We start from the raw sequence: 55,872 nt of genomic DNA, 5'->3' as shown, positions 1-55,872 counted from the left end.
GGCGACGGTTCGATACCGCATTCATAGGCCGCGAGCTTCGCCTTGTTGGCCCGGCTCGGGCCGACGAGCGGGCCGAGCAGCACCGAGAGCACCGCGAATCCGAGTGCGAGGACGAACAGGAGGACCAAGGGGAGGTACATGTCCAGGTTGGGCACCGAAGGGGTGCTCGCCTGGGTCAGCACGGGCAACATCAGCACGGGGTTTTCGCCATCCTTTCCGCGCCGCTGCGGTTTTCGAGTCGGGGTTCACCGCTTCCCTCGGTCGGCACCCTAAGTCACCTGGGTCACACCGCCGAGGGTTAGGCAACCCTTACGGGCCGTGCATGACGGCCCCCTTGCTTGTGAAATAGTTCACAAGCCTCCCGTCGAGGATGTGAAGCGATTCACAAAGCATGGCCCGAGTGTAGGACGTGACTCACATTCTTGTCCCTAGGCCCCGTGCTATAAGGCTGCCCTAACTTGGCCGCACGGCCAGTACGGTTACTTCCGGCACGCGATACCGATGACCTGCGACGTCGTTCTCAAGATCGGCTTCGCGGGGCTGTTTGACCACATTTGTCCTGTGACCGATACCACTGCGCGGAGTACCCGTGACTGGTCCAGACGTGTGGGAGCCCGAAGTGCGTGAAGGCCCCCTTCCCTCGGCTGAGCCGAGGGAAGGGGGCCTTCACGCGAGTTGCGAAAGTGTCAGCGCGGAGAGGGGGTGGCCCGCGCCAGAGCGGCGATCAGCCGGTCGACGCCGTCCCCGCCCTTGGCGTCGTAGCAACCCGAAAGTCCCTTGTAGACCAACGGAAGGATCGAGTTGATCCGCAGTCCGTACTTCGTCGCCGCGTGCATGATCTTCGGCTTCCCGATCAGCTTCGCGAACACGTTGCCGAGCCGGTAGTAGCCGCCCATCAGCTCCGCGACGGCGCGCGGGTAACCCTCCAGCGCCCGCTCACGCGAAGGTCCTTCGCGCCGCGCCAGCGCCTGCACGACGAACTCCGACGCCAGCTGCGCGGACTCCATCGCGGCCGAGATGCCCTCGCCGTTGAACGGGCTGACCATGCCGCCGGCGTCGCCGAGCAGGAGCAGGCCGTCGCGGTAGTGCGGGGTGCGGTTGAAACCCATCGGGAGACCCGCGCCACCGACCTTGCCGATGGCGTTCTCCTCGCGGTAGCCCCATTCCTCGGGCGTCCCGTCGAGCCACTGGCGCAGCAGCGCGCGGTAGTCGGTGCTGCGGAACGCGGCCGACGTCGACAGCATGCCGAGGCCGACGTTCACCGTGCCGTCGCCCAGCGGGAACGCCCAGCCGTAGCCGGGCAGCAGCTTGGGGTCGCGCGGGTCCGAGCGGTCCCACAGCTCCAGGTGGCCCTCGATGAACGGGTCGTCGTGGCGCGGGCTCTTGTAGTACTGCCGCACCGCGACGCCCATCGGGCGCTTCTCGTTCTTCTGGATGCCGACGCTCAGCGCGAGCCGCGCGGAGACGCCGTCGCAGGCCAGCACCAGCGGAGCGCGGTAGCTCACCGGCGTCTTCTCCGGGCCGACCTTGGCCTCGACGCCGATCACGCGACCGGTCGGGCTGGTGACGGCTCCGGTGACGGTGGTGCGCTCGTAGAGCCGCGCGCCCGCCTTCACCGCGGTCTTCGCGAGCAGGTCGTCGAAGTCCTGACGGGTCCGCGAAACACCGTACGGCGGGTAGCTCGTCAGATCCGGCCAGTCCAGTTCCAGCGTGAGCTCGCCGGTGAGGATCCGCAGGCCGCGGCTGTGCACCCAGCCCGCGTCCTCGCTGGTGTCGATCCCCAGGTCGATGAGCTGCTTGACGCCGCGCGGGGTCAGGCCGTCGCCGCACACCTTCTCGCGCGGGAACTCGGTCTTCTCCAGCAGCAGCACGTCGACACCCGCGCGGGCGAGGTACGTGGCGGCGGTGGAGCCGGCCGGTCCGGCACCGACGACGATGACTTCGGCGTCGTGGTCTGCGTTGCGACGGTTGGTCATGCGCGCGAGTTTACGGATGGCTTCTTCGCACGGTGGATGGCGACGACGCCGAACGTGAGGTTCAGCCACTCCACCTCGGTCCACCCGGCGCTCGCGATGATCTCGCCCAGCGTCCGCTGATCCGGCCACGCCAGCATGGATTCGGCCAGGTAGGAGTAGGCCTCGGGGTTCGACGAGGTCCTGGCGCCGACCCAGGTCAGCAGCTTCGCGATGAACTTCCGGTGCAGGAACCGGATCGGCGGGAATGTGGGCGTCGACACCTCGCAGATCACCAGACGGCCGCCCGGTTTGACCACCCGCGCGATCTCGGTGAGCGCGGCCTTGGTGTCGACGAAGTTCCGCAGCGCGAGCGAGATGGTCACCGCGTCGAAGCTGTCGTCGGCGAACGGCAGCTTCATCGCGTCGGCGGCCACCATGGGGACGCCGCGATGCTTGCCCGCCTTGAGCATGCCGACCGAGAAGTCCGCCGCGAGGCACCACGCGCCGTTGCGCGCGTACTCGACGGTGGACACGCCGGTGCCCGCCGCGAGGTCCAGCACCTTCTCCCCGCGTTTGGCATCCAGCACACGGCCGGTGATGGTGCGCCAGCGGCGGTCGAAGCCGAAGGTCATGAACGAATTCGCGCGGTCGTAGCCGTCCGCGACGTCGTCGAACATGGCGGCGACTTCGTGCGGATCCTTGTCAAGACTCGCTCGGGACATACCCGCACACTACTTCGCTCGTCCTGAGGGATCGCGGCCAAGCGGGAGCAAAGCGACACGCCGTAGGTTCACCTGGCCCGGTGAAGCAACGCCGGGGCACGGTGCGCACCGGCCCCCGCGACCTCGCCGGCGAGGATCCTCCGCTCCAGCAACCGCAGTTCCGGCCCCGGTTCGAGGCCGAGCTGATCGACCGAAACCCGGAACGCGCGCCGATACGCCGCCAGCGCGTCGGAAGTGCGCCCGGCTCGCCACAGAGCGTCCATCAGGAGGTACTGGGCACGCTGCCGCAAGGGATGCCGCCGCACCAGATCGGCCAGCTCGACGGCCGCGCTCGCCTGCCGTCCGAGGTCCAGTTCCGCCTGGTAGAGCTCTTCGAGCAGGACCAGCCGGTGCTCCGAGAGGCGCATCGTCTCGTCCGACAGCAGCGGGACGTCCAGGCCCTCGTAGGGCGCGCCGTGCCAATGCGTGAGGGCCTGCCTGATCAGCGAGGCGCGCTGCGCGGGGTCCGCCGTCTTCAGCGCCTGGCCCGCCAGCGTCTCGAAGGTCTCGACGTCGAGTTCGCCGGGGTGGACCTCAAGCCGGTAGCCGCCGTTGTCGAAGGCGAGCCGGTCGCCCTCGGGCAAGGCCTGCCGCAGCTTGTGGACGTGCCAGTGCAGCTTCGGCACCGCCCGCGGCTCCCACTTGCTGTCCCACAGCGCCTCGGTCAGCACGTTCACCGGGACGAAGGTGTTCGCCCGGACCAGCAGCACGCCGAGGAGCGTTCTCCGCATCCGGCCGTGCAGCGGGACCGACTGCGAACCGGAAGAGATGCTGAACGTACCCAGTACTTCGAACCTCACGTGCCGTCCTCTCGCTCGATGGCGTGAGGGGACGATGAATGCCGGTTGTACAAAGAAGATACAAATGATCTTGCGGTGATCAAGTGTGCGCGGAGAGCATTCCCCGCACCGCCCGTGGCCAGGCGAATTCCTCCGCGCGAGCCCGCGCCGCCGCGCGCCGGGCGTCTTCGGGACTCTCCAGCAGTCCGGTGACCGCACCCGCGAACGCCGGCGCGCGATCGTCGACGGCCTCACCGCAGCCGGGACGCACGATCTCCCGCAGCGCCGACGACGCCGAGACCACCACCGGCGTGCCCGAAGCGAGCGCCTCCAGCGCGGCCAGCCCGAACGTCTCGTGTGGACCGGGCGCGAGGGAGACGTCGGCGCTGGCCAGCAGGCGCGCGACGTCGCCGCGTCCGGAAAGGAACCCGAGGAACGTCACCGGAAGCCCGCGCGCCCGCCGTTCCAGCGCCCGGCGGCGGGGCCCGTCGCCCGCGATCACCAGCCGTACGCGGTGCCCCGCCTCGGTGAGCTCGGCGACGGTGTCCACACTGCGCTCGACGTGCTTCTCCGGCGACAGGCGTCCACAGTGGACGAGCAGCGCGTCGGCGTTCCCGGTCAGCGTGTGCCGCCAGCCGTCGTCGCGCCGGGCCGGGGCGAAGGTCGTGAGGTCGACGCCGAGCGGGACACGCCGCACGTTCGGCGCGGCGATCCGGTCGAACTCCGCGCGGGCGAACGCCGTCGTGCAGACGACCGTGTCGTAACACCGCGCCATCCGCCGGTTCGCGACGTCCGCGACACGCCGCGCGACGGGTTCGGGCATCAGGAACTGTTCCAGCAGCCGGTCGAGGCGCTCGTGCGAGATCACCATGCTGGGTACGCCGTTGCGCCGCGCCCAGACGCCCATACCGCGCAAAGTGAGCCTGTCGGACACTTCCAGCCTGTCCGGCTCCAGGCGTTTCAGCACCGCGCGCACCCGGTGCGGATCGACCGCGCGATAGCCGCCGGTGCCGGGGATCTGCGGCGCCGGAAGGGAAAACCGGCGTACTCCCGAGGGCAGCGTCTCGTCCGCGTAGCGCTGCCCGGGCACCACGAGGGTCACCTGATGGCCGCTGGCCACGTATCCGGCACCGAGATGATGCAGCGCCGTCCGCAACCCGCCCGAGCGTGGTCCGTAGAAGTTGGCCAGCTGGACTATATGCATTTCGAGTCCGCCTTGTTCCCGGTCCTTTCCCAGCCGGTACATTCCAGTCCACCTCGTGCCCGGTCTCTTCCCGGCCGGTCCATTTTTAAGCCGCGCGCGCGATTTTGCCTTGGACGGCCTCGTAGTGGCCGACCAGTTCGTGGCAGACCGCGGGCCAGGTCCGGCCGAGGACGACCTTGCGCGCCTTCTCCCCCAGCCTGGCCCGGAGCGCTTCGTCGCGCAGGTCGTTCACCTTGTCCACCAGCGCCGTCGCGAATCCGGCCCGGTCCGCGGGCAGCAGATAACCGGTGCGGCCGGGCAGGACCAGATCCTTCGGCCCGCCCGCGTCCGGGGCGAGCACGGGGAGCCCGGACGCCATCGCCTCTTGGATGGCCTGACAGAACGTCTCGTGCGGTCCTGTGTGGACGAAGACGTCGAGGCTCGCGTATGCGGCGGAAAGCTCCTCGCCGTAACGAGCGCCGAGGAACGCCGCGCCCGGGATGCGTTCGCGCAGCATCGGCAGCTCCGGCCCGTCACCGACGACGACCACGCGGATCCCGTCGACCCCGGCGAGCGCGGTCAGCCGCTCGACCTCCTTCTCGGGCGCGAGCCTGCCGACGAAACCGACCAGCAGCTCACCGTTCGGCGCCAGCTCGGCGCGCAACGCGGGATCGGCGTGGACCGGCGAGAACCGCTCGATGTCGACGCCGCGCGCCCAGCGGTGCACCCGAGGAATCCCGTGCAGTTTCAGCTGTTCCACCGAATCCGTCGACGGCGCGAGCGTGCGGTCGGCCCGCGAGTGCAGGCGGCGCACCCAGCGCCAGGCCGCGCGGGCGGCGATGCCGAAGCCGTACGCGGCGGCGAAACCGGCGATATCGGTCTGGTACACCGCGACACACGGCACGCGCAGCCGCCTTGCCGCGGCGAGCCCGCGAGCGCCGACCACGAACGGCGACGCCAGATGCACCACGTCCGGCCCGAAATCGGCCAGCGCGGTGAGCACCGTCCTGGTCGGCACGCCGACCGGGAGGGAGTTCACACCGGGGAAGTCGAGGGCGGGAATGCGCACGACCGGGGCGCCGAGGTACTCCTCGGGGCCCGGCCCCGGGGCGATGATCAGCACGTCGTGCGCGCGGTCGCGGAGGTGTTCCACGACGCGGAGCACGGAGTTGGTCACGCCGTTCACCTGGGGCAGGAAACTTTCGGTGACTATCGCGACTCGCACGCGGATCACTGTCGCATCCGGTTGTGACGCCCACGCCAACAAAAACGGAACAGACGACATGTCATCTCAAGGTCGTGTTCCGTAAACCAGGCTCGGCCACACTAGGCAGGCATGACCCTTCTGTCGTCTAGGCCGCCTCAGCCCGTCGAGCCAGGGCTGGTGTCGAGGGCCCTCGAAGTGGCCGGGCGGCTGGCCAACGACGCGACCGACGTGATCACCGCGACCGCCGGCCGGGGCGCCCAGCCCGATCCGAAGGACTCGCCCTTCGACTGGGTCACCGACACGGACCGGATCCTCGAACGCCACACCCGCCGCGTGCTGACCGCGGAATTCCCCGGGATCCCCGTCGTCGGCGGCGAATTCGGCGCCGACCACGGTGCCGACGTCGCCGAATACCGCTGGGTGGTCGACCCGGTCGACGGCACCGCGAACTACGTCGCCGGGGTCCCGTGGTGCGCGTACAGCCTCGCCCTGATCGATGCGTCGGGGCCGGTGGTCGGCGTGGTCGCGGATCCGTACCGCGCCCAGATCTACGCCGCCGCGCGCGGCCGCGGCGCCCGGGCGAACGGCAAACCGATCACGCTGACCGATCGGCGCGGGACCGCCGGGGCGATCGTCTGCACGGAGCTCACCCGCAAGGGTGTCTGGCCGGGGATGGGCCAGTTCATCGAACGGGCGGCCGCCGCGCACGCCGGGGTCCGGGTGCTCGGCTCGGCGGCGCTGGCGATCGCGCAGGTCGCGCTGGGGCACGCGGCCGCGGCGGTACTGCACAGCTACCGCGAATGGGACGTCGCCGGCTCGGTCGCGCTGGCCATCGAGGCCGGGGCCGTGGTGCTGGACCGGCACGGCGAGGACACCGCGCTGCCGGTCGACGCGCTGCTGGTGGCGGCACCGGGGGTGGCGGACGAGGTGCTGGGCTGGTGGCGGGAGTCGGTCGGCTGAGTTCCGCCCCCAATCACGCGAGTTCGCCGTCTGATCACACGTGTCGTCCGTCTGATCACGCGAGTTCGCCGGTTCCGCACGCCAAGCCCGCGTGCCGCATCGGACGACGCGCGTGATCAGACGGACGACACACGTGATTGAAGGCGGAACTCGCGTGATCAGGCGGCGGACTCGGCGAGCGAGCGCCGGTAAGCCAGCCGCTGCCGCCGGATCCACCACAGCAGCGGGCCGGCGATCAGCCAGGTGAAGAAGATCATGCTGCCCAGCGGCAGCAGCGTGGTCGCCGCCGAACGCCCGGCCACCCGCGCGAGTTCCGGGTCGCCGACGTCGTACTCGATGTTCACCAGCTGCCCGGCGGCCAGCCCGGACGGGTAGAGCACGCCGTTGGCCGGGCTGTGCATGATCCCGTCGGGGGTGGCGTAGTTGATGATCGTGCGGTCGAACGTCACCGACTCGACCTGGGCCGTGGCCTGCCCGAGTTGCGCTTCGATCGAATTGTCGTTGCGGACGGCGGCGAACAGCAGCGAGACACCGAGCACGGTGACGAGTGAGGCGACAACGAGGGCGGCATACCACCCGATGCGCCTCACCCGCTCCGCTTTGGCCGTCACGCCGCGAGCGTATCGCTACCCGTCAGTGGGCGTGTCGCTCGGCGAGGAATTCGTGGGTCGCCTTGATCTGCGGGTAGGACTTCGGTGCGACCGGGGCCACAGCGGCCCGGAGAGCCTGCGCACCGTTCGGGCCCACCGCGGGCTTGCCCTTGGTGTACAGCCACGTCTGGAACAGGTCGTACAGCGGTTTGCCCGAGATCTTCTCCGCCAGCGCGATGAACTCCGGGATCACCGCCGGCTTGGCCTTCTTCACCTGCTGCCAGGTCTGCAGGATCCGGAAGAACGTGTCGTCGCCCACAGCCTTGCGCAACGCGTGCACCGCGAGCGCGCCGCGGTCGTAGACGGCCGCGTCGAACTGGTTCTCCGCGCCCGGGTCGGCGGGCAGGACCTGCCAGAACGGGTCCTCGGCGGGCAGCGAGTCGTAGATGTACTGCGCGAGCTCGTCGGCCGTGCCCTCGCCGGTCTCCTCCGACCACAGGAACTCGCCGTAGGAGGCGAAGCCCTCGTTCAGCCAGATGTCGCTCCACTTGCCGAGCGTGACGCTGTCGCCGAACCACTGGTGCGCCTGCTCGTGCGCGACGATCGAGGTGTTGGAGCCGGACCGGAACGCCCGGGCGCCGTAGACCGGCCGCGTCTGGTTCTCCAGCGCGAAGGTGATCCCGGTGGTGACGACGCCGCCCTGCGCCTCGAACGGGTAGGGCCCGAACTTGGAGGCGAGGAATTCGGTGATCTCCGGCGTCCGCTCGATGCTGGCCTTGGCCGCGCCGAGCGATTCGCCGAGGTCGGCGCCGTACGCGGTGATGAACGGCTGACCGTCCGGCGTGGTCTGCTGGTTCACCTCGAACTTGCCGACCTCCAGCGACGTGAGGTACGTCGCCTGCGGTTTGGTGCTGCGCCAGTTCCAGCGCGTCCAGCCGGGCCGCTGCACCGTCTTGCGCACGAGCGTGCCGTTCGACAGCGCGGCGACGTCGTTCGGGACCTCGACCGAGATGTCGTAGGTGGCCAGGTCGGTGGGGTGGTCGTTGGACGGGAACCACCAGGCCGCGCTCTGCGGCTCGTCGACGGCGAGCGCGCCGTCCGGGGTCTTCTTCCAGGCGGTGAAGCCGTCGATCTTCACCTTCGACGGCGTGTCCGCGTAGGCGACGACGACGGTGGCTGTCTGCCCCTTCTTCAGCGGAGCCGACGGCGTGACGGTCAGCTCACCGGTGCCGTCGGTCGACGTCGCGAACTTCGCGGGCCGGTTGTTCACGCGGACGCTCGACACCTTCAGGCCGAAGTCCAGGTTGAACGCCGAGAGGTCCTGCGTCGCGGTGAGCAGGATCGTCGTCGCCCCGGACAGCAGGTCGGTCGCGGGCTGGTAGGTCAGCCGCAGGTCGTAGTGACCGACGTCGTAGCCGCCGTTACCGGCGTGCGGATAGTACGGGTCGCCGACGCCGATCGAGCCGGGCGCGGGTGCGGCCGCCGCGGAACCGGCGATCAGTACCGAGACGACGCCCGCGGTCAATCCGGCGAAGCCGGCGCGAGTCTTCAAGCGCATTGCGAATCCTCCCAGGATTTGTCAGCGCGCTCGAACGTAGCCAGCCGATCATGCTCCAGACACGTCCAAAGGAGGGGTTCCTAACCCCTGGACTGAGATCAAAATCGGCTAGACAGCCCGCACCGCGGAGGAAACCGCCGTACGGAGTCGCGCGTGCAGCTCGCGGTGGCGCGTTCGGTCCACCCGGACCTCCACCACCCGCAGCCCCGGCGCGGGCTTGAGCGCCTCACGGAACTCGGTCAGCGTCTCGGCGACGCTGTGCGGCACGCGGTAACCGGCGCACAGCGCACCCAGATCGGCACCGTGCGGTGTGCCGAAGACGCGCTCGAAGCTGGCATCGTGCTCGGGCGCACCCTGCTCCAGCAGGGAGAAGATGCCGCCGCCGTCGTCGTTGAGCACCACGATCGTCAGGTCGGGCCGCTGTTCGGCGGGCCCGGTCAGCAGGCCGCTCGCGTCGTGCAGGAACGTCAGGTCGCCGAGCAGGGCGTACGAATGTCCCCTGTGGACGGTCGCGGCACCGATCGCGGTCGAGACCATGCCGTCGATCCCGGCGACGCCGCGGTTGCGGTGCACGAGGACGTCTGGCCGCAGCCGTCCGGCGAGCGCGACGTCACGCGTCGGGTTGGACGAGCCGACGACCAGCAGCGACCCTTCCGGTACCGCGTCGACGAGTTCGGTCGCCAGGCGCAGCCCGCTCGGCCACGGCTCCGCGGCCAGCGCCTCGGCCACCGCCGCCGACGCCGCCTTGTCCGCGCGCTGCCAGCTCGCGAGCCATTCCGGATCGGCAGGTTTGGACGGCTCGTCGAACCACTGGCCGACCTGGCGGACGTTGTGCGCGGGCGCGGGCCAGTCCGAATCGGGCCGGACCAGCAGCACCTCGACGTCGGGATCGGACAGCACCCGCTGGACCTGCCGGAACACCGTCGGACGACCGATGCACAGGACCTGTTCGGGTTTGTGCCGCGAGATGAACTCCTCGACACCGAGCAGCCACGCGCCGGACGAGATCGCCGTCGCGCCGGCCATTCCGATGCCGCCGGTCTCGGAGACGACCGGCCAGCCGTGCAGTTCGGCCCATTCGCTGGCCGCCTGCACGCCGGTGTCGCACGCGATGACCAGGCCGGACCGCGCCGACGGCACCACGAACGAGGGAAGCGCGCCGAAGTCGGGAAGTTCGGTCCAGCGAGCGCCGTCGGGACGCCCTTCGAGTGACTCGTACCACTCGCCGTCATCGTCGACATCCGGGACGAGCGGCTCCCGGAACGGGATGTTCAGGTGCACGGGCCCGCAGCGCCATTCGCCGTACGCGGCGTTCCAGGCGCGGCAGATCTGGCCGCGCCAGTACGAGTTCTGCCCGGCACGGCGTTCGGCGACGGCGAGCTCGTCGAAGTAGCGGACGGCGTTGCCGTAGAGCTGATGCTGGTCGATGACCTGGCTCGCGCCGGCGGCCCGCATCTCGGGCGGCCGGTCGGCGGTCAGCACGATCAACGGGACACCCGCGCGATCGGCCTCCAGCACGGCGGGGTGGAAGTTCGCGGCCGCGGTGCCCGAGGTGCACAGCACGGCCACGGGGCGGCCGGTCCGCGCGGCGATGCCGAGGGCGAGGAAGGCGGCGCCGCGTTCGTCGATGCGGACGTGCAGCTGGAGGCGTCCGGCGGCCGCCGCGTCGTAAAGCGCGATCGACAGCGGGGCGTTGCGTGAACCGGGGCACAGGACGACGTGCGAGACGGTGTTGCGGACGAGTTCGTCGACGATGACCCTGGCCTGCGCGGTGGAAGGATTCACCGGCAGACCTCGGGTTTCACACTACGACTCACGGCCACACGTCCTATTCTCCCAAACGTGGATGACGCCCAGGTTTCCGAGCTGTTCGACCCGGCCTTGTGGACCGAGGTCGAAGGTTTCGACTTCACCGACATCACCTATCACCGCTCCTCTGAGAGCCGCTCAGGCAAACGTGTCGTACGTGTCGCGTTCGACCGTCCCGAGGTCCGCAACGCCTTCCGCCCGCACACCGTCGACGAGCTGTACCGCGCGCTCGACCACGCGCGGATGAGCTCGGACGTCGGCTGCGTCCTGCTCACCGGCAACGGCCCGTCGCCGAAGGACGGCGGCTGGGCGTTCTGCTCCGGCGGTGACCAGCGTATTCGCGGACGCTCCGGGTATCAGTACGCGGACGGGGAGACCTCCGACACGATCGATCCCGCCAGGGCCGGACGGCTGCACATTCTTGAGGTCCAACGGCTGATCAGGTTCATGCCGAAGGTGGTCATCGCCGTGGTCCCCGGCTGGGCGGCGGGCGGCGGGCACTCGCTGCACGTGGTGTGCGACCTCACGCTGGCTTCGGCCGAGCACGCGCGGTTCAAGCAGACCGACGCCGACGTCGGCTCCTTCGACGGCGGCTACGGCTCGGCGTATCTGGCCAAGCAGGTCGGGCAGAAGTTCGCGCGGGAGATCTTCTTCCTCGGGCGCGAGTACACCGCCGAGCAGATGCAGGCGATGGGCGCGGTCAACTCCGCCGTCCCGCACGCGAAGCTCGAGGCCGAGGCGCTGGACTGGGCGTGGGCGATCAACGGCAAGTCGCCGACGGCGCAGCGGATGCTCAAGTACGCGTTCAACCTCACCGACGACGGTCTGGTCGGCCAGCAGCTCTTCGCCGGCGAGACCACGCGGCTCGCGTACATGCAGGACGAGGCCGTCGAAGGCCGCGACTCCTTCCTGGAGAAGCGCTCCCCCGACTGGTCGGCGTTCCCGTACTACTACTGACCCCTTTTCGACCAGGCGAAAAGGCCTGGAGCAGGGCATTCGGCGGCGCTTACGTTCCTCCTCGAAAGGGAAACCCGACTCATTCGAGGGGGAACGACCATGAAGAAATCGCTACGGAGAGCGGCGCTGACGCTGCCCGGCATCGTCGCGGCGGGGCTGCTCAGCGTCGGCGGGGTCGCCAGTGCGGCGCCCGCGCCTGCCGACCCGATCCAGACCATGAGCTGCAGCCATGGGCACTCGAACAAGGACAGCGGCGAGGGCCGGACGAAGCAGAAGATGCGCTACCGCTCCGGCCCGCACACCAGCTGCTCCTCGTACGGCTGGGTCGACGGCGGCACGCTGATCTACTACCACTGCTACACGAAGGGCCAGACGATCGGCGAGGGACAGGAAGCCAGGTCGACCTGGACCTGGGGGCGGATCGCGGGCACGCAGAAGCAAGGCTGGTTCTCCGACTATTACCTCAGCGACGGCGGCGCCCTGAAGCGATGCTGAGCCGAGTGTCCCTTCGGCGTTAGCCTGGCGGGATGCGTGCGGTAGGGGTGGACGGGAGTCCCGAGTCGATCGTCGAGCTGACCACGGCATTGGCCGAGGCGCTCGACGGCGGCCCGCCCGTCCTCCCCTACTCGGCCGAGGCCCTGCGGGACGCGATGGAACCGGCCCGCCCGGCCGAGGCCGGAACGGCGGTGATCATCGCCACCTCCGGGTCGTCCGGCGAACCCAAGGGTGTGCTGCTGTCGGCGTCGGCGCTGACGGCGTCGGCTCACGCCACCCACAAGAGGCTCGGCGGGCCGGGACACTGGTTGCTCGCGACCCCGGCGCAGTACATCGGCGGGCTGCAGGTGCTGGTCCGCTCGCTACTGGCCGGGACGACGCCGGCCGTCCTGCACGGCTCCGGTTTCCGGCCGGACGCCTTCGCCGAAGCGGCCGCGCCACTGCTGTCCTCGGACGGCCCGCGCTACACCGCGCTCGTGCCGACTCAGCTCGGGCGGTTGCTCGACACGGGCGGCCGGGGGCTCGCGGCGGCCCGCGCTTTCGACGCGATCATCGTCGGTGCCGCGGCGACCACCGCCGAGATCCGCGAGCGCGCGGCCGAAGCGGGCGTGAAGATCGTGCCCGCGTACGGCATGAGCGAGACCGCGAGCGGCTGCGTCTACGACGGCGTACCGCTGGACGGAGTACACGTCGACCTCGAAGACGAGCGGGTCTGTATCACGGGTGAAGTCCTCGCGCATGGCTACCGGCTGCGGCCCGACCTGACCGCGGAGGCCTTCGAGGGCGGCCGGTTCCGCACGTCCGACCGTGGCCGGTGGACGGCCGACGGGCGGTTGGAGATCCTCGGGCGGATCGACGACATGATCAACACCGGCGGGGTGAAGGTGGCCGCCGCGGCCGTCGAGCGGATCTTGACCGCACAGCCCGGAATCCGGGACGCGTGCGTGGTCGGAGTACCCGACCCCGAGTGGGGCGAGGCCGTCGTCGCGCTCGTCGTCGGCGCTGGTTGCGACGTCGAGTCGCTGCGTGCCGCGTGCCGTGACGAGGCCGGCGCGGCGGCCGCTCCGAAGCGCGTCGAGTTCACCGAAGAACTCCCGCTGCGGGGTCCGGGGAAGGTCGACAGGGCGGCCGTCAGGAATCTCCTACGAAGGTCGTGAATTCCCCACCGATTACTGGGACGTTGTTGACACGATCATTACCCGCGGGTTTACGTCTACATATGACGCGCTGGACACGCACAGTATTGGCCTGCACCGCCGTCACGATGGGACTGGTCGCTTTGGCCGGGCCCGCGCTGGCGGACGAACCGGAGACCGCCGTTCCGAACAGCGGCACCCTCACCTGGACCCTGGAAGACACGATCAACGACCTGAAGTAGGGCGGCTCGTCACCTGCTCGCGATCGCGCGAGCAGGTGACGAGCCCCGCATACCGGCCGGTAGTGGCCAGGGCCAGAATGGCGGCATGGCGACTGCTGGTGAATGGATCGAAGGGGCGCGCCCGCGGACGCTGCCCAACGCGGTGGCGCCGGTGGTCGCCGGAGTCGGCGCGGCGTTCGCGCTCGACGGCTTCTCCTGGCCCCGCTCGATTCTCGCGTTGCTCGTCTCGCTTTCCCTGATCGTCGGCGTCAACTACGCCAACGACTACTCCGACGGCATCCGCGGCACCGACGAGAATCGCGTCGGCCCGCTGCGGCTGGTCGGCTCCGGGGTCGCGAAGCCGAAGGCCGTCCTGGCGGCCGCTCTCGTCGCCCTCGGGCTCGCCGGAGTCCTGGGGCTCGTGCTCGTCGCGATCAGCGGACTGTGGTGGCTGCTGGCGATGGGCGCGGTCTGCATCCTGGGCGCCTGGTTCTACACCGGCGGCAAGAAGCCTTACGGCTACTACGGTTTCGGCGAGATCGCGGTTTTCGTCTTCTTCGGGCTGGCCGGCGTGCTGGGCACCGTGTACGTCCAAGCCGGACAGCTCAGCTGGACCGCGCTCGGCTGCGCGGTCGCCGTCGGCTCGTTCTCGACCGGTGTGCTGACCGCCAACAACCTCCGCGACATCCCGACCGACATCGAATCCGGCAAGCGCACCCTCGCCACCCGGCTCGGCGACAAGGGCACGCGGCGGCTTTACCTGGTGCTGGTCGCTGTCCCGTACGTCGTGAGCGTGCTGCTCGCCTTCGTGACGCCGTGGGCGCTGCTGGGGCTGGTGACCGCGCCGTTGCTGCTGAAGTCGGTCAAGGCCGTCGGCGGTGGCGCGCAGGGGCGGGCGCTGATCCCGGCGCTGCGGGACACCGGGTTCGCGATGCTGGGGTGGGCGGTGCTGACCGCGGTCGCTCTGGCCCTGTGAGTCCGCGTCACCGGACCTTTCGTGCGGGACTGTGTGGATTTCGGGACGTTGGATGACCCTAAATCCACACAGTGGGCGCGAAAGGTCCTGTCACGCGCCTTCTGGCCCGTGTCGGCCCCGGGCTGCGTTCGGTGCATGAACGGGCCGTTCATGCCTTGGGTTTTTCGCTTTGGGGCACTATCCGTTGTGCTCGGGGAGCGGGCCGGTCACCAGATGTAGCCCAAGTGGTAGCAAAGGTCCCTTGCTCCCTTTGGTGATCCGGCGAACCTGAGGTACCCCACCCACCCGACGTCGCGAAAGCCACTTTCGGGACATCAGACGTCGCGAAAGTGGCTTTCGCGACATCCCCGAAGAGACCCAAGCCGCCCGAACCCCTCAGGCCTCCGGAGCAAGCTTCCCGCTAGCCAGGAACTCCCGGTACTTGTCCAGATAACGCGCGATGTCGATGTTCTTCTGCGCCAGCCAAGCGTCGTCGTAGTACGTGTTCGCGTACCGCTCGCCGCCGTCGCACAGCAGCGTGACGACACTGCCCGCCTGCCCCTCCGAGACCATCCGCGAGATCAGCGTGAACGCGCCGAAAAGGTTCGTCCCGGTCGAGCCGCCCGCCCAGTGCCCGGTCCGCTCACGCAGCACGCGGATGGCCGCCAGCGAAGCGGCGTCCGGCACCTGGAGCATCTCGTCGATCACGCCGGGCACGAACGACGGCTCGACGCGCGGCCGCCCGATTCCTTCGATCCGCGACGGCATGCCGGTGCTGTAGTCGAGCGCCCCGGTCTGCCATGCGCCGAAGAACGACGAGTTCTCCGGGTCGACGACGGCGATCTTCGTGGTGTGCCGCTTGTAGCGCACGTAGCGGCCGAAGGTGGCGCTCGTGCCGCCGGTCCCGGCGCCGACGACGATCCACGTCGGCACGGGGTGCCGCTCGGACTGCATCTGCGCGTACACGGATTCGGCGATGTTGTTGTTCCCGCGCCAGTCCGTCGCGCGTTCGGCGTAGGTGAACTGGTCGAGGTAGTGGCCGTTGCACTCCGAAGCGAGCCGCTCGGCCTCCGGGTACATGTCCGGCGCGCGGTCGACGTAGTGGCATTCGCCGCCGTAGAACTCGATGAGCGCGATCTTCTCCGGCGAGGTGCTGCGCGGCACCACGGTGATGAACCGCAGCCCGAGCATCCGCGCGAAGTACGCCTCCGAAACCGCCGTCGAGCCGCTGGACGCCTCGACGAGCACGGTGTCCTGCCCGATCTGGCCGTTCACCAGGCCGTACAGGAACAGCGAACGCGCGAGGCGGTGCTTGAGCGAGCCGGTCGGGTGGACGGATTCGTCCTTCAGGTACAGGTCGATGCCCCACTCGGCGGGCAACGGGAAGACGTGCAGGTGCGTGTCGGCGCTGCGGTTCGCGTCCGCCTCGATGATGCGGACCGCTTCGCGGACCCAGCTGCGGCTGTGCAGACGGCTCACGCCGCGCCGTCCACTCGGTCGCCGCGCAGCTGCGAGCGCAGTTCGGCACGGGCGCGAGCACGCTTTTCGTTACGGCGGGCGAGCCCGGCGGTCACGCGCGCGTTCAGCGGGCGGAACAGCAGCAGCCCCAGCGGCAGCCCCACGACCAGGCCGATCAGCAGCGCGACCAGCAGCGGGACGTTGACCAGCAGCAAGCCCCCCGCGATGACCCCGACCAGGACGAACCTGGCCAGCACGTACAGCGTCAGGTCGCGGGGCAGGTGATTATCGCTCACACCAAAGCAGGCTACGCGTCGCCGTTGCGGCCCTCGTCCAGGCCCGCGTTGTTGGGCCGCCCCTCGAAGCGGGTCGAGAGCACGACGGTGGTGTTCGTGCGGCCGACACCGGGGATCCGCCGCAGCCTGCCGAGGGTCTTCTCCAGATCGTCGACGGTCGCCACCCGCACCTTGACGACGAAAGCTTCGTCACCCGCGACGGCGTAGCAGCTTTCGACCTCGTCCAGGGCCCCGAGCGCCTCCGCGACGTCGTCCTCGGTCGCGGTGTCGGTGGGGTGGATGCCGACCAGCGCCGTCACCCCGAGTCCGACCGTGTTGGGGTCGACCATGGCGTGGTAGCCGGTGATCACGCCGGCCGCCTCGAGCTTGCCGACCCGTTCGTGCACTGATGAAGCCGAGAGCCCGACAGACCGGCCGAGGTCGGCGTAGGTAGCCCGCCCGTTCTCCCGCAATGCCGCGATGATCTTCCGATCCACCTGGTCCACCGCTACACCTTAGGTGCCACGGCCCGATTCGCGTGATCAGGGCGCGTTTTCGTACATCCATGACAAGTCCTGGGCGCCGATATGCGCATGTCGCGGTTGTCGGTTTTGACCTTTAAGGGCTCTTTACCTATGGACAACCGTTCGAGTACCTGACGGGTGAGATGCAACGATTGCCGTGTTGGCTACCCGGCACGACGGGCATCGGACCCGCCCCCGGTTTAGCACTGGAACCGTGAAGGAGGCGGAAAATGACCGCGACCATGGGCGGAAGGTTGCTCACCCCCGGCGAAGTGGCGGCCCTGTTCCGGGTCGACCCCAAGACCGTGACCCGCTGGGCGACCGCGGGCCGGATCGGCTCGATCCGCACCCCCGGTGGGCACCGCCGGTTCCGCGAGGCCGAGGTGAACGAGCTCCTCGCCGAGCTGACCACCGACGCCAGCGAGCCCGCCCGCAAGGTCTGACCAGGCATTTCCCCTAAAAAGGACTCCAGTGACGAAGGGCTCGAAACCGCCCTTCGTCACATTGGGGTATCCATGAGTCCCCCCGCGCGCGACAAAGGGGCTAGCCTCGTGGGACTGAGCAACGTCCTCCACGCGGAAAGGGACCGAGCATGATCTATCTGCTCGCGGCCATCGGAGCGCTCACCGTCGCCGTGGTGTTGTGGCGCGCGTTCGGGATCGAGCGTGTCGGGGTGCCCTCGTCGCGACCGACACTGGCCCCGGACGACGACCCCGACTTCCTGCGCAAGCTCGGTGAGCAGCAGCGCAAAGGTAAAGACGAGGACAAAGAGTAAGAGCGCTACGGTTGGATCGGCTGGTACTGCTGGCCGCCGAAGCCGTCCGCGACGGTGGCCGCCAGTTCCAGCAACGCCAGCCGGGTGTCCTCGCCGAGCCGGTCCAGCTCGATCTCGGCGCCCTCTTCCAGGTGCGGGTCGAACGGGATGCGGCATACCGAACGGACACGCGCGCCGAAGTGCGCGGAGAGCTTGTCGAGATCGACCGAGCCACCCTTCGGCCGCACCGAGTTGATCACCGCGACGGACCGTTTGACCAGGTCACCGTAGCCGTGCGCCTCCAGCCAGTCGAGCGTGGCCGACGCACTGCGCGCCCCGTCGACGGAGCCTGACGAGACCACCACCAGCGCGTCCGCGACGTCCAGGACGCCCTTCATCGCCGAGTGCATCAAACCGGTCCCGCAGTCGGTGAGCACGATGTTGTAGAAGTGCTCCAGCAGGTTGACCGTGCGCCGGTAGTCGTCTTCGGAGAACGCTTCCGAGACCGCCGGATCCTGCTCGCTGGCGAGGATCTCCAGCCTGCTCCCGCCCTGCGAGGTGTACGACCGGACGTCGCTGTACCTGGTGATCTTGTCCGCGTCCCGCAGCAGATGCCGCACGGTCGCGGTGGTCTCGATCGGGATCTTCTGCGACAGCGTCCCGCGGTCCGGGTTCGCGTCGACGGCGACCACCCGGTCACCGCGCAGCGACGCGAACGTCGAGCCCAGCGTGGTCGTCGTGGTGGTCTTGCCGACGCCGCCCTTGAGGCTCAGCATCGCGATCTTGTAGCACCCGCGCAGCGGCTGGTTGATCTGCGCGATCAGTTCGCGCTTGCGCGTGTCCTTGGGGCTCTCCCCCGGATTGACGAGCTTGCCGGTGCCCACGTAAAGCGCCTTGCGCCAGCCCGATTGCGGCTTGCGCTTCTGCGGCTTGACCAGGCTCGCGGTGGCGAGTTCGTCCGGAAGCGCGTGCCTGCCCTGCGGCTGCGGAAGCCCCGGCACCGCCTGCTGCTGCGGCGGCGGCGCGTACTGCTGCTGAGGCGGCGGGTACTGGGCGGCCTGCTGCGGCGGCGCCTGCTGCGGCTGAGGCTGTAGCGGAGGCAGGTTCTGGTCGTAGGGCTGCTGCGGGTACTGCCCCTGCGACGGCTGCGGCAGCGGAGGAACGGGCTGCTGCGGGTAGCCCTGCTGCGGGTACTGGGGCTGGACGACCTGGGTCGGCTCAGCCTCGAAACCACTCGCGGCGGGATGCGGCGCCGAGTCCGTCCTGTCCTCGGAGAACATCTCCGAGGGCTGGGCGCTCTCGGTCGGTTCGGGGTGGCCAGGAGCCGATTCTTCGCTGGGTCCGGTCACCGCTGATTTCCTCCTCCGCGCACGTCTTCCCCCATTACCTCAGTATTGACGGTAGTCGGGTCGCGTGCAGCGGCGACGGTCAGCCCCCGGCGTAGGAGTGCAGGCCCGACGTCACCAGGTTCACGAAGAACATGTTGAAGATCGTCGCGGAGAATCCCACGATGTTGATGATCGCGGCCCGCTTCCCACGCCAGCCCGCGGTGGCACGGGAGTGGAGGTACGCCGCGTAGACGACCCACGCCACGAAGGCGACGGTCTCCTTGGGGTCCCAGCCCCAGAACCGGCCCCACGCCGCCTCGGCCCACACCGCGCCGCAGAGCACGCCGAAGGTGAAGATCGGGAAGGCGAAGATGGTGGTGCGGTAGGCGATGCGGTCGAGCACGTCCGCGGCGGGCAGTTTCGGGGCGAACTTGGCGAACTTCGCCGGGTTGTCGTCGTGCGCGGCACGGAAGAGGTAAAGGACGCTCGCGACACCCGGCACCAGGAAGACACCCGAGCCGATGATCGCCGCGGAGACGTGGATGATCAGCCAGTACGACTGGAGCGCGGGCTGCACCGGCGCGGCCGTCGTGTACAGCATCGTGCCGTTGACGAACATCAGGATCACGACCGGCAGCAGCAGGAAGCCGGTGAGGTGGCGGACCGGGAACTTCCGCATGATGACGAGCCAGGTCGCGACGGCGATGAAGGTCGTGGCCATGCCGTACTCGTAGAGGTTGCCCCACGGCGCGCGGTGCACGGCGAACCCGCGCAGCACGATCGCGGCCAGGTGCAGCAGCGCGGCCAGCACCAGCAGCGCGGCGCCCATGCGGCCGATGCGCTCGGGGCGGCCGACCTCGCGCGGGGACTCGAAGGGCGTCCCGTAGGCGGGCGCGGTCACGGAGGGGCCGCCGGCGCCGACCAGCTCGCGGGCCTTCTGCTTGCTGCGTTCCGCCGCGATCCTGCCCTTCGCGCCGAAGCCCTGCTCGATGAGGGCGAACATCAGCGCGAGGACGTAGATCGCCGCCGCGGTGGTGTAGGAGTAGTCGCTGTACTGGGACAACGTCTCGTTGATCGGCATGACCTCTAGTTGCCTCTCTGCCCCTGGACCAGCTTGTCGCTGATCCGCTGGAACTCTTCGCCGTAGCCCGCCTGATCGGTGCGCGCCAGCCCGGCGACCTCGATCACGGTACCCGTCTCACCTTCGCGCGCCGGGGTCACCCGGACCCAGACCCGGCGCCGTTTGACCAGCAGCGATCCCGCCAGCCCGATCAGCATCGCGACCGCGCAGACCAGCACCCAGCCCTGCACCGGATCGTGCGAGACCTGGATGGCGACCCATTCCTGGACGCCGTCGAAGCGGACCTTCGTGCCGTCGTCCAGCACCGTCTCCTGGCCCTGGTCCAGGTTCTGCCGGGTGAGCTTCTTGAGCCTGCCGTCCTCGACGAGCGACTGGTCGATCTGGAAGATCGACTGCCCGCGGCCCGCGTCGAGGCCGAGGTCGCCGCGGTAGATGTCGACGGCCACCGCCGGCTTGTTCGCCTCGGGCCGCGACGACGTCAGCACGTTGCCGTGCATGAACGCGGTCGGGGCGAGCAGGCCGGTGATCGCGAGCTGACGGGTGCGGCGTTCGATCGGGTCGGCGATACCGGGCTGGTCGATCTTCGTCGCGCCTTCGGAGAGCTTCGTCGGCTCGTCGGCGGGACGCCACGGCGTGATGTTGGTGCGCACGGTGCCGTCGGGGAAGGTCACCGTGAACTTCGGGGAGTAGCCGAAGTTCAGCAGGTAGACGCGGTCGCCCGCGGTGCGCAGCGGCGAGTTGACCTCCAGCCCGTACGGCTTCCACGCGCCGGTCTTCAGGTCCTCGCCGGACTGGTACTCCATGTTGGAGTGGTAGTAGTTCGCCTGCCCGTTCGCGGTGTAGCGCGCCTCGAAGTCCTTCAGACGGATGCAGAACCCGTTGAGGTCGGTGCCGTCGACGCGCAGCCCGGCGTTGAAGGTGTCGTAGCCGAGGATGCCGGAGTTGCACCAGGGGCTGCCGTCGGCCTGGACGATGACCTGGCCTTCGTAGCCGAACAACTTGCCCAGCGCGAAGAAGATGATCAGGCCGAGCATGCCGAAGTGGAAGACGAGGTTGCCGGTCTCGCGGAGGTACCCGCGTTCGGCGGAGATGCTTCGGCTTCCGTCGGCCTCTTCGCGCTCGACGCGGCGCCAGCCTTTGAGCAGCGTGTGCGTGTCCGTCATGACCGTCTCGGGGGTCCGGTCGGTCGTGGTGGACACGTGATGCGGCATCCGCGAGAGCTTGCGTGGCGTGAGCACCGGCTTCGCGCGCATCGCCTTCGCGTACTCGAAGCTGCGCGGCGCGAGGCAGCCGATGAGCGAGACCATCAGCAGGATGTAGATCGCCGAGAACCAGACGCTGCCGTAGACCTCGAAGAACTGCGTGCGGTCGAGCAGTTCGCCCCACCAGCCGTGCGCGGCGATGTACTCGTCGGTCTTGGCGACGTTGAGGTTCCGTTGCGGCAGCAGGGCGCCGGGCATGGCGGCGAGCGCGAGCAGGAACAGCAGCACCAGCGCGGTGCGCATCGACGTGAGCCCGCGCCAGGTGTTGCGCAGGAAGCCGAGGCCCCGCTTCAGCGGCGTCTGACGGTATTCGGTGGTCACAAGGGCAGCCTGATGTCGGTCACGAGGGTGTTCCTGATCCAGCCGGTCATGTCGCCCCACAGTCCGGTCACCAGCAGGAGGCCGACGATCAGCAGCAGAACGCCGCCGAAGACCTGCACCTGACGGCCGTGGCGGCGCAGCCAGTCGGTGGCGCGGACGGCCCAGCGGGTGCCGAACGCGATGAGCAGGAAAGGCAGGCCGAGGCCGAGGCAGTAGACCAGGGTCAGCACGTACCCGCGCACCGCCGCTCCGCCGGTGGCGCTGGCCATGGACATGACCGCGGACAGCGTCGGCCCGATGCACGGCGTCCAGCCGAGCCCGAACACGGCGCCGAGCACCGGCGCGCCCCACAGTCCGCCGCGCGGCACGTGGTGGGAGCGGAACTCGCGCTGGAGCCCCGGGATCCAGCCGATGAAGACCAGCGCCATCGCGATCGTCAGCACGCCGCCGAGCCGCTGGAGGAGGTCCACGTTGAGCGCGACGACGTCGGCGATCCACACCAGCGTCCCCAGCGTCACCACGAAGACGACGGTGAACCCGAGCACGAACAGCGCCGCCGCGCCGACGACGGCGAAACGGCCCTTCTTGCGCTCCTCGTCGGGGCTGACCGCGGGGGCGTCCGCGCCGACCAGCGCCGCCAGGTACGCGAGATACCCGGGCACCAGCGGCACGACGCACGGCGACGCGAAGGAGATCGTCCCGGCCAGCAGCGCCACACCCGCCGCGAGCAGCAGCGGCCCGGAGAGGGCCAGCTCGGTAACGGAGTTCACCCGGCTGAGCGTAGGGAGTGTGGTTCAGGTGAAAACGCCGGGGCTGGCCCAACGGGACCTACGTCGCACCCGGTCAGGACCTTGGTCCCGGTGCGCGGATCGCGTTTAGCGGGCTAAACGCGATCCGGGCGTGGGTCAGGCGGGTTCGGCGGCCAGGCGCTGCACGACCGGCAGCAGATCCGAGGCCAGCAGGTCACGCAGGAACACGGCCGCGACGCGGTGCTGCTTGTCCAGCACGATCGTCGACGGGATGATGTTGCGCGGGTAGCCCGAGAGCTGCAGCAGCGTCCGCCCCGACGGGTCGTAGATCGACGGGTACGTCAGCTTCCGGTCCCGCATGAAGTCCTGCGCGGGGGCCCGGTCGTTGTCGCGCAGGTCGATGCCGACCACCTGGACGCCGGACGCCTTGGTCTGGTCGTAGACCTTCTGCATCTCCGGCGCCTCGACCCGGCACGGCCCGCACCACTGGCCCCACAGGTTCAGCACGATGACCTTGCCGGGGAAGTCCGCGATCGAAAGCTGCTTGCCCTCGTTCATCAGGTCGTCGCCGGACAGCGTCGGCGACGGCTGGCGGTCGGCGACGTCGTAGGTGATGTCGACCTTCCCGCCCGGCGAAACGAAGTTGAACGAGCCGCCGGTGACGACGGCGTCCTTGCCGGTGGTGCAGCCGGTGACGGCGAGCATCAGCACCGCCATGGCGGCCAGCGCGCGCTTCATGCCCCGGTCACCTTCGGGTCGGTCGTGCCGGCGGGCTCGCTGTAGACGATCCGCACGAGTTCTTCGCCCTCGAAGACCAGGCTGGTCAGCGAAGCGAGCGAACACTGCCGGTTGCGCGGGTCGTGCCAGAGCCGCTTCGCCTCCAGGAACCGCCGCACGGTCCAGATCGGCAGCTGGTGCGAGACGCACAGCGCCTCGTGGCCCTCGGCCGCCCGCCGCGCGCGGTGGATCGCGCCGAGCATGCGGTGCGCGATCTCGACGTACGGCTCGCCCCAGGACGGCCGGAACGGGTTGACCAGTTTCGGCCAGTGCTTCGGCTCGCGAAGCGCGCCATCGCCGACGGCAACCCGCTCGCCCTCGAACTGGTTGTCCGCCTCGATGAGCCGATCGTCGGTCTCGACGTCGAGCCGGTGCGCGGCCGCGATCGGCGCGGCGGTCTCCTGCGCGCGTTGAAGCGGCGAAGCGACGACGTAGGTGATGTCGTGCGTCGCGACGGCCTCGGCGACCGTCAGCGCCTGGCGCTGTCCGCGGTCGGAGAGCTTGAAGCCGGGCAGGCGGCCGTACAGGATCTTGTCCGGGTTGTGCACCTCGCCGTGGCGGAGCAGGTGCACGATCGTCGTCGCGCTCACGCCTGGACCGCCTCGGCGGCGGCGCGGGCGGCCACGCGAAGCGCGGACTCGATGATCTCGAACTCGGCGTCACCCATGGCCGCGTTGACGAACCAAGCCTCGTACGCGCTCGGCGGCGCGTACACGCCGTTGTCCAGCAGCGCGTGGAAGAACGCCGGGAACCGCCAGGTCTCCGAAGCCTGCGCGCCCGGGTAGTTCGTCACCGGGTTCTCGCTGAAGAACACGCTGACGAGGTTGCCCGCGTACTGCACGGTGTGCCTGACGCCCGCCTCGGTCAGCGACCGGTCGAACAGGTCGCCGAGCCGCTTCGCGTTGGCGTCGAGGGCCGCGTACACGGCGTCGTCGGCCGCGCGCAGCGTCGCGAGACCGGTGGCGACGGCGACGGGGTTCCCGGACAGCGTTCCCGCCTGGTACACCGGCCCGCCAGGGGCCAGCTTCGCCATCACGTCGGCGCGGCCCCCGAAGGCCGCGGCCGGCAGCCCGCCGGACATCACCTTGCCGAAGGTGTACAGGTCACCGGCGACACCGTCGAGGCCGAACCAGCCCGCCTTCGAAACGCGGAACCCGGTCATCACCTCGTCCATGATCAGCAGCGCGCCGTGTTCGTGCGCGATCTCCTTGAGCCCGGCGTTGAAGCCGTCGATCGGGGCGACAGCGCCCATGTTGCCCGCGGCGGCTTCGGTGATGATCGCGGCGATCGAGTCCGGGTTGTCCACAAAGGACTTCCGGACCGCGTCGAGGTCGTTGTAGGGCAGGACGATCGTGTCGGCCGCCTGCGCGCCGGTGACACCGGGCGAGGTCGGGAGGCCGAGGGTCGCGACGCCGGAGCCCGCTTCGGCGAGCAGCGCGTCGACGTGGCCGTGGTAGCAGCCCGCGAACTTGATGATCTTCGCCCGGCCGGTGAACCCCCTGGCCAGCCGGATCGCGCTCATCGTCGCCTCGGTGCCGGAGTTGACCAGGCGCACCCGCTCCACCGGCTCGACGCGGGCGATGATCTCCTCGGCGAGCTCGACCTCGCCGCGCGTCGGGGTGCCGAACGACAGCCCGTCGACAGCGGCTTCGCGCGCGGCGGAGACGACGTCGGGATGCGCGTGCCCGAGGATCATCGGCCCCCACGAGGAGACGAGATCGACATAGCGGCCGCCGTCCGCGTCCCAGAGATACGGCCCCTCACCGCGCACCATGAACCGCGGGGTGCCGCCGACGGAGTTGAAGGCCCGCACCGGGGAATTCACCCCGCCCGGGATCGCGGCCTTCGCTCGTTCGAACCATGCCTTGGACTGATCGACTCCGGTAGTCACGTCCCCAGTCTCGCAAATCCCCGATGACACCCGCCGCCGAGTCCTCGCGGTTCCGGGCACGGCGTGACCAGGCCCACTAGGCTGGGAAGCACTCCTGTCGAAACCCTCGCGGAGGACCCACGTGTCCACGGTGCCGTCACCACCGACCCACCACCGTCGCCTGCGCTGGCAGGCCTTGGCCGGATTCATCGCCCTGTCGGCGATCGTCGGCCTCGTGGCGGCGCTGGGCGTGGCCACCCGTTCCGAAACGCACAACGTGCTGATCCGCCCGTCGTGGGCACCGCCGGGCTGGCTCTACGGTCCGACGTGGACGGTCCTGCTCCTTCTGGTCGCCATCGCGGGCTGGTGCTACTGGCGGACCGACGGCGAGACACGCGGCTTCGCCTTCTACGGCGTCTGCCTGCTGCTGACCCTGCTGTGGACGCCGTTGTTCTTCGCCGGCGGAGCACACGTCCTGGCTCTGGCCGACGTCGTCGTCCTGGACTTCATGGTGCCCGTCACGATGATGGAGTTCGGGCGCCGGTCGAAACTCGCCGCCTGGCTGCTGGTGCCGTACCTGCTGTGGTTGCTGTACTCGACCGCGGTCAACGCCGCCGTCGTCTGGCTCAACTAGGTGCTAGTCCTTGCGCTTGCGGCCCTTGGCCCGCACGGCGAGCAGGAACTGGCGGATCGCGTCCACCACCAGGATCGCGGCCAGCACGCCCAGCCCGATGGCGCCGGACAGCGGGCCGCCGAAATACCGCTGGGATTCGAGCGTCGTCGTTTCGCCGTAGGTGATCACGACCGGGACGACACCGGCCTTCCAGCACGCGAAAGCACCCCACACCGCGAGCGCGGCGAGGATCAGCTCGACCGCCCCCACCACGGCGCGAAGGGGTTTGTGCAGCCGGGCCGCGGGCCGGGTGTCCTCCGGTGGCCACAGATCGGCGCCGGTCGGCTGGGGAAGGTCGATCACGGTGAGCAGTTTCTCATGACTCTGTGGTGCGAGCACGCACCAAATCCCCGAGAGCCTCGCGAAGGGCGTCCGGATCCTTGGCCCAGGCGCGCACGAACACGCCGTCTTCGAGCTTCAACCCGACTTCGCCGTGCTTCTTGGGGATCGTCCAGCCGCCGCCGAGGACACGCGAGCCGACCGGGGCCTCGTCTTCGAGGACCTCGGCGATCCGGGCCGCCTCCAGGGTTTCCCTGCCCTGCCGGTAGCCGTCCGACGTGACTTCGAGCGAGAGGTACCGGCGGCGCGCGTAGACCCAGGGAACGGTGATCGCCACCAGCCCCGCCGCGACCAGGATCCAGGCGAGCCAGTGGACCGGGCCGCCGGTCGCCAGCTCGGCGAGCAGCCCGGCGAGGGCGAACAGCGGCGCCCACAGCAAAGCCGTCCAGCCGACGCCGGGTTCGTCGTAGCGGGGCGGCTCGGGCGTCATGGCAGCGTGCGCCCGACCTTCGGGAAATGGTCGGAGACGCTGGGCAGGTACATGAGGACCAGCGCGATCGCCACCAGCAGGGTGGACACCAGCAGGAACACGTTGAGCGAACCGCGAAGGATCAGCAGTTCCACCAGCACCAGGAAGACCGCCCCCACGGTGAGGACCGTCCTGGCCGACCGTGTTCCCTCACGGGCCTTGTACGCGAACAACGCGAACAGGACGGCGAAGGTGAGCGCGCCACCGAGCAGCATCCACAGCAGCGTGGTCACGCCGGACGCGACCTGCGCCGGATCGGCGGGCTGACCGGGGACCGGGTGCTCCCTGATCTGCTTGAGGATCCCCTCGGTCAGTTCGTCTTTCAGCACCAGCAGGGCGATCTGCCCGGCCACCAGGACGACACCGGCGACGATCCACAGCCAGAACGAGATCGCCACCGGCTTCGGCACCACGATCTTCGGCGGCTTCTGGCCCGGCAGGATCGGATCCGGTGACATCCCGCGCTTGCGGCGCTCGTCGTCCGTTTCGTCGGCTTTGCTGTCGCTCACGCGAGGCAGCCTAGTCCAGCCAAGCTGCGGCTTCGGCGGCCCAGTAGGTCAGGATCATGTCCGCGCCCGCGCGGCGGATCGACGTCAGCACCTCGAGGATCGTGCGCTCGCGGTCGAGCCAGCCGTTCGCCGCGGCGGCCTCGACCATCGCGTACTCGCCCGAGATGTTGTACGCCGCGACGGGAACCGGCGACGCCTCGGCGGCGGCCCTGATGACGTCCAGATAGGACAGGGCGGGCTTGACCATGACCATGTCGGCGCCCTCGGCGATGTCCAGCTCGATCTCGCGCAGCGCCTCGCGCACGTTGCCCGGATCCTGCTGGTACGTCTTCCGGTCGCCCTTCAGCTGCGAGTCGACGGCCTCACGGAAGGGACCGTAGAACGCGCTGGCGAACTTGGCCGAGTACGCGAGGATCCCGGTGTCGGTGCGCCCGGCACGGTCCAGCGCACTGCGGATGACGCCGACCTGGCCGTCCATCATGCCGCTGGGGCCGAGCAGATGCGCACCCGCTTCCGCCTGCGCCAGGCCCATTTCCGCGTACACGCGCAGGGTCGCGTCGTTGTCGACACCGCCGTCGGCGTCGAGGACGCCGCAGTGGCCGTGGTCGGTGAACTCGTCGAGGCACGTGTCCGCCATCAGGACCGTCGCGTCGCCGAGCTCGGACCTCAGGTCGCGCAGGGCGACGTTGAGGATTCCGTTCGGGTCGATCGCGCCGGAGCCCTCCGCGTCCCGGGTCTTCGGGATGCCGAACAGCATCAGGCCGCCGACGCCGGCGTTGACGGCCTCGACCGCGGCCTTGCGCAGCGTGTCGCGGGTGTGCTGGACGACCCCGGGCATGCTGGAGATCGGGCGGGGCGCGTCGGCGCCCTCGGCCACGAACATCGGGAGGATCAGCTGGCGTGGGCGCAGCGTCGTCTCACCGACCAGCCTGCGCATGGCCGGAGTGGTACGGAGCCTGCGGGGACGATGTTCGGGAAACACCCTCACGACGGTACTCCCGCCCGGTCGAGAGGCGGTGAACGGCCGAACCTTTCCTAAGGAACGGTAAAGAGTCACCTTTGTCCGATTCCTACGGGGTGTGACGTGGGTTACCTTCCACGTCATGTCGAGTTCAACGGTGACCGACCAACTGGAAGAACCGCCCGTCGGCTGGCGCGCACGGCTGCGCCAGGTCGGGCCAGGGATCATGGCCGCGGCGACCGGGGTCGGCGCGGGCGACCTCGTCGCGACGATGGTGGCCGGATCGCGCTTCGGGTACACGCTGCTGTGGGCGGTGCTCGTCGGCACGATCTTCAAACTCGCACTGGCCGAAGCCGTCGGCCGCTGGCATCTGACCTCGGGCCGGACGATCCTGTCCGGCTGGCGGACACTCGGGATCTGGGCGCTGATCTACTTCGGGATCTACGCGGTGATCTGGGGCTTCGTCTACGGCGCGACCGCCATGTCCGCGTCGGGGCTGCCGCTGAACGCGCTCTTCCCCGCGCTCTCGGTGCGGTACTGGGCGATGATCTGCGGCCTGCTCGGCTTCGCGCTGGTGTGGTTCGGGCGCTACGCGATCATCGAGAAACTGATGACCGTCCTGGTCGGCGTCATGTTCGTGACGGTGGTCGGCACCGCGATCCTCGTCGTGCCGAACTTCGCGGAACTGTTCAAGGGCGCCGTCCCGACCCTGCCCGACGGCTCGCTCGTCTACGTCCTCGGCCTGATCGGCGGCGTCGGCGGCACGATCACCATGGCGGCCTACGGCTACTGGACGCTCGCCAAGGGCTGGCGCTCGTCGAAGTGGCTGCCGATGATGCGCACCGACAACGCCGTCGGGTACGTCATGACCGGGATCTTCGTGATCGCGATGCTGATCGTCGGCGCGGAACTGCTGCTGGGCCAGAAGATCATCTCGGGCGACAAGGGGCTGCTGTTCCTCGGCGACACCCTCGCCGCGGATTACGGGCAGTGGGCGCGGATCCCGTTCCTCATCGGCTTCTTCGCCGTTTCGTTCACGTCGGTGATCGGCGTCTGGCACGGCGTGAGCCTGCTCTTCGCGGACTGGTGGCGCATCCTGCGGCTGCCCGCGAACACCACGGAAAGCGTTGAAGCGTATGAGAAGAAGGCCGGTGAACGCAGTGTCGCGTACCGCGGCTACGTGCTGTGGCTGACCTTCCCGCCGATGGCGCTGCTGTTCCTGGACCAGCCGTTCCAGCTCACGGTGATCTACGGCGTGCTGGGCGCGTTGTTCATGCCTTTCCTGGCGGCGACCTTGCTGGTGCTGCTGAACACGTCACGAGTGCCAAGGGAAGGGCGTTCGCGGTGGCTGTCGAACGGGCTGCTGGGCATCTGCCTGGCGATGTTCGCGTACCTGGCGTACACGGAGGTCGTGAAGTTCTTCAGCTGAGGCCGCGGATTGCGGTCACGTAGTCCGTGAAGGCCTCCTTCCCTACCTTCAGGGTAGGCAAGGAGGCCTTCACGGACCGGCGGCCAACCGCCTCACGAGGCCTTACAGCGGAATGGACTTGCTGTTGCAGCCCCCGCCCCCGCAGGCCGTCACGGTCAGCTGGTTCGCGCCGGGCGGCAACGTGACGACCGCATGCCGCACACCATCATCGACGACGATCTGGGTCTGCACACCCTGCGGGGACACGACGAACCGGGCGGTGAGGGCCGAGACCGGAGATCTGTCGGAAACGGTGACCGCTAGCTGTCCCCGATCGACTGTGCCCCGGACGCTTTGCGCCGCGCACCCGAGCGGACTGCACACTTCGAACGAGGTGGCGGCGGCCGCCGTACCCGGAAAACCCAGGGCCAGCGCGCCCAGAGCGGCAACCAGAACAAGAGATTTCATGATCACTCCCCAGTGATTGTCGGAATCACCGAGGTTACGACCCGCCGCTGCCCGAGCGGCGAAGTTTCGCCAAGGATCGAAAAAGCCCCCTTCCCACGCGAAACGTGGGAAGGGGGCTTGACCGATCGTCAGGAGCGGCGAGCCCGCTTCGCCTTGCGAGGCGGCGGAAGCGCGCCTTCGGCACGGAGCCGGGCAGCGTGCTCGGCGAGCGCGTCGACCAGGTGCGGGACGTCGGCCTTCTCGGGCTGGACGTCGACCCGCAGCCCGAACTCCACGGCGGTCTCCGCGGTCTTCGGGCCGATGCACGCGACCAGCGTGCGGGTGTGCGGCTTGCCGGCGATGCCGACGAGGTTCCGCACGGTCGAGGACGAGGTGAAGCAGACCGCGTCGAAACCGCCGGTCTTGATCATCTCGCGGGTCTCGGCGGGCGGCGGCGCGGCCCGGACGGTGCGGTACGCGGTCACGTCGTCGATCTCCCAGCCGCGTTCGCGCAGGCCGGCCGAAAGGGTCTCGGTGGCGATGTCCGCCCGCGGCAGCAGCACGCGGTCGACCGGGTCGAGGACGTCGTCGTACGGCGGGAACTCGGCGAGGAGCCCCTCCGAGGACTGCTCGCCCTCCGGGATCAGCTCGGGGATGATGCCGAACGAGCGCACCTTCGCGGCGGTCGATTCGCCGACGCAGGCGATCTTCACGCCGGAGAAGGCGCGGGCGTCGAGGCCGAACTCCTCGAACTTCTCCCACACCGCGCGGACGGCGTTGGTCGAGGTGAAGACGATCCACTGGTAGCGGCCGTCGACGAGACCCTTGACCGAACGCTCCATCTGCGCGGGGCTGCGCGGCGGCTCGACCGAGATGGTCGGGACCTCGTGCGAGGTGGCGCCGTGGCCGCGAAGCCGCTCCGCCATCTCACCGGCCTGCTCCTTGGTGCGCGGCACCAGGACCTTCCAGCCGTACAGCGCGCGCGACTCCCACCACGACAGCTTCGAGCGCTGGCCGACGGCCTGGCCGATGGTCACGATGAGCGGGCCGACGAGCTCGCCCGCCTCGTTCGCGACGGTGGCCAGCGTGGTGTCCAGGGTGCGCTGGGTGTTGATGGTGCCGTTGGACGTCACCGCGACCGGGGTGGTCGGCGCCAGCCCGTGCTCGGTCAGCGCGGACGCGGCCTCGGCCAGGTGCGCCGACGTCGCGTGCAGCACGATCGGGCCCGGGGTGGCGGCCAGTGCGGCCCACTCGACGTCGCCGCGGACGTCGACCTCGGTGTGCGTGCCACCGAGCGCGACACCGGCGTACGCCGGCACGGCCGCGCCGGGCGAAACGCCCGGGATGATGTCGAACACGGCGCTGGTCCGGGAAACGGCCTGCACCTCGGCGACGACGGCGGGCTGGGTCAGCGGGTCACCGGCGATCAGCCGGAGCACCAGCCGTCCGGCCTTGGCCTCGTTCACCAGGTCCTTGGCGACCTCGGTGGCCTCGCCGACGGCGGGGCGCACTTCGGCGCCCTCGGCGGCGAAGGCCAGGACGCCCGAAGGGACGTCCGGGTCGGTCACCACGACCTCGGCCTTGGCGAGCAGCTCCTGAGCGCGGACGGTCAGCAGACCGGCGTCACCGGGGCCCGAGCCCACGAAGGCGACACGCCCGGTGGTCTTACGCGCGGGGGTCATCTGTGCGTTCTCCTCTTGAGCGGCCGCAGTCGAGCGCGGCCCTACCTTCAACGTTCTGACTCACTGGGCGGGGCCGGACAGCGCGCCGGCCCCCAGGTCGAGCAGCTCGGCGGCCAGTGTCCGGCCGAGCTGATCGGCTTCGTGCTTGTCGGCGAGCGCGGAAGCGCGCACCATGTCGACCGCGTCCCCGTCACCTTCGACGGCGGCGGTGCCCCGCAACGAGATCCGCTCGACGACCCGCCCTTCGGCGTCCAGGTCCTCGACGATCTCCGCCAGCGCTCCGACCGGTGCGCTGCACCCGGCTTCCAGCGCCGCGAGCAACGCCCGCTCGGCGGTCGCCACGGCACGGGTGCCTTCATCGTCCACTGTGGATCCGAGCAGGTGCTCGATGTCCACGTCACCGGTCCGGCACTCCACCGCCAGCGCACCCTGCGCGGGTGCGGGCAGCATCTGGATCGGGTCGAGGGTCTCGGTGATCTCCTCCGCCCGGCCGATCCTGGCCAGTCCGGCACGCGCCAGGATGACGGCGTCCAGCTCTCCGTCGCTCACCTTGCGCATGCGGGTGTCGATATTGCCTCGGATCGGCACGATTTCCAAACCGAGACCGAGCGCGCGCAGCTGCGCGGTCCGCCGCGGCGAGCCGGTGCCGACGGTCGAGCCGGGCGGGAGCTCGCCCAGGGTCAGCCCGTCACGGGCGATCAGCGCGTCACGCGGGTCCTCGCGGCGCGGCACGGCGGCGAGCGTGATGCCCGGCTCCGGTTTCGTCGGGAGGTCCTTGTACGAGTGCACGATGACGTCGACTTCCTCGCGCAGCAAGGCTTCGCGCAGCGCGGAAGTGAAGACGCCGACCCCGATCGTGGGGATCGGCGCGGACGACTTGTCGCCGGGGGTCGTCACGGTGACGAGCTCGACCTCGGCCCCGGTGGCCCGCAAGGCGTCGGCGATGGTGCCGGTCTGCGCGAGGGCGAGTTTGCTGCCGCGCGTCCCGATGCGGATGACTCTGCTCACTGGATGATCACTCGTCTTTCGGCGTTGCGGTGGGACTCGCCACGGCGGCGGGCGCCTGCGGGTCGAGGCAGAACAGCTCGCGCAGCGCGTTGGCGTAGTCGGTGTCGGCCGTCTCGGCGGCCAGCTGCTTGACCCGCACCGTCGGCGCGTGCAGCAGCTTGTCGACCACGCGGCGGACCGTGCGGCCGACCTCCTCGCGGACCCCGGCTTCGAGGTCCGGCAGGCGGTTGTCCAGCCGCAGCAGTTCGGCGTCGACCACCTCGGCCGCGCGGCGCCGCAGCGCCGTCACCGTCGGGGTGACTTCGGCGCTGCGCTGACCGGCGAGGTACTCGCGCACCTCGTCGAGCACGATGCCGGTGGCCTTCGCGGTCTGCCGTTCGGTGGTCGGGGTGCCCGCTTCCCGCATGCGGCGCTGGATGGTTTCGAGGTCGACCACGGTGACGTCGGCCAGTGCGGCGACGTCGTGGTCGACGTCACGCGGGAGGCCGAGGTCGCAGACGACCAGCGCGCGCCCGGCACGGGCCGGAACGTGTGCGGCGGCGAACACCGCGGCCTGCGCACCGGTGCAGCAGACGACGACGTCCGCCTCGGCGACCGCGTCCGCGATCCCGCTCATCTGGACGGCCTTCGCGGGCACTCCCTGCTCGACGCTCGCGGCGGCGAGCCGGGCAGCCCTCGCCTCGGTGCGGTTGGCGATGGTGATCTCGCCGATCCCGGACTTGCGCAGGTGGGACGCGGTCAGCGCGCCCATCGAACCGGCGCCGATGATCAGCGCGTGCTTGCCCGCGATGTCACCGGCCGCGGCGAGCGCCTCGGAGACCACCGACGCGCCGAGCTGGTCCAGCCCGGTCTCGGTGTGGACGCGTTTGCCGACGCGCAGCGTGGTCTGGATCAGCTCGTGCAGCGTGCGGCCGACGGTGCCCGCCTCCCGCGCGGTGGCGTAGGAGGAGCGGATCTGGCCGAGGATCTGCGTCTCGCCGACGACCATCGAGTCCAGCCCCGAAGTGACCGAGAACAGGTGCTCGATCGCGGCGCCCGCGTAGTGCACGTACAGCGAGTCGTAGAGGTCCGCGGGCTGCATCCCGGCTTGGCGGGCGAGTACGTCGGAGACGTCGTTCAGCCCGCCGTGGAAGGTCTCGACGACGGCGTAGACCTCGATGCGGTTGCAGGTCGAGACGAGGATCGCCTCGCTGACGTGCTCGGCCTGTTGCAGCTCGTGGAGCACCTTGGTCACGTCGGTCGCCGGGACCGCGACGCGTTCCAGGGTGTTCAGCTCGGCGCTGCGGTGCGAGAGCCCGACCGCCAACACGCTCATTTCAGCGCACCACCATTCCGTTGCCGTGGCCGTTCACGCTGCCATTCTCGGCGCCCCCAGGGCCACCGTCTCCTCCGCCGTTGCCGTTAGCGGCCAGATCGGCGCGACGAGCGACGTGGAACGACAGGATCTGCAGCTCGACCGCGAGATCGACCTTGCGAACCTCGATATGTGCCGGAACCTGCAGCACCACCGGGGCGAAATTCAGGATGCACTGCACGCCACCTGCGACGAGCCGGTCGCAGACCGACTGCGCGGCGGTGGGCGGAGTGGCGATGACACCGATGGAGATCTGCCGTTCGGCGCAGACTTTGGGGATCTCGTCGAGATGCGAGACCGGGAGGCCGCCGACCGGGACGCCGACCAGATCCGGGTCGAGGTCGAACAGCGCCTCGACCGGGAAACCGCGGCCGGGGAACCCGCCGTAGTTGGCCAGCGCGTGCCCGAGGTTACCGATCCCGACCACGGCGACCTTGTGCTTGCGGGTCAGGCCGAGGATGCGCTCGATCTGGCTGACCAGCACCTGGACGTCGTAGCCGACGCCGCGGGTGCCGTACGAGCCGAGGTAGGACAGGTCCTTGCGCAGTTTCGCGGAGTTGACGCCCGCGGCCTGCGAGAGCTCCTCGCTGGAGATCGTCGTCGCGCCCTGCTCGGCCAGTCCGGAGAGGACACGGAGGTAGACGGCGAGGCGGGCGACGGCGGCTTCGGGGATCGACTTCGCGCGGACCGCTTCCGGTTCGGCGGTGGTCTCGACGGCGGGCATCTCCGCGGTGGGCGCGTTGTCGGCGTCCGGTGTCACCCGGGTGCGCCGGCCTCGTTGCGACACCACGCTTGTCCGCTCCCTCTGGTCCCTGCTGACGACATGAATCGCCCGAACCTGGAAAACGGCTCTTGACCCGCCGCGCTGAGTCCGGTTCGATGCCGGGCGCTTTCGGAGGCGACGTATCTACGGTAGCCACTTGTGAACGCAGGCACAAAGTCACAGGTGAGCGCTGTGGTCAGTCTCTCTAGCGCGCGTTCACAGACACCGTGTGCCAGCCGGTGGCGCCGTCCGGGACGGTTCCGGCGCGCTCCTGCGTCTGCGTGTAGCCCGACTGGTCCGTCGCCCGCACGGCGATCTCGTGCTGACCAGCGGCGACGTCGATCTCGGTCCACCACATCCGCCAGGTGTCCTTCGACGTCTCCGCCGACAGGACGGCCTCCTTCCACGGCCCCTGGTCGACCCGGACCTCGACCTTCGCGACGCCGGTGTGCTGGGCCCACGCGGTCCCGGACACCACGACCTTGCCCGCGTTCACCGCCGAGCCCGGCGCGTCGATACGCGACTGCGTCTTCACCGGCGCTTCCCTGGCCCAGCCGCGGTCGAGCCAGTACGCCTTGCGCTCCGCCCAGGTGGTGATCTCCAGCTCGGTCACCCATTTCGTGGCGGACACGTAGCCGTAGAGCCCGGGGATCACGATCCGCGCGGGGAAGCCGTGCTCGACCGGGAGCGGTTCGCCGTCCATACCGAGGGCGAGCATCGCGCCGCGCCGCGGATCCAGGGCGGCTTCGACCGGGGTGCCGCAGGTCCAGCCGTCGACGCTGGTCGCGAACATCTGCTCGGCGCCGGGTTTCACGCCCGCTTCGGTCAGCAGATCCCGCAGGTCGATGCCGATCCAGCGCGCGTTGGAGATGTACGGGCCGCCGACCTCGTTGGAGACACAGCACAGGGTGACGTCGCGTTCGATCAGCGGCCGCGAGCGGAGATCTTCATACCGATAGGTGACTTCGCGCTCGACCATCCCGCGGATCTGCAGACTCCAGTCCTCGGTGCGGACCTGCGGGACCACCAGTGCCGTGTCGATCCGATAGAAATCCTTCGAAGGAGTGAGATACGGCGGGGTGCCGAGCTTCGCGAAGTCCGCGTCGGGCGGGATCGGCGGCGCGGTCCTCGCCGCGACGAGCCTGCCGACGGCGGCACGCGACTCCTCCGCGTTCTTCCTGGTCCCGACGATCTGGCCGGTCAGCGCGGCGACGCCGGCTCCCGCCGCGACGGACGCGCCGGTGATCAGCACCCTCCGCCGGTCCGGGCCTTCGCCTTCACGCTCGTCGAAGAACACCTTCGGGCGAAAGAACGAGTGCAGCCTGGTGAACACGACGAGCGCGACGACGGTGGCGATCACCGGTGCCAGCAGCGCGATCTGCCCGAGGTCGGTGCGCACGAAGACGGCGGCGACACCGGCCGCGCCGAGAACGCCGACGAGCACCTGACCCGGCAGCGGCGTACGGCGTGAGAGCTGCCCGGCGAGCAGCGCGAACAGCACCAGCACCACGGCCAGGCCGATCTTGAGGACGACCTTGTCCCAGGTTTCCAGCGTCTGCTCGGCCCAGGCGACGACCGCGTGCGGGCTGTGGTCGATGACGAAGTTCGCGACTGCGACGAACGGCGAGGCCGTGTACCCGACGAAGCCCGCGACGAGGTGCCCCACGCCGAGGGCGGCCGCCAGTGACAGAAGCCCGGTCAGCGCGGCTTGCGAAAAGGTGAGCCTGCGTTCGTCGTCCACGACTCCATCTTCGGAGCGAATCGGCCGTTGGGGTGGCCGATCGCCCCTTACGAGTGTGTTACGCCAATGCTTTCCGGAGCCTGTCCTCTTCGACGCGCCAGTAGCCGTGCTCGGCGTCGTCGACGAGGATCACCGGCACGCGGTCGCCGTATTCGGCCCGCCATTCGGGGTCGCTGTCGACGTCCTGGGCCGACCAGGCGACGCCCAGTTCTCCGCAGATCCGCTCGATGTCCTGTTCCGCGACCTCGCACAGGTGGCAGCCCGTACGGGTCATGACGGTCACGTGGTGGGCCATGCCCCAATCCTTACCTGAGGCGTAGACGGCGCAGCTTCCCGGTGGCCGAATGCGGCAGCGACTCCGCGAACTCGACGGTGTGCGGCACCTTGTACCCCGCCAGATGCTCGGCGCAGTGCTCGACGACCTGCTGTTCCGACAGCGACGCGCCGGGCGCGGGGACGACGACGGCCTTCACCGCTTCCCCGGTCCGCTCGTCGACGACGCCGACGACGCCCGCCTCGACGACCTCGTCCAGCATCGAGATCACGTTCTCGACCTCGTGCGGGAAGACGTTGAAGCCGTTGACGATGATCAGGTCGTTGGCCCGGTCCACCAGGTGCAGGTCGCCGTCGGTGTCGAGGTAGCCGACGTCGCCGGTGCGGAACCAGCCTTCCTCGTCGGGGCCGTGCGAACCGTCGGGCCAGTAGCCGGAGAACAGGTTCGCGCCGCGGATCGACACCAGTCCGGTGCCGCCGTCCTCGTCGAAGGCGTCGCCGAGGTCGTCCGGGTCCAGCGGGACCGGCTCCGCGTCGCCGTCGCTGTCGACCAGCCGGAGCTCGACGCCGGGCAGCGGCCGCCCGACCGAACCGGGCTTCGGGTAGCCGGTGACCAGCGTCGTGGTGACCACGGGCGCGCATTCGGTGAGGCCGTAGCCCTCGTAGACGTCGAGTCCGGTGGCGCCGCGGAGCGCGGTGAGGATCTTGGGGTGCAGCGGCGCCGCACCCGACGTCATCCGCCGGACGGTGGAAAGGCCCCGCCCGAGCTCCTCGGGATCCATCGCGGCGAACTCGGCGTACATCGCGGGCACACCGGCGATCGACGTCACCCGGTACTCGGCGCAGTCGGAGAGCGTGCGTTCGGCGAGGAAACGTTCGGACAGGATCGCCGTCGCGCCGACCGCCGTGGTCTGCAGCAGGCCGGGGCCCAGGCCGTAGACGTGGAACAACGGGATGGTGATGAGCACGCGGTCGCCGTGCACGAGCGGCGTCGGGACGATCCGGCTCAGCTGGTCGAGGTTCGCCAGCAGTGCCCGGTGCGACAGCATCACGCCGCGCGGCGGGCCGGTCGTGCCGGAGGTGTACGAGATGACCGCTATGTCCTCACCGGCGCCGGACGCGCCGACCGGTTCGGCTGCTCCATCCGAGGTAACAGGCGGTGAGAGGCTTGTCACTCCAACGGGGAGTTCCTCGCTGGGTTCGCGTTCGAGGACGAGCCGCGCGCCGCTGTGCTCCAGCAGCCCGTTCAACTCCGCCGCCGGCCCCTGCGGCGAGACCGGGACGACCACCGCGCCTGCCCGGAGCGCCCCGAACAGCGAGACGGCGAACGCGGCCGACGTCGGCAGCCGCAACGCCACCCGGTCGCCGCGCTCGATTCCCGCGTCGAGCAGGGCGCGGGCGAGCACGTGGGCGGCATTGTCGAGTTCCGCCCAGGTCAGCGCGATCCCGCCGCCGGTCTCCTGGACGGCGGTCTTGCCTGGCCACTGACGGGCGGCCTCGGCGAGCAAAGTGGGCACACTTGCATCGGCAACCTGCTCCGCGCTCAACTGCGAACCTCTTCCCTCGACGAACGGCGTTGCCAGTTTGTCATCCCGGCCACCGTCATGGGGGTCACTCGCTTTCGTCGCAGTTCCGTAACCCCGCCACCGCTACCTACTTCGCGGTAACTACACGTATGCTGCTGGGCGTCGTCGAGTGGTGTTGATCACTCGATGGTGAGAAAGGGAGTCCGGACGTGCAGATCTTGCAGGCCCACGCGGCGGTGGGACATGCGGGCCGGTCCTCCCTGTCCGGAACGGGAGGTGGACCGTGACTCTTCCCGCGACGAACCCCGTCTCGATGCTGGCTGGCCACATCCTCCGCCGGAGCGGTTTTCCCGCGGCGCCGTCGCCTCGCCCCAAGGTCAAGGACACCACCGAGAACGACGCCGCCGCCGAAGCCGCCAAGGCCGAAGCGTGGGAGCTGGTCAGCGCCGCGCAGGGCGGCGACACCTCGGCTTTCGGACGGCTCTACGACCGCTACGTCGACGTCGTCTACCGCTACGTCCTGTTCCGCCTCGGCGACCGGGACCTCGCCGAAGACGTCACCAGCGAGACCTTCCTCCGGGCGCTGCGCCGCATCACGTCGGTGAGCTACCAGGGGCGTGACGTCGGCGCCTGGTTCGTCACCATCGCGCGCAACATCATCCTCGACCACGTGAAGTCGAGCCGGTTCCGCCTCGAAGTCGTCACCGACGAGGTCGCCGAGCCGAACGGGGCACCGATCGGGAACGTCGGCGTGCAGGCCGTCGCGGGCCCGGAGCAGCAGGCCATCAGCCGCGCCACCCGCGCCGAACTGCTGCGTTGCGTCGCCGAACTCGGCGAGGACCAGCGCGAGTGCATCGTGCTGCGGTTCATGCAGGGGCTTTCGGTCGCCGAGACCGCGGCGATCATGAAGCGCAACGAGGGCGCCATCAAGGCCCTTCAGCACCGCGCGGTACGCCGTTTGGCACAACTTCTGCCCACCGGATTGCGTTAAAGTCCCATATTTGTCCCTCACCGGGCCTTGCCGTAACCCTTGGGCGTCCCCGCTCGTTTTCTCAGCCAGACCGGTGTCAGGACCGGGCTGAGCAGATGGAGACTTCGCCGTGGGCGTGCCGGGATGGTTCGCGCGGGAGCGGGCGGACGGTGACCGCTTCGCCGACCTTGTCGACGGCACCGAATCCCCGGACGGCGACGAGTTCGCGCACGAACTCGCGCTCGTCGGCGGCTTGCGCGAACTCGGCGCCGGTGGCGCCCCCGACGCGGAGACCCGGCAACGGATCCGCGACGAGATCGCCGGGCGCCTCGCCGAAGCCGAAGCCGCGCCGAAGCGACGTGGTCACGCCGTCGCCAATCTCGCCGCGGCCGCCGTCGCGCTCGTGCTGGCACTCGGCGGGATCACCCTGCTGCTGTCCAAGGACGCGTTGCCGGGCGATCCGCTCTACGGCATCAAACGAGCGGGTGAATCGGCCTCGCTCGGGCTCACCTTCGACCAGCAGGACAAGGCGAAGAAGCATCTGGAGTTCGCCGCGAACCGCGTCGGCGAACTGGACGAGCTGACCCGGCAGGGCGCGCCCACCGACGCGTATTTCACCGGGCTCACCGATTTCGAGACCGATCTCCGCGCCGGCGTCTCGCAGCTGACGGCGCTCGTCACCGATCAGGGTGGCCAGGCCCGGCTGGTCGAACTCCGCTCGTGGGCGCGTCAGCAGTCCGACCGGCTCGGCCTCCAGATCGACCGCGCGCCCGCCGAAGCACGCGACAAGTTCGACTCGGCCCGTGTCCTGCTCGAGAGGGTCCAGGCACGCACGACGGATCTCGGCTCGCGTCTGGTCTGCTACACGATCACCACCGGCTCTTCCGACGAACTGGGCGCGGTCCCGGCCGCCGGCGACTGCGTCCGCAACCCCGGCTCCCCCGACGCCGTCCTGCCGCCGGCGACGTCCGCCCCGCCTTCGTCGGCGCCGACCGGCACGCCGACGCCGACCTCGGTGCCGCCGTCGTCCGCCGTGGACACCGCCGCCCCGACCGGGCCGACCGCGCCGCCGACGGGAGGAACGCCGCCGCCCGTGGTGCCCGCCCCCGGCCCCACGAACCTGCCGCCCGTGCCGACGACGACCACCACACCGAAGCCGCCGCTGATTTCGATTCCGCCGCTCATCCCGGGGTTACCGCCGATAACCATCGGCTGACTCGGTGTCACGTGAGGCAGGCGCCACACCCGGGACAGCGTGGTCGGCCGCTCGCTACGCTGTGCACAGTCACCTGGGATTCCGGAGGCGGTGTGCGTGTCAGTTTGGCGGGGCAGGGATAAGAGTCAAGAGCTCGAACGGCTGGCCGAGCTCGCGGGCGAGGCGTCGGCCGAGGCCGCCATGGCGACCGCGTCCGCCGAAGCCCTCGAACCGCCCGCGCCGCCCGCGCCGCCGGACCTGACGGCGGCCGCGTTCTTCGACGTCGACAACACCATGATGATGGGCGCGTCGATCTTCTACTTCGCCCGCGGGCTGGCCGCGCGCAAGTTCTTCACGTCCGCCGATCTGGCCGGATTCGTCTGGCAGCAGGTGAAATTCCGGCTCGGCGGCCGGGAGAACAAAGAGGACATCAAGACCCACCGCGAGCGCGCACTGTCCTTTGTGGCCGGTCGAACCGTGCAGGAACTGACCGACATCAGCGAAGAGATCTACGACGAGCTGATGGCGGACAAGATCTGGTCCGGCACCAGGGCGCTCGCGCAGATGCACCTCGACGCCGGGCAGCGCGTCTGGCTGGTCACCGCGACCCCGATCGAACTCGCGGCCATCATCTCGCGGCGCCTCGGCCTCACCGGCGCGCTGGGCACCGTCGCGGAGACCAAGGACGGCGTCTACACCGGCCGTCTCGTCGGCGACCTGCTGCACGGCCGTGCGAAAGCCCACGCCGTGCGGGCGCTGGCGTCACGCGAAGGGCTGAATCTCAAGCGCTGCACGGCGTATTCGGACTCGCAGAACGACGTCCCGATGCTGTCGGTCGTCGGGACCGCCGTCGCGGTGAACCCCGACGGCGGCCTTCGCGACGTCGCGCGGGCACGCGGCTGGGAGATCCGTGACTTCCGGACCGGACGCAAGGCCGCGAAGATCGGCGTGCCTTCGGTGCTCGGCGTCGGCGCCGTGGCCGGTGCCGTCGCGGCGGGCATGGCGTACCGGAAGCGCTGACCCGTCACTCGCGTGCTTGAAGCCGTCATTCGCGTGATTGGGGCCGCAACTCGTGAGTTACGGCCCCAATCACGCGAGTTACGGGTCTGATCACGCGAGTGACGCGTTCTAGCCCTTGAAGACGCTCTTCCGCTGCGACAGGCGTTTGTACAGCGACTGCTGGATCGACTCCCGCACCTGGTCGGTCAGCGTGAACACCAGCATCGGGTCGTCCACGGCGTCCGCGTCGTAGGTGTCCGTGGGGATGGGCTCGCCGAACTCGATGCTCCACTTCGTCGGCAGCGGGATCGCGCCGAGCGGGCCGAGCAGCGGGAAGAGCGGCGTCACCGGGAAGTACGGCAGGCCGAGCACCCGCGCGAGCAGCTTGATGTCCCCGACCTTCGGGTAGATCTCCTCCGCGCCGATGACGGACACGGGGATGATCGGCGCCCCGGTCCGCAGCGCGGCGGAGACGAAACCACCGCGGCCGAACCGCTGCAGCTTGTACCGCGACGAGAACGGCTTTCCGATCCCCTTGAACCCTTCCGGCCAGACGCCGACGAGTTCTCCCTTGCGCAGCAGGCGTTCCGCGTCGGCGTTGCAGGCGAGCGTCTGCCCGGACTTGCGGGCGAACGAGCCGATCAGCGGCAGCTGGAACACCAGATCCGCGCCGAGGCCGCGCAGATGCCTTCCGCCGGGGACGTGGTCGTGCACGGCGACGGCGGTCATCAGCGCGTCGAGCGGCACCGTGCCGGAGTGGTTCGACACCAGCAGCGCGCCGCCATCGGACGGCAGGTTCTCGACGCCGAACGTGTCGACCCGGAACCACTTCTCGTACAGCGCGCGCAGCGGCGGCAACAGCAAGGTCTCGGTGAGCTCGGCGTCGAAGCCGAATTCGTCGACGGTGTAGTCACCGGTCAGCCGGTCACGCACGAACTCCAAGGCCGTCCTGAGCGAAGCCGGCAGGAGGTCCGCGTCGGCAGGCCGGGTCCGGGCGGGCGTGACCCGCGCCGCCCCGGGGAACTCGACGACGGGCGCGTCGGCCCGGCGTTCGGAGTCCAGATGTTCTTGCGCTTCTTCCGACTCGCGAAGATCCCGTTCCGCCTGGGCGGCCGGGTCCGGCTTCTCTCTGCCGGGGCCGTGCAACGGGATGACCTGCGCTTCAGCGCCGCTCACGTCTTCCGCCTCGCCTTCATGAGAGTTCTCGTGTGGCCTGCTCATCGGTGCGCCGCCTGTCCGGTCGCCGCGGCCACCAGCACCTTGCCCGCGAACCCGGCGAGCTTGCCGCCGTCCACCACGGGCCGGAGCCCGCGGCCGGTGATGTAGTCGTCGAACGCTTCCCGCGTCGTCCAGCGCGGGGTGTAGCCGAAGTCCTTCTTGAGCTTCGCGATGTCCACGACGCGGCCGAAGTTCAGCAGCCGGACCTGGTCGGCGGAGAAGTCGACCACTCGCGCTCCGCGCAGCACCTTGCCGACCGACGGCACGACGCCGCTGGGCATCGGCAGTTCGACCCGTCCGGCTCGCCGGATCGCCTGAGAAAGGGTGAGTACCCCCTCCGAGCCGACGTTGAACACGCCGGGCTTGTCGTTCAATGTCGCCTGTTCGAAGACGGCCAGCGCGTCCGAAGCGTGGAGAAGCTGGATCCGTGCGTCGTAGCCGAAGACGGTCGGGACGACCGGTAGCGCGAAGTAGCGCGAGAGCACGGTGTCGATCTCCGGGCTGATGATGTTGGCGAACCGGAGGAGTGTCGTCGTGATGTCGGGACGGCGGCGCATGAGCCCGCGGACGTACCCCTCCATCTCGACGGCGTCCTTCGCGTAACCGCTGGCCGAGGTGGGGATGAGCTCCGAATCCTCGGTGAAGACGGCCTGCGAGCGCGCGCCGGCGCCGTAGACGGCGGCCGTCGACTTCACCACGAGCTTGCGCACGAGCGGCGAGCGCTGGCAGGCCGCCAGCAGCCGCATCGTGCCGATGACGTTGACCTCTTTGATCGCCGTCCGGCGGGCCGGGCCGGCCGGATGGGCGGTGCACGAGGCGTGCACCACGGTGTCGACCTTGGCCGTGCTGATCACCTTGGCGATCAGCGGGTTGCGGATGTCGGCACGGACGTACTCAGCGTGCCCCATCCGCTGCAGCACCGACTTCTGCGGGGGCGTGGTGTCCACGCCGATCACCCGCTCGAACCCCGGATTGTTGCCGAGTCTGGCGAGTAGCTTCCCGCCAAGGTCTCCCCCGACCCCGGTCACGAGCACGATGTTCGACGGCATAGGACTCCCTGCGGCTTTGGGCGGTTCTCGGACTTTCGATCACGGGGTCCTGATGACCTTGAGCGCTGGTCCATCGACCGTGTGTGCGCGAACCTGCACTCATTGGAAGCATCGCGCGGCTGCCCTTGAGATGTTACCGCTCATTAGGGGTAGTCGAGTCGTCGCTTACATGCTATTAACCCGCCGCTCGCAGAGGGGATGCACGTCTCACTCGAACGGGCGGAAACCACCCACTGAATGGGAATGGCCCGTCCAGAACCTGGACGGGCCACTCACCGGCTGTGTCTTACTTGCCGGCCTTCCTACGCTGAACGCGCGTCCGGCGCAGCAACTTGCGGTGCTTCTTCTTCGACATGCGCTTACGGCGCTTCTTGATCACAGAGCCCATCGTGAGCGCTCCTTCCTTCGTCGTCGGTCACGCTGCCCGGCGCAGCGTCCAACGGGTGGAGCGCACAGGCACGAGCGGTCTTCCAGGGTACTCGCGCCCCGGAAGACGCCCTCGGGCGGGCACGTCGTACTCCGCGGACCGAGCCTCAGCCCACGTCGAAGTACGCGCCCTGCAGATACTCGTGTACGGCCTTTTCAGGCACTCTGAACGACTTCCCGACGCGCACGGCGGGCAACTCGCCCGAGTGAACGAGGCGATAGACGGTCATCTTGGAGACCCGCATCAGCGTGGCCACCTCGGCGACCGTCAGGAACTGGACCTGGCCCACTGTGTTGACCTTGGCCAGATCATCCTTCTTGTTCGGCGGCATGATTCACCGTGTCCTTCGACACGTGTCGCGCCACGAGGCTTCCCCACCTGTGGTATCGACACGCACGTGCTCTCCTGAGAGTAGCGGGACACGTGTGGCTAAAGCGACGCGAGTCACCGGGATGGGCCTGTCCGACTACGCATTTCGTCCTCTGGATGCGGTGGTTCGCCGTCGAACCACCGCATCCAGAGGACTAAGTGCGGGGTTCGTGGGCGCGGCCCAGCTCGGTCGAGCGGTCCTTCGCGGCCTCGATGGCGGCCAGCAGCGCCGCGCGGACGCCGTGCTTCTCCAGCTCGCGGATGGCGTTGATGGTCGTCCCCGCGGGCGAGGTGACGGCTTCGCGCAGCAGCACCGGGTGCTCGTCGGACTCGGCGAGCATCTTCGCCGCCCCGACCGCCGACTGGATGATCAGCTGCCCGGCGAGCGCCCGCGGCAGGCCGAGCAGGATCCCGGCGTCGATCATGGCCTCGACCAGGTAGAAGAAGTACGCCGGGCCGGAGCCGGACAGCGCCGTGACGGCGTCCTGCTGCGACTCGGGCACCTCGACGACCTGCCCGACGTGCGACAGCAGATCCTTCACCACCGCGATGTGCTCGGCGGTCGCGTGCGCGCCCGCGGAGACCGCGCTCATCGCCTCTCCGACGAGCATCGGGGTGTTCGGCATGACCCGCACCACCGGGACGCCGTCGGCCAGCCTGCGCTCGTACAGGGCGGTCGGCAGGCCCGCGCACAGCGAGACCACCAAGGACTCCTTGCCGAGCAGCGGCGCGAGCTCGTCGAGTACCGGCTCGATGTCCTGCGGTTTGACCGCGACGACCAGCACGTCGGCCCGGCGAGCGGCGTCGGCGACGCTGACCCCGTGCACGCCGTAGCGCTCGGTCAGCTCGTCCGCGCGCGCCGGATACCGCTCGGTGAACAGCAGGTCGCCGGGGCTGTGCCCGCCGTGCAGCAGGCCCGAGAGCAGGGCCTCCCCGATCTTCCCGGCACCCAGAACCGCGATCACACTCATGCTCTTCAGCGTGCCAAACCGCCGTCAGGCTCCAGGCGCCGGGGCAAGTGCCAGCTGCCGCGTCTGGCAGACCAGCCTGCCCTGCGAATCGACCACGAGGGCGTCCGAGTCGAACCAGGCCTCGTGCACCGACTGGCTCTGGACGACCACCCGCAGCCAGCCCGGCGCCGGCCGGGTGCGCAGCAGCGCGGTCAGCTGCACGGTGGGCGCCCAGCCGACCCGGCCGAGGTTGTAGACCACCGGCGGGTTCACGTCGCTCGCGAGCAGGGCGAAGTACGGGTCCGCGAGCCCGTGCCGCGGCCGGACCCACAGCCGCATCCTCGGCGGGTCGCCGATCCGGCCGTGCAGATAGCCGACACTCGCCGGGTCGAGCCGGACCTCGCAGCCCTTCGCGAGGTTGAAGAGACCTTCGGAGGTCTCACCGGACACGGGCACCGCGCCGGGCGGCGGCTCCGCGGCCATGGCCGGGACGTCGGTCCACTCCGGCCGCCGCATCGGCAACCGGCCGGTGGTCACCCTGGCCTCGACGCAGCTGCGGCCCCGCTGCTCCAGCAGGACCCCGACGACCGAGGCGCGCCTTCCGACCTTCCGGACGTCCATGCGCAGCAGCACCGGCCCCACCGCGGGCGGATGCAGGAACTCCGCGCTGATCGCGAGCGGCTCGGACGGCGGCTCGCCGCGTTCGTGAAGGAACGAGAGGGCGGCCCGTGCCATCAGGCCCATCAGGAAGCCGCCGTGCGGGTGTCCGCCGATCGACCATTCGGTACGCAGTACCGCCGTGAACGTGCCGTCACCCAGTGATCTCGTCGCGCATGCCTCGTCGAAGGAGGTGCTCGTTTCGTCGGTCGCGCTCACCGAGCACTGACCCAGGCCACGAGCCGATCCATCGGGGTGCGGGAGATCAACAAGCGCAGCTGGTTCACGGTCGGAACTTTACGTGTACCAGCGCCTCGAGCGCAGGGAGGAATGAATCTCCGCACCTGGAGACGATCTTTGTCACTGACCGAGGTGAAGCCTCGCGAACAAGAGCGACTCCGCGAGGTCCCGCGACCGCTGCGCCGCGCTCGGCGACCGGCGGGTGTTGATCTCCAGCACGACCTGCCCGGAGAAATCGCTGCTCACGAGCTTTTCCAGCAGTTCGGCGCAGGGTTCGATACCGCGTCCGGGCACCAGGTGCTCGTCCTTCGGGAGTCCCGTGCCGTCCGCCAGATGGACGTGCGCGAGCCCGGGACCCATCCGGTCGGCGAGCGCGAGGGCGTCCATCCCGGCTGCCGCTGTATGGGACAGGTCGAGCGTGTAGTGGCGAAACCCTACGTCCGTAGGGTCGATCGAGGGCCGGAACGCCGACACCCGCGAGGTCCGCGAGCCACCGGGCGGGCGGACCTTGAACATGTTCTCGACCGCGATCTCGATGCCGCTGGCTTCCTCGAGTTCGTCGACGAGGTCGCCGAACCCGTCGCCGTAGCGGCGCTGCCACCGGAACGGCGGGTGCACCACGACCGTGCGCGCGCCCAGCTCCTGCGCGGCTTCCACCGACATCCGCAGGCGCACCACGGGATCGGGCGACCACACGCGCTGGGTGATGAGCAACGAAGGCGAGTGGATCGACAGCACGGGCACCCCGGTGCGCCGCGACCAGCGGCGCAACGCGGAGACGTCCTGGCTGACCGGGTCGGCCCAGACCATCACCTCGACACCGTCGTAACCGAGGTCGGCGGCCAGCTCGAACGCCACTCCCGCCCGCAACGGCCAGACGGACGCCGTCGAGAGACCCACCGGAACCTGCTGAACCATTCCGGCATCCTTCCCGAGGCCGCTAACGGGCGACCAGCAGGAGTGCGGCCGGTGAGACCGTCACCACGAGTCCGACCAGCACCGCGAGCACCAGCGTCTGCAGGTCCTCCGCCTTGCGGATCTTCCGGACGATCCACACCAGCGCGACGATCACCAGCAACGCGGCGACCAGCGCGGCGGCGGGGATGTTCACCCACAGCCAGTTGAAGCCGAGCCAGACCCCGGCGCCGCCGACGACACCGAGGGCGAGCTGACCGGCCAGCGCCAGCCACTGCTTCCCGGGCGAGGCCTTCGCGGCGGGCGCCGCGGGCTCGTCGTCCTCGACGACCTCCTCGGCCTGATCGTCGTCGTAGTCGTCCTCGTAGTCGTCGGCGCGGTAGCCGTAGTCGTCGCGCCCGAAGTCCGGGCCGCCGTCCGGGTACGCCGGGTCGGCGAACTCGCGCTCGTACTCGTCGAGGTTGTCCTGCCGCTCTCGGTCGTCGAGGGAATGCGGCGGCACGAAGGGCATCGGCGCCGGGTGCCCCATGGTCGGGGGGCCCGCGTCGAACGGGTCCGGTTCGGGTTCGGGGTCCGGCTCGACGGGCGCGACCGGGGGCGGCACCGGCGGGATCCCGCCGATCTCGGTGTCCTCGGACTGCACCTTCTGCCTGCGCTTGCGCCATCCGGCGAGCCCCGCGGGCGGTGCCGCGGGCTCGGCGGGCGCCTCGGGCTCGGGCGGGGTCTCGTCGCCGACCGCGGCGAACTGCTCGGTGCTCGGCTCGGCCTTCGGCTGAGGCGGCCGGGCGGCCGGGCGGCGGCGCCGCGCCGGCTGGGCGGGCGGCGTCGCGAACGCGCCGCTGGCCATCGGGCCGGGCTGGTCCTGGGCGTCTTCCGCCGGGGCGTCGAGACCGCCGTCGAGTCTCGCGGAGAGACCCGAAGACGGGGGCCCGGCGGGCGGCTCGGGGCGACGGCGGACCGGCGGCACCGCGCCGCGGGTCTCCTCCGGGCCCGGCGGCCGCGGACGGCCGCGCGGGGGCAGCCCCTCGGAGTCCGGCGGACGCTGCTGGTAGCCGGACTGCTCCTGCGGCGGGGTCGGCCGCACGAACTGACCCGACTGCTGGGGCGGGCGCTGCTGGTAACCGCTTTGCTCCTGCGGCGGCGTCGGCCGCACGAACTGACCCGACTGCTGGGGCGGACGCTGCTGATAGCCGCTCTGTTCCTGCGGCGGGCGCACCGGCGGCGTCTGCCGCGTCGGGGTCGACGCGACGTTCGGCGGCACCGGCAGCGGCGCGGAATCCTGCTGCGGCTGCGGGAGCGGACGCGCGCCGGAGTCTTGGGGACGCGCGCGGCGCGGAGGACGGTTGGCAGGCGGCGGCGTGTCGCCGGCCACCCTGTCGATGATCGCCTGCGGCGCGGTGTCGCTCACCGACGGCGCGCGCCGTCCGCGAGTGGGCTCGGGAGCCTCGTCCTCGTCGTCGGCCGCGCGGCGTCGCCTGCGGCGCCCGCCTTCGGGCTGGGCTCCATGCTGCGCGAGCAGCTCCGCCACGGTCTTCTGTGGCTGGCCGCTCTCTGTCTCGTCCGTCATACCGTGCTGTCCAATGCGCGCTCCAGCCGTTGCGAACCGGCACGCGACGGGGCATCGGCGGCGTCGCGCGCGCTATCCACCGTCATCCGCATTTCCGTCACCTCTTCACCGTGCCCGTTCTCCGTCGACTAAGTCCAGTCGGGCGCTGCCGCCCACAGTCTCGTCCGCACCGTTCGAATGGTCCAGCCGTCGAAGGATGACACCTTCTCGCAGCGCCCACGGACAGATCTCCAGTTCTTCCAGGGAAAGCGCTCGCATGGTGGCTTGTGCGACGAGCGCGCCGGCCACCAGCTGATGCGCCCTGCTCGCGCTGACCCCCTCTAGATGGGCCAGGTCTTGGGCGGTCATCCGGGAGATGAACGCGATGAGCTGGCGCAACGCGGTGTCGGTCAGGGTACGGCGCACATGCGGCCCGCTGGCCGACGGCGCCGCTCCGGTCAGCCGGGCGAGTGACCGGAACGTCTTCGAAGTCGCCACGACACGATCGGGTTCACCCAATTTGGCGACCTTCTTCGCGAGCGGGGCGAGTTGTTCTTCGAGCCACACCGAAGTCGCGATGAGCTCCGAACGGGTCGGCGGGTCGTGCTGGAACCGCGTCCTGGTGGTCCGGCCCGCGCCCAGGGGCAACGATTCGGCCAGGTCCGGTTCCTCGTCGCGGCCCATCGCGATTTCGAGCGAGCCGCCGCCGATGTCGAGCACGAGCAGTTTGCCCGCCGACCAGCCGAACCAGCGGCGGACGGCGAGGAAGGTGAGCCTGGACTCGTCGATCCCGGAAAGCACCTTCAGTTCGACGCCGGTCTGCTCCTGGACCTTCGCCAGCACCTTCGGGGCGTTCTTGGCTTCGCGGACCGCGGAGGTGGCGAACGCCATGACCTCTTCGCAGCCGAGCCGGGCCGCGGCCGCCTTCGCCGATTCGACCGCGCGTACGAGGCTGTCCGCGCCCGCGCGGCTCAGATCGCCGTTGCGGGTGATCTGCTCGGCGAGGCGGAGGACGGCCTTCTCGGAATGCATCGGGGTCGGGTGGGCGCCACGGTGGGCGTCGACCACGAGCAGGTGGACGGTGTTGGAACCGACGTCGAGTACCCCTAGGCGCACGAGCGTCTACGGTACCCGCCCCCGCATCAGGTCACGAAACCGTAACCGTGATCTGTATCGCAGGAGGCGGGTACCGGCCGGTCACGTCTCGAACTTGTAGCCCAGGCCGCGGACGGTGACCAGGTGCCGGGGCGAACCCGGGTCCGGCTCGATCTTCGAGCGCAGGCGCTTCACGTGGACGTCGAGCGTCTTGGTGTCGCCGACGTAGTCCGCGCCCCACACCCGGTCGATCAGCTGACCGCGGGTGAGCACCCGGCCCACGTTGCGCAGCAGGTATTCGAGCAGGTCGAACTCCTTGAGCGGCAAGGAGACCTCCTGGCCGTCGACGGTCACCACATGCCGCTCGACGTCCATCCGCACCGGCCCGGCGGTCAGCACGAGCGGGGCCAGGTCGCCTTCGGCGCCCGGCTCGCCGCCGCGGCGCAGCACCGCCCGCACCCGCGCGATGAGCTCACGGGCCGAGTACGGCTTGGTGACGTAGTCGTCGGCGCCGAGTTCCAGCCCGACGACCTTGTCGATCTCGCTGTCGCGCGCGGTCACCATGATCACCGGTACCGCGGAACGCTGCCTGAGCTGCTTGCAGACGTCGGTGCCGCTCATACCGGGGAGCATGAGGTCGAGCAGGACGATGTCGGCGCCGTTGCGGTCGAACTCCTCGAGCGCCTGCTGCCCCGTCACGGCGACGGCGGCGGTGAAGCCCTCTTTGCGGAGCAAGAACGCGAGCGGGTCGGCGAACGACTCTTCGTCCTCGACGATGAGAACCCTCGTCACAGGTTTCCTCCATGGTCGGGGCTTTCTTGCCCTGTTGCCACGAGACGGGGTGTCCGCTCGGGGGTCTTCTCCGGCCGGGACACCGGCGGAGCCTGTTTCACGGGCGCGGCCGGTTCGGCGGGGATGTGCGCGGGGATCCGCAGGGTGAAGGTCGACCCGGTGCCGGGACGGCTCCACAGGCCGACCGAACCGCCGTGGTTGGCGGCCACGTGCTTGACGATCGCCAGCCCCAGCCCGGTGCCGCCGGTCGCCCGCGACCGCGCCTTGTCCGCGCGGTAGAACCGCTCGAAGACGCGCTGCTGCTCGTCCTCGGCGATGCCGATGCCGCGGTCGGTCACCGCGATCTCCACCTTGCCGTCGACCAGCCGCCTGCTGATCGACACCGGGCTGCCCGCCGGCGAGTACGCGACGGCGTTCTCCAGCAGGTTCGACAGCGCGGTGACCATCAGCGTCCGGTCGCCCTCGATGAGGAGCCCGCTGGCCGCGTCGGTGGTGATGGTGATCTCGGCGGATTCCGCCGAAAGCGTCGTCCGGCCGAGCGCCTCGCGGACGACCGCGTCGACCTCGACGACGTTCAGGTCGGGCAACCGCTCGGCGCCCTGCAGCCGCGACAGCGCGATCAGCTCGGTGACCAGCTGGCCGAGCCGCGTCGATTCGCGGAGGATCTTGCCGCCGAAGCGGCGGACCTCCTCGGTGTCCTCCGCGGCGTCGAGCACGGCCTCGGTGAGCAGCGCGATCGCGCCGACCGGCGTCTTCAGCTCGTGGCTCACGTTCGCGACGAAGTCACGCCGGACGGCTTCGAGCCGGATCGCTTCGGAGTGGTCGACGGCCTCGACCACGGTGAACCCGTCGCCGAGCGGCCGGACCTCGCCGAGGACGGCCTCGGGCTGTCGGCCCCTCGCCTCCAGCGGGGAAAGGTCGATCTCCATCGGCTCGTCGGTCTCGACCACCTGCTCGGCCGCCTTGCGGGCCCGCGGATCGGCCTGGTTGACCTTCACCAGTCCGAGTTCGTAGGCACGCGGGTTGTGCAGGACCATGTCGCCGAACTTGTTGAGGACGACGACGCCGTTGTTGCTGGACCGCACGAGGCGTTCCAGCAGCTCGGCCACGGTGGGACCGGTCGGTCGCCGTTCTTCGCGGCGGGCGCGGCCCCTCGCGATCAGGGAACCGAAAACCACACCGACGATCAGTCCGCCGACGGCCAGGGCGAGTGCAACAGGCGTGGTCACAGGGGAATCGTAAGCGCGTGGGTAGTCTTTTGGCCTAGTCCCGGCCGCGTACTCGTGATGCCTATGACACCTGGGGACACCCTGTTCGCCTGCAGGTCAGCCCCCGTTCACGTGGCCGATCCCTGGCCGAGATCTCCTGGGTGAGGCGGGTCACCCGGAACGGGGACATCGTCGCCGGATGATGCCCGGATCCCGACTTTCGTCGTGATTATCGGGGCGGAGTCCTTCCCACTCACAGGCGAATAGCGACGTTCCCGTCACGGCCCCCGGGGAATGTTGGAAGACTGTCGCCGTGGAACTCGTCAGTGACATCTCCCTGATTCGCGGAGAAGAAGAGCTGTTCGACCGGACGGCTCATCTGTTCGTCGCGGCGACCGACATCGCGTGCGCGGCCGACGACCTCTACACCTGGGCGCTTTCGCGGCCGTCGCTCACGCGGCAGGGTGAACGGCTGGTGCGCGACAAGCGGATCCGCAAGCTGTACCGCCCCGGTGTCCTGCTGAACGAGCAGACCGCGCAGCACCTGCATCATCTGTCCGGTCTCGGCGCGCAGATCAGGATCGGCACCGAGGAGATCAACGAGACGATCCTGCTCGACGAGCGGGTCGCGATCATGGCGGGCGACGAGGGCAAGGCGGTGCGCTCCTACAGCGTCATCTCGCGCCCCGAGCTGGTGCAGGGCATCCTGTCGCTGTTCGAAACCGCCTGGCTCGCGTCCACCACCCTGGAGACGTTCGACGCGCGGTTCGCCGACATCCGGATGGAGGCACCGCAGATCCTCGAGTTCCTGACCACCGGCTGCAAGGACGAGAAGGCCGCGAAGAGCCTCGGCATGGGCGTGCGCACCTATCAGCGGCGCGTCTCCGAGCTGCTGGTCGCGCTCGGCGTGACGTCGCGTCTGCAGGTCGACGCGCGGGCGCGGGAACTCGGCCTGCTGTGAAGCGCTGGGCGGGGCTGGCCGTGCTGCTCGCGCTCGCGGGCTGCACCACCACGATCTCCGGCGCCGCCCGGCCCGAACCGGAAAGCCCGCCCGCGAACCTCGCGCTGGTCGATCCGGCGAAGACGGCGTCCGTGCTCACGGCGGTGAAGACGGCCACCGAAGCGGTGTTCTCCTACGACAGCACGGCCGTGCCCGCCTACGAGAAGGCGCTCGCCGACAACTTGACGCCGAGCGCGCGGGACGAGCTGGCGAAGCTGTTCGCGGAGGTCCGGAAATCGGCCGAGCCGATCAAGCTCGTGACCAAGGTGATCGTCTCGGCGGCGGTCGAGCAGACGCCGGACAAGGCGCGGGTGCTGAGCGTGCTCGACCAGAGCAGCACCCGGGCCGGCGCCACCAGCAAGGGCATCGCGTCGGTGCTGTTCGCGACCGTGCGCGAGGGCGACCGCTGGCGGATCGGCGAGGTCAAGGTGAACCCGTCGGACCCCGCGCCCGCGGCGGAGAAGCCGGGCGCGGGCGACCGCGTGTTCGCGAGGGTGCGGGATTCCGCGCGGGACGGTGGCGTGCGCGCCGCGGAAGCCCTGCTGAACGTGAATCCGGCCGATCCCGAAGGCACCTACGCCCGCTACGAATCCATGTCGACCGGGCAGCTGTCGGCCCAGTTCCAGCAGGACAAGGCAGCGCGGCTGAACCAGATCCGGACCGGGGGCACGAAGGCGTCGATGGCGCCGAACCCGGTCGCCGCGGTCATGGAGGTCGTGGACGACAAAGCGAGCGTGCTGCTCTACGCGACGTCGGATGTCACGGACGCGGCAGGGCAGGCGTCGAAGCGGTACCTGCCGATCGTCCTGCGCCTCCAGCGGCTGCCCGACGGGTGGAAGGCGGCCGGCATCGAGTCGGTCCAGCCCCTGCCCTGACGGCCCTGCCCCGGATGTCATGAAAGGGTCGTTCAGGACGAAAAACGTCCTGAACGACCCTTTCATGACACTTTGGTACCGGAGCGCACTACCTGCCCTGGTTGGCGACGGCGGCCGCGGCCTCCTTGGCGGCCTCCGGGTCCAGGTAGGTCCCGCCGGCGGTGACCGGCTTGAGGTCTTCGGTGAGGTCGTAGCGCAGCGGGATGCCGGTCGGGATGTTGAGCCCGGCGATCGCGTCGTCGGAGATGCCGTCGAGGTGCTTCACCAGCGCCCGCAGCGAGTTCCCGTGCGCGGCGACCAGCACGGTCTTGCCCGCGCGCAGATCCGGGACGATCTCGGACTCCCAGTACGGCAGCAGCCGCGCGACGACGTCCTTGAGGCATTCGGTCAGCGGGGCGGCGTCGCCGAGGTCGGCGTAGCGCGCGTCGCCCACCTGGCTGAACTCGTCGGCCGGGTCGATCGGGGGCGGCGGGGTGTCGTAGGAGCGGCGCCAGAGCATGAACTGCTCCTCGCCGAACTCGTCCAGGGTCTGCTTCTTGTTCTTGCCCTGCAGCGCGCCGTAGTGGCGCTCGTTGAGGCGCCAGTCGCGCTTCACCGGGATCCAGTGCCGGTCGGCGGCGTCGAGCGCCAGGTTGGCGGTCGAGATCGCCCGGCGCATCAGCGACGTGTGCACGACGTCCGGCAGCAGGCCGGACTCCGCGAGCAGCTGCCCGCCCTTGCGCGCCTCCTGCTCGCCCTGCTCGGACAGCGGCACGTCCACCCAGCCGGTGAACAGGTTTTCGGCGTTCCACGTGCTCTGCCCGTGACGCAGCAGCACCAGAGTCCCAAGCTCAGCCATGGGTTCAGCCTGCCAGAGGGAGCGGAAGCGCCGGTCAGAGGGCCGCGCTTGACGTTATTTCTACGGAGAGTGCGTTACCCGCGAGTAACACCTTCACCCGTCCAGAAGACGGGTCGCCAACAAGTCCCGATCCCCGGAAATCAGGCTGCACTCCGTTATCCCGGTTTTCGAAGTTCACTCGAACGGAGTAACCGGTAGTCTTGTGATTACAGGTGGAGATCTGACAGGTTGACTAAGTCCCGCGCGGCCGGATTCCACGCACTCCCCGGCTCGACGTGGGTGACGACCGCGACTCGTCTCCCCCCTGCCGAGTCGCGGCGCCCGCCGGCCCCGTTGGCATCCCCCTCGTCACCGGGTCCACCTTGGCGGGAACTTCAGCGGGGCGGCTCGAGATCGCGACTCCCCCCTCCCTCGAGCCGTCCCGCCTGTTCATCTCCGGGAGCCTCGTGAGTGGCAGGTATCCACTGCCGGGGCGGCGGTTTCGTGTGATTGAGCGGACGACACGCGTGTCGGAATGGACGACACACGTGATTGAGCGGACGACTCGTGGCGGCACCCCAGCCGGGGTCGTGTCGTCCATCCAGTCACGTGTGTCGTCCGCCGGATCACGCGTGTCGTCCATCCAGCCCCGAACGGTCACCGGGGGCTTGGTCGGCTCAGTCCAGCGGGGGCGCGGACGGCAGATCCGAAGCGGCCGCCATCGCGGGTTCGGCCGGACGGCGCCGTTTGCGCAGCCACCACACCAGCGCGGCCACGGGAACGCCGAAGATCAGCACGAACGGCGCCATCGCGCCGAGCACGGTCAGCAGGCCCCCGCCGAAGGTCAGGAACGCGTCCCAGCCGTCGGCCAGCCCGCCGAGGAACCCGCTGCGGGACTCCTCCGCCGCCGCGACCGTCTCCGCCCGCACCTGCAACGAAATCGTCGACATGGCGACACTGCCCGCCAGGCTTTCGCGCCGCTTCTGGAGCGACTCGAGTTCGGCCTCCCGGCTCGTCAGCTCGCTCTCCACCGAGGCGATCTCCGAAACCGACGTCGCCCTCGCGAGCAGCGCGCGGATGCGCTCGACACTCGCCCGCTGGGTGGCCAGCCGTGATTCGACGTCGACCATCTGCTCGGTCACGTCCGTCGCGGTGACCTCGCGTTTCTGCTGCTTCCCGAGCTTCCCGAGCTGGTCCAGCACGCTGTCGAGGCGCTCGGAGGGCACGATGACGTTGACCGACGCCCGCTTCTCCTGGGTGCTCTCCTGCCCGGTGTAGCCGGCGGCGCCCTGGGTGATGACGCGCACCTGCGAGATCACGTCGGCGACGTTCGGGGCGGTGAGCTCCAGGCTCGCCGTGCGCACCAGCTTGCGGTCGGTGATCCCCGGCTGTCCCGCGGGCGCCGGGGCCTTGTCCGAACCCGCCTTGCCGG

At 69.7% G+C, this 55,872-nt stretch carries 59 protein-coding genes (2 of these 59 running past the window's edge); 15 read left to right on the top strand and 44 right to left on the bottom strand.

Going from position 1 to position 55,872, the window contains the following annotated elements:
* The 6 genes from ACIBTM_RS15975 to ACIBTM_RS15950 form a co-directional block, all read right to left on the bottom strand.
* Positions 1-191, bottom strand: partial view of an NADH-quinone oxidoreductase subunit A gene (locus ACIBTM_RS15975; protein ID WP_039922573.1) — the start only. The gene continues 217 nt to the left of window position 1, outside the view; only the first 191 of its 408 coding nucleotides appear in the window; the start codon lies at positions 189-191; its stop codon lies off the left edge, out of view.
* A 495-nt stretch (positions 192-686) separates the two neighbouring features.
* A complete protein-coding gene (locus tag ACIBTM_RS15970) occupies positions 687-1,976 on the bottom strand; it encodes a geranylgeranyl reductase family protein (RefSeq protein WP_395877272.1) in 1,290 nt (429 codons plus the stop codon).
* Positions 1,973-2,677: a demethylmenaquinone methyltransferase gene (locus ACIBTM_RS15965; RefSeq protein ID WP_240595956.1), complete on the bottom strand. Its 705-nt coding sequence runs from the start codon at positions 2,675-2,677 to the stop codon at positions 1,973-1,975. Before ACIBTM_RS15965 ends, ACIBTM_RS15970 begins: the two co-directional genes overlap by 4 nt.
* A 68-nt stretch (positions 2,678-2,745) precedes the next feature.
* On the bottom strand, positions 2,746-3,516 hold the full coding sequence (locus ACIBTM_RS15960; protein ID WP_395877269.1) for a BTAD domain-containing putative transcriptional regulator: 771 nt from the start codon (positions 3,514-3,516) through the stop codon (positions 2,746-2,748).
* A gap of 79 nt (positions 3,517-3,595) precedes the next feature.
* Entirely contained in the window at positions 3,596-4,699 is a 1,104-nt protein-coding gene (locus ACIBTM_RS15955) for a glycosyltransferase family 4 protein (protein ID WP_395878083.1), read from the bottom strand.
* Positions 4,700-4,784: 85 nt separating this feature from the next.
* On the bottom strand, positions 4,785-5,903 hold the full coding sequence (locus ACIBTM_RS15950; RefSeq protein WP_395877267.1) for a glycosyltransferase family 4 protein: 1,119 nt from the start codon (positions 5,901-5,903) through the stop codon (positions 4,785-4,787).
* Positions 5,904-6,014: 111 nt separating this feature from the next.
* Between ACIBTM_RS15950 and ACIBTM_RS15945 the strand changes: the two genes are divergently transcribed.
* On the top strand, positions 6,015-6,845 hold the full coding sequence (locus ACIBTM_RS15945) for an inositol monophosphatase (RefSeq protein WP_063272801.1): 831 nt from the start codon (positions 6,015-6,017) through the stop codon (positions 6,843-6,845).
* Positions 6,846-7,003: 158 nt separating this feature from the next.
* Here the strand turns inward: ACIBTM_RS15945 and ACIBTM_RS15940 are convergent, their stop codons facing one another.
* From ACIBTM_RS15940 to menD, 3 genes are all read right to left on the bottom strand, one after another.
* The gene (locus ACIBTM_RS15940; protein ID WP_395877264.1) at positions 7,004-7,456 is read right to left on the bottom strand and encodes a DUF3592 domain-containing protein; all 453 of its coding nucleotides are present in this window, start codon (positions 7,454-7,456) and stop codon (positions 7,004-7,006) included.
* 22 nt (positions 7,457-7,478) lie between these two features.
* Positions 7,479-8,993 (bottom strand): M1 family metallopeptidase, encoded by a 1,515-nt coding sequence (locus tag ACIBTM_RS15935; protein WP_395877262.1) that lies wholly within the window; start codon positions 8,991-8,993, stop codon positions 7,479-7,481.
* Positions 8,994-9,101: 108 nt separating this feature from the next.
* On the bottom strand, positions 9,102-10,778 hold the full coding sequence (gene menD, locus ACIBTM_RS15930; RefSeq protein WP_395877260.1) for a 2-succinyl-5-enolpyruvyl-6-hydroxy-3-cyclohexene-1-carboxylic-acid synthase: 1,677 nt from the start codon (positions 10,776-10,778) through the stop codon (positions 9,102-9,104).
* A gap of 57 nt (positions 10,779-10,835) precedes the next feature.
* On the opposite strand from menD, the gene ACIBTM_RS15925 reads away from it, so the two are divergent.
* The 5 genes from ACIBTM_RS15925 (at position 10,836) to ACIBTM_RS15905 (ending at position 14,587) form a co-directional block, all read left to right on the top strand.
* Positions 10,836-11,759: a 1,4-dihydroxy-2-naphthoyl-CoA synthase gene (locus tag ACIBTM_RS15925; protein ID WP_007030899.1), complete on the top strand. Its 924-nt coding sequence runs from the start codon at positions 10,836-10,838 to the stop codon at positions 11,757-11,759.
* 99 nt (positions 11,760-11,858) lie between these two features.
* Complete coding sequence (locus tag ACIBTM_RS15920; protein ID WP_395877258.1) at positions 11,859-12,254, top strand: hypothetical protein; 396 nt, start codon at positions 11,859-11,861, stop codon at positions 12,252-12,254.
* Positions 12,255-12,286: 32 nt separating this feature from the next.
* Positions 12,287-13,411, top strand: coding sequence for an o-succinylbenzoate--CoA ligase (gene menE, locus ACIBTM_RS15915; protein WP_395877256.1), 1,125 nt, complete (start codon positions 12,287-12,289; stop codon positions 13,409-13,411).
* Positions 13,412-13,473: 62 nt separating this feature from the next.
* Positions 13,474-13,632: a hypothetical protein gene (locus ACIBTM_RS15910; RefSeq protein WP_167333169.1), complete on the top strand. Its 159-nt coding sequence runs from the start codon at positions 13,474-13,476 to the stop codon at positions 13,630-13,632.
* Between the two features lie 85 nt (positions 13,633-13,717).
* The gene (locus tag ACIBTM_RS15905; protein ID WP_395877254.1) at positions 13,718-14,587 is read left to right on the top strand and encodes a 1,4-dihydroxy-2-naphthoate polyprenyltransferase; all 870 of its coding nucleotides are present in this window, start codon (positions 13,718-13,720) and stop codon (positions 14,585-14,587) included.
* Positions 14,588-14,962: 375 nt separating this feature from the next.
* Here the strand turns inward: ACIBTM_RS15905 and ACIBTM_RS15900 are convergent, their stop codons facing one another.
* From ACIBTM_RS15900 to ACIBTM_RS15890, 3 genes are read right to left on the bottom strand one after another with little or no spacing between them, the layout of a single operon-like run.
* Positions 14,963-16,045: a PLP-dependent cysteine synthase family protein gene (locus tag ACIBTM_RS15900; protein WP_395877252.1), complete on the bottom strand. Its 1,083-nt coding sequence runs from the start codon at positions 16,043-16,045 to the stop codon at positions 14,963-14,965.
* Positions 16,042-16,320 (bottom strand): DUF4229 domain-containing protein, encoded by a 279-nt coding sequence (locus tag ACIBTM_RS15895; RefSeq protein ID WP_038520098.1) that lies wholly within the window; start codon positions 16,318-16,320, stop codon positions 16,042-16,044. Before ACIBTM_RS15895 ends, ACIBTM_RS15900 begins: the two co-directional genes overlap by 4 nt.
* An 11-nt stretch (positions 16,321-16,331) precedes the next feature.
* Entirely contained in the window at positions 16,332-16,805 is a 474-nt protein-coding gene (locus ACIBTM_RS15890) for an Lrp/AsnC family transcriptional regulator (protein WP_016330945.1), read from the bottom strand.
* A 248-nt stretch (positions 16,806-17,053) separates the two neighbouring features.
* Here ACIBTM_RS15890 and ACIBTM_RS15885 point away from each other — a divergent pair, with 248 nt between their 5' ends.
* The gene (locus ACIBTM_RS15885; protein WP_005151795.1) at positions 17,054-17,266 is read left to right on the top strand and encodes a BldC family transcriptional regulator; all 213 of its coding nucleotides are present in this window, start codon (positions 17,054-17,056) and stop codon (positions 17,264-17,266) included.
* 149 nt (positions 17,267-17,415) lie between these two features.
* The gene (locus tag ACIBTM_RS15880; RefSeq protein ID WP_005151794.1) at positions 17,416-17,598 is read left to right on the top strand and encodes a hypothetical protein; all 183 of its coding nucleotides are present in this window, start codon (positions 17,416-17,418) and stop codon (positions 17,596-17,598) included.
* A 5-nt stretch (positions 17,599-17,603) separates the two neighbouring features.
* On the opposite strand, the gene ACIBTM_RS15875 is transcribed toward ACIBTM_RS15880, so the two are convergent.
* The 7 genes from ACIBTM_RS15875 to hemL all read right to left on the bottom strand — a co-directional run bounded on the left by ACIBTM_RS15875 (position 17,604) and on the right by hemL (position 24,986).
* Positions 17,604-18,926, bottom strand: a complete 1,323-nt coding sequence (locus tag ACIBTM_RS15875; protein WP_395877250.1) for a MinD/ParA family protein — start codon at positions 18,924-18,926, stop codon at positions 17,604-17,606.
* Positions 18,927-19,005: 79 nt separating this feature from the next.
* Complete coding sequence (ccsB, locus tag ACIBTM_RS15870; RefSeq protein ID WP_395877248.1) at positions 19,006-19,986, bottom strand: c-type cytochrome biogenesis protein CcsB; 981 nt, start codon at positions 19,984-19,986, stop codon at positions 19,006-19,008.
* 5 nt (positions 19,987-19,991) lie between these two features.
* On the bottom strand, positions 19,992-21,491 hold the full coding sequence (locus ACIBTM_RS15865; protein ID WP_395878081.1) for a cytochrome c biogenesis protein ResB: 1,500 nt from the start codon (positions 21,489-21,491) through the stop codon (positions 19,992-19,994).
* A 74-nt stretch (positions 21,492-21,565) separates the two neighbouring features.
* Positions 21,566-22,339 carry a cytochrome c biogenesis CcdA family protein gene (locus ACIBTM_RS15860; protein ID WP_395877246.1) on the bottom strand — a complete coding sequence of 258 codons (774 nt, stop codon included), beginning with the start codon at positions 22,337-22,339 and terminating at the stop codon, positions 21,566-21,568.
* 135 nt (positions 22,340-22,474) lie between these two features.
* A complete protein-coding gene (locus tag ACIBTM_RS15855) occupies positions 22,475-23,056 on the bottom strand; it encodes a TlpA family protein disulfide reductase (protein WP_395877244.1) in 582 nt (193 codons plus the stop codon).
* The gene (locus ACIBTM_RS15850) at positions 23,053-23,685 is read right to left on the bottom strand and encodes a histidine phosphatase family protein (RefSeq protein ID WP_395877242.1); all 633 of its coding nucleotides are present in this window, start codon (positions 23,683-23,685) and stop codon (positions 23,053-23,055) included. Before ACIBTM_RS15850 ends, ACIBTM_RS15855 begins: the two co-directional genes overlap by 4 nt.
* The gene (gene hemL / locus ACIBTM_RS15845; protein ID WP_395877240.1) at positions 23,682-24,986 is read right to left on the bottom strand and encodes a glutamate-1-semialdehyde 2,1-aminomutase; all 1,305 of its coding nucleotides are present in this window, start codon (positions 24,984-24,986) and stop codon (positions 23,682-23,684) included. Before hemL ends, ACIBTM_RS15850 begins: the two co-directional genes overlap by 4 nt.
* 121 nt (positions 24,987-25,107) lie before the next feature.
* Between hemL and ACIBTM_RS15840 the strand changes: the two genes are divergently transcribed.
* Positions 25,108-25,599 carry a TspO/MBR family protein gene (locus ACIBTM_RS15840; RefSeq protein ID WP_395877238.1) on the top strand — a complete coding sequence of 164 codons (492 nt, stop codon included), beginning with the start codon at positions 25,108-25,110 and terminating at the stop codon, positions 25,597-25,599.
* Between the two features lie 3 nt (positions 25,600-25,602).
* On the opposite strand, the gene ACIBTM_RS15835 is transcribed toward ACIBTM_RS15840, so the two are convergent.
* The 4 genes from ACIBTM_RS15835 to hemB are packed head-to-tail and all read right to left on the bottom strand — an operon-like array spanning position 25,603 to position 27,937.
* Positions 25,603-25,977, bottom strand: coding sequence for a hypothetical protein (locus tag ACIBTM_RS15835; RefSeq protein ID WP_395877236.1), 375 nt, complete (start codon positions 25,975-25,977; stop codon positions 25,603-25,605).
* Positions 25,955-26,407 carry a hypothetical protein gene (locus tag ACIBTM_RS15830; RefSeq protein ID WP_395877234.1) on the bottom strand — a complete coding sequence of 151 codons (453 nt, stop codon included), beginning with the start codon at positions 26,405-26,407 and terminating at the stop codon, positions 25,955-25,957. Before ACIBTM_RS15830 ends, ACIBTM_RS15835 begins: the two co-directional genes overlap by 23 nt.
* Positions 26,404-26,955 carry a hypothetical protein gene (locus ACIBTM_RS15825; protein WP_395877232.1) on the bottom strand — a complete coding sequence of 184 codons (552 nt, stop codon included), beginning with the start codon at positions 26,953-26,955 and terminating at the stop codon, positions 26,404-26,406. The genes ACIBTM_RS15830 and ACIBTM_RS15825 overlap by 4 nt, the downstream gene beginning before the upstream one ends.
* A 10-nt stretch (positions 26,956-26,965) precedes the next feature.
* Entirely contained in the window at positions 26,966-27,937 is a 972-nt protein-coding gene (gene hemB, locus ACIBTM_RS15820; RefSeq protein ID WP_395877230.1) for a porphobilinogen synthase, read from the bottom strand.
* 121 nt (positions 27,938-28,058) lie between these two features.
* Between hemB and ACIBTM_RS15815 the strand changes: the two genes are divergently transcribed.
* Positions 28,059-29,345, top strand: a complete 1,287-nt coding sequence (locus ACIBTM_RS15815; protein ID WP_395877228.1) for an Nramp family divalent metal transporter — start codon at positions 28,059-28,061, stop codon at positions 29,343-29,345.
* A 102-nt stretch (positions 29,346-29,447) separates the two neighbouring features.
* Here the strand turns inward: ACIBTM_RS15815 and ACIBTM_RS15810 are convergent, their stop codons facing one another.
* The 8 genes from ACIBTM_RS15810 to ACIBTM_RS15775 form a co-directional block, all read right to left on the bottom strand.
* Entirely contained in the window at positions 29,448-29,792 is a 345-nt protein-coding gene (locus ACIBTM_RS15810; RefSeq protein WP_395877226.1) for a hypothetical protein, read from the bottom strand.
* 128 nt (positions 29,793-29,920) lie between these two features.
* On the bottom strand, positions 29,921-31,453 hold the full coding sequence (locus ACIBTM_RS15805; RefSeq protein WP_005151748.1) for a bifunctional uroporphyrinogen-III C-methyltransferase/uroporphyrinogen-III synthase: 1,533 nt from the start codon (positions 31,451-31,453) through the stop codon (positions 29,921-29,923).
* Positions 31,454-31,513: 60 nt separating this feature from the next.
* Complete coding sequence (hemC, locus tag ACIBTM_RS15800) at positions 31,514-32,461, bottom strand: hydroxymethylbilane synthase (protein WP_016330928.1); 948 nt, start codon at positions 32,459-32,461, stop codon at positions 31,514-31,516.
* A gap of 7 nt (positions 32,462-32,468) precedes the next feature.
* Complete coding sequence (locus ACIBTM_RS15795; protein ID WP_395877224.1) at positions 32,469-33,776, bottom strand: glutamyl-tRNA reductase; 1,308 nt, start codon at positions 33,774-33,776, stop codon at positions 32,469-32,471.
* A 1-nt stretch (position 33,777) separates the two neighbouring features.
* Positions 33,778-34,605, bottom strand: coding sequence for a redox-sensing transcriptional repressor Rex (locus ACIBTM_RS15790; RefSeq protein WP_373308009.1), 828 nt, complete (start codon positions 34,603-34,605; stop codon positions 33,778-33,780).
* A gap of 178 nt (positions 34,606-34,783) precedes the next feature.
* Positions 34,784-36,319: a molybdopterin-dependent oxidoreductase gene (locus tag ACIBTM_RS15785; RefSeq protein WP_395877222.1), complete on the bottom strand. Its 1,536-nt coding sequence runs from the start codon at positions 36,317-36,319 to the stop codon at positions 34,784-34,786.
* A gap of 58 nt (positions 36,320-36,377) precedes the next feature.
* The gene (locus ACIBTM_RS15780; RefSeq protein ID WP_038520134.1) at positions 36,378-36,614 is read right to left on the bottom strand and encodes a glutaredoxin family protein; all 237 of its coding nucleotides are present in this window, start codon (positions 36,612-36,614) and stop codon (positions 36,378-36,380) included.
* A gap of 10 nt (positions 36,615-36,624) precedes the next feature.
* Positions 36,625-38,109: an AMP-binding protein gene (locus ACIBTM_RS15775; protein WP_395877221.1), complete on the bottom strand. Its 1,485-nt coding sequence runs from the start codon at positions 38,107-38,109 to the stop codon at positions 36,625-36,627.
* A gap of 292 nt (positions 38,110-38,401) precedes the next feature.
* On the opposite strand from ACIBTM_RS15775, the gene ACIBTM_RS15770 reads away from it, so the two are divergent.
* The 3 genes from ACIBTM_RS15770 to ACIBTM_RS15760 all read left to right on the top strand — a co-directional run bounded on the left by ACIBTM_RS15770 (position 38,402) and on the right by ACIBTM_RS15760 (position 41,303).
* Entirely contained in the window at positions 38,402-39,109 is a 708-nt protein-coding gene (locus ACIBTM_RS15770) for a sigma-70 family RNA polymerase sigma factor (RefSeq protein ID WP_395877219.1), read from the top strand.
* Positions 39,110-39,218: 109 nt separating this feature from the next.
* Complete coding sequence (locus ACIBTM_RS15765; RefSeq protein WP_395877217.1) at positions 39,219-40,304, top strand: DUF5667 domain-containing protein; 1,086 nt, start codon at positions 39,219-39,221, stop codon at positions 40,302-40,304.
* 96 nt (positions 40,305-40,400) lie between these two features.
* Positions 40,401-41,303, top strand: a complete 903-nt coding sequence (locus tag ACIBTM_RS15760) for an HAD family phosphatase (RefSeq protein ID WP_016330921.1) — start codon at positions 40,401-40,403, stop codon at positions 41,301-41,303.
* Between the two features lie 108 nt (positions 41,304-41,411).
* Here ACIBTM_RS15760 and ACIBTM_RS15755 read toward each other — a convergent pair whose 3' ends face one another.
* The 11 genes from ACIBTM_RS15755 to ACIBTM_RS15705 all read right to left on the bottom strand — a co-directional run bounded on the left by ACIBTM_RS15755 (position 41,412) and on the right by ACIBTM_RS15705 (position 51,769).
* Positions 41,412-42,503, bottom strand: coding sequence for a lysophospholipid acyltransferase family protein (locus ACIBTM_RS15755; RefSeq protein WP_395877215.1), 1,092 nt, complete (start codon positions 42,501-42,503; stop codon positions 41,412-41,414).
* Entirely contained in the window at positions 42,500-43,549 is a 1,050-nt protein-coding gene (locus ACIBTM_RS15750) for an NAD-dependent epimerase/dehydratase family protein (RefSeq protein ID WP_395877213.1), read from the bottom strand. Before ACIBTM_RS15750 ends, ACIBTM_RS15755 begins: the two co-directional genes overlap by 4 nt.
* Positions 43,550-43,835: 286 nt before the next feature.
* The gene (locus tag ACIBTM_RS15745; RefSeq protein ID WP_007030867.1) at positions 43,836-43,937 is read right to left on the bottom strand and encodes a 30S ribosomal protein bS22; all 102 of its coding nucleotides are present in this window, start codon (positions 43,935-43,937) and stop codon (positions 43,836-43,838) included.
* Between the two features lie 145 nt (positions 43,938-44,082).
* Complete coding sequence (locus tag ACIBTM_RS15740; protein ID WP_005151704.1) at positions 44,083-44,307, bottom strand: helix-turn-helix domain-containing protein; 225 nt, start codon at positions 44,305-44,307, stop codon at positions 44,083-44,085.
* A gap of 193 nt (positions 44,308-44,500) precedes the next feature.
* The gene (gene proC / locus ACIBTM_RS15735; RefSeq protein ID WP_395877211.1) at positions 44,501-45,316 is read right to left on the bottom strand and encodes a pyrroline-5-carboxylate reductase; all 816 of its coding nucleotides are present in this window, start codon (positions 45,314-45,316) and stop codon (positions 44,501-44,503) included.
* 24 nt (positions 45,317-45,340) lie between these two features.
* Positions 45,341-46,171: a thioesterase family protein gene (locus ACIBTM_RS15730; RefSeq protein ID WP_395877209.1), complete on the bottom strand. Its 831-nt coding sequence runs from the start codon at positions 46,169-46,171 to the stop codon at positions 45,341-45,343.
* A gap of 141 nt (positions 46,172-46,312) precedes the next feature.
* Positions 46,313-47,110 (bottom strand): sugar phosphate isomerase/epimerase family protein, encoded by a 798-nt coding sequence (locus ACIBTM_RS15725; protein WP_395877207.1) that lies wholly within the window; start codon positions 47,108-47,110, stop codon positions 46,313-46,315.
* A gap of 22 nt (positions 47,111-47,132) precedes the next feature.
* Positions 47,133-48,674 (bottom strand): hypothetical protein, encoded by a 1,542-nt coding sequence (locus tag ACIBTM_RS15720; RefSeq protein ID WP_395877205.1) that lies wholly within the window; start codon positions 48,672-48,674, stop codon positions 47,133-47,135.
* Between the two features lie 105 nt (positions 48,675-48,779).
* Positions 48,780-49,769, bottom strand: a complete 990-nt coding sequence (locus ACIBTM_RS15715; protein WP_395877203.1) for a hypothetical protein — start codon at positions 49,767-49,769, stop codon at positions 48,780-48,782.
* A gap of 81 nt (positions 49,770-49,850) precedes the next feature.
* Complete coding sequence (locus tag ACIBTM_RS15710; protein ID WP_020633140.1) at positions 49,851-50,540, bottom strand: response regulator transcription factor; 690 nt, start codon at positions 50,538-50,540, stop codon at positions 49,851-49,853.
* Complete coding sequence (locus ACIBTM_RS15705) at positions 50,537-51,769, bottom strand: sensor histidine kinase (protein WP_395877201.1); 1,233 nt, start codon at positions 51,767-51,769, stop codon at positions 50,537-50,539. Before ACIBTM_RS15705 ends, ACIBTM_RS15710 begins: the two co-directional genes overlap by 4 nt.
* Before the next feature lie 292 nt (positions 51,770-52,061).
* Here ACIBTM_RS15705 and ACIBTM_RS15700 point away from each other — a divergent pair, with 292 nt between their 5' ends.
* Together ACIBTM_RS15700 and ACIBTM_RS15695 are read left to right on the top strand one after the other, a co-directional pair.
* Positions 52,062-52,709, top strand: coding sequence for a DNA-binding response regulator (locus ACIBTM_RS15700; protein ID WP_395877199.1), 648 nt, complete (start codon positions 52,062-52,064; stop codon positions 52,707-52,709).
* Positions 52,706-53,623: a hypothetical protein gene (locus tag ACIBTM_RS15695; protein WP_395877197.1), complete on the top strand. Its 918-nt coding sequence runs from the start codon at positions 52,706-52,708 to the stop codon at positions 53,621-53,623. Before ACIBTM_RS15700 ends, ACIBTM_RS15695 begins: the two co-directional genes overlap by 4 nt.
* A gap of 88 nt (positions 53,624-53,711) precedes the next feature.
* On the opposite strand, the gene ACIBTM_RS15690 is transcribed toward ACIBTM_RS15695, so the two are convergent.
* A complete protein-coding gene (locus ACIBTM_RS15690; RefSeq protein WP_125678918.1) occupies positions 53,712-54,461 on the bottom strand; it encodes a phosphoglyceromutase in 750 nt (249 codons plus the stop codon).
* A 656-nt stretch (positions 54,462-55,117) separates the two neighbouring features.
* Positions 55,118-55,872: the 3' portion of a DUF4349 domain-containing protein gene (locus tag ACIBTM_RS15685; protein WP_395877195.1), read on the bottom strand. It continues 166 nt past the right edge of the window; only the last 755 of its 921 coding nucleotides appear in the window; its start codon lies off the right edge, out of view; its stop codon occupies positions 55,118-55,120.

Origin of the sequence: Amycolatopsis sp. NPDC049868, assembly GCF_044461365.1 — a bacterium.
GTDB lineage: Bacteria > Actinomycetota > Actinomycetes > Mycobacteriales > Pseudonocardiaceae > Amycolatopsis.
This window is presented reverse-complemented; position numbering and strand designations above follow the sequence as displayed.

Excerpts from the sequence above, each read along its gene's own strand:
- ACIBTM_RS15810 (WP_395877226.1), bottom strand. The coding sequence starts at position 29,792 with ATGAAATCTCTTGTTCTGGTTGCCGCTCTGGGCGCGCTGGCCCTGGGT.
- ACIBTM_RS15945 (WP_063272801.1), top strand. The coding sequence starts at position 6,015 with ATGACCCTTCTGTCGTCTAGGCCGCCTCAGCCCGTCGAGCCAGGGCTG.
- ACIBTM_RS15880 (WP_005151794.1), top strand. The coding sequence starts at position 17,416 with ATGATCTATCTGCTCGCGGCCATCGGAGCGCTCACCGTCGCCGTGGTG.
- ACIBTM_RS15910 (WP_167333169.1), top strand. The coding sequence starts at position 13,474 with ATGACGCGCTGGACACGCACAGTATTGGCCTGCACCGCCGTCACGATG.
- ACIBTM_RS15905 (WP_395877254.1), top strand. The coding sequence starts at position 13,718 with ATGGCGACTGCTGGTGAATGGATCGAAGGGGCGCGCCCGCGGACGCTG.
- ACIBTM_RS15865 (WP_395878081.1), bottom strand. The coding sequence starts at position 21,491 with ATGCGCACCGCGCTGGTGCTGCTGTTCCTGCTCGCGCTCGCCGCCATG.
- ACIBTM_RS15725 (WP_395877207.1), bottom strand. The coding sequence starts at position 47,110 with ATGGTTCAGCAGGTTCCGGTGGGTCTCTCGACGGCGTCCGTCTGGCCG.
- ACIBTM_RS15935 (WP_395877262.1), bottom strand. The coding sequence starts at position 8,993 with ATGCGCTTGAAGACTCGCGCCGGCTTCGCCGGATTGACCGCGGGCGTC.
- ACIBTM_RS15720 (WP_395877205.1), bottom strand. The coding sequence starts at position 48,674 with ATGACGGACGAGACAGAGAGCGGCCAGCCACAGAAGACCGTGGCGGAG.
- proC (WP_395877211.1), bottom strand. The coding sequence starts at position 45,316 with ATGAGTGTGATCGCGGTTCTGGGTGCCGGGAAGATCGGGGAGGCCCTG.
- ACIBTM_RS15690 (WP_125678918.1), bottom strand. The coding sequence starts at position 54,461 with ATGGCTGAGCTTGGGACTCTGGTGCTGCTGCGTCACGGGCAGAGCACG.
- ccsB (WP_395877248.1), bottom strand. The coding sequence starts at position 19,986 with ATGCCGATCAACGAGACGTTGTCCCAGTACAGCGACTACTCCTACACC.
- ACIBTM_RS15745 (WP_007030867.1), bottom strand. The coding sequence starts at position 43,937 with ATGGGCTCTGTGATCAAGAAGCGCCGTAAGCGCATGTCGAAGAAGAAG.
- ACIBTM_RS15795 (WP_395877224.1), bottom strand. The coding sequence starts at position 33,776 with ATGAGCGTGTTGGCGGTCGGGCTCTCGCACCGCAGCGCCGAGCTGAAC.
- menE (WP_395877256.1), top strand. The coding sequence starts at position 12,287 with ATGCGTGCGGTAGGGGTGGACGGGAGTCCCGAGTCGATCGTCGAGCTG.
- ACIBTM_RS15805 (WP_005151748.1), bottom strand. The coding sequence starts at position 31,453 with ATGACCCCCGCGCGTAAGACCACCGGGCGTGTCGCCTTCGTGGGCTCG.
- ACIBTM_RS15955 (WP_395878083.1), bottom strand. The coding sequence starts at position 4,699 with ATGCATATAGTCCAGCTGGCCAACTTCTACGGACCACGCTCGGGCGGG.
- ACIBTM_RS15755 (WP_395877215.1), bottom strand. The coding sequence starts at position 42,503 with ATGAGCAGGCCACACGAGAACTCTCATGAAGGCGAGGCGGAAGACGTG.
- ACIBTM_RS15830 (WP_395877234.1), bottom strand. The coding sequence starts at position 26,407 with ATGACGCCCGAGCCGCCCCGCTACGACGAACCCGGCGTCGGCTGGACG.
- ACIBTM_RS15970 (WP_395877272.1), bottom strand. The coding sequence starts at position 1,976 with ATGACCAACCGTCGCAACGCAGACCACGACGCCGAAGTCATCGTCGTC.
- ACIBTM_RS15855 (WP_395877244.1), bottom strand. The coding sequence starts at position 23,056 with ATGAAGCGCGCGCTGGCCGCCATGGCGGTGCTGATGCTCGCCGTCACC.
- ACIBTM_RS15920 (WP_395877258.1), top strand. The coding sequence starts at position 11,859 with ATGAAGAAATCGCTACGGAGAGCGGCGCTGACGCTGCCCGGCATCGTC.
- ACIBTM_RS15815 (WP_395877228.1), top strand. The coding sequence starts at position 28,059 with ATGTCGAGTTCAACGGTGACCGACCAACTGGAAGAACCGCCCGTCGGC.
- ACIBTM_RS15885 (WP_005151795.1), top strand. The coding sequence starts at position 17,054 with ATGACCGCGACCATGGGCGGAAGGTTGCTCACCCCCGGCGAAGTGGCG.
- ACIBTM_RS15780 (WP_038520134.1), bottom strand. The coding sequence starts at position 36,614 with ATGGCCCACCACGTGACCGTCATGACCCGTACGGGCTGCCACCTGTGC.
- ACIBTM_RS15750 (WP_395877213.1), bottom strand. The coding sequence starts at position 43,549 with ATGCCGTCGAACATCGTGCTCGTGACCGGGGTCGGGGGAGACCTTGGC.
- ACIBTM_RS15965 (WP_240595956.1), bottom strand. The coding sequence starts at position 2,677 with ATGTCCCGAGCGAGTCTTGACAAGGATCCGCACGAAGTCGCCGCCATG.
- ACIBTM_RS15740 (WP_005151704.1), bottom strand. The coding sequence starts at position 44,307 with ATGCCGCCGAACAAGAAGGATGATCTGGCCAAGGTCAACACAGTGGGC.